The sequence below is a fragment of the Acinetobacter sp. NIPH 2699 genome, assembly GCF_022549355.1.
GTDB lineage: Bacteria > Pseudomonadota > Gammaproteobacteria > Pseudomonadales > Moraxellaceae > Acinetobacter.
Genome location: NZ_JAKZGL010000002.1, coordinates 288357 through 333598, shown reverse-complemented (window position 1 = coordinate 333598; position 45242 = coordinate 288357). Strand labels below are relative to the sequence as shown.

The 45242-nt window shown below is 40.9% G+C and carries 48 protein-coding genes and 1 rRNA gene (1 of these 49 only partly in view); 22 read left to right on the top strand and 27 right to left on the bottom strand.

What is annotated here, in order from left to right; genetic code table 11:
* The 4 genes from MMP72_RS03520 to rlmJ form a co-directional block, all read right to left on the bottom strand.
* Positions 1-88 (bottom strand): 16S ribosomal RNA (locus tag MMP72_RS03520); the annotation flags it as partial.
* Positions 89-491: 403 nt separating this feature from the next.
* Complete coding sequence (locus tag MMP72_RS03515) at positions 492-1553, bottom strand: DUF6670 family protein (RefSeq protein WP_241314552.1); 1062 nt, start codon at positions 1551-1553, stop codon at positions 492-494.
* Between the two features lie 16 nt (positions 1554-1569).
* Positions 1570-2403, bottom strand: a complete 834-nt coding sequence (pssA, locus tag MMP72_RS03510; RefSeq protein ID WP_241314549.1) for a CDP-diacylglycerol--serine O-phosphatidyltransferase — start codon at positions 2401-2403, stop codon at positions 1570-1572.
* Positions 2404-2441: 38 nt separating this feature from the next.
* Positions 2442-3299 carry a 23S rRNA (adenine(2030)-N(6))-methyltransferase RlmJ gene (gene rlmJ / locus MMP72_RS03505; protein ID WP_241314548.1) on the bottom strand — a complete coding sequence of 286 codons (858 nt, stop codon included), beginning with the start codon at positions 3297-3299 and terminating at the stop codon, positions 2442-2444.
* A gap of 427 nt (positions 3300-3726) precedes the next feature.
* Between rlmJ and MMP72_RS03500 the strand changes: the two genes are divergently transcribed.
* Positions 3727-4335 (top strand): 2OG-Fe(II) oxygenase, encoded by a 609-nt coding sequence (locus tag MMP72_RS03500; protein ID WP_241314546.1) that lies wholly within the window; start codon positions 3727-3729, stop codon positions 4333-4335.
* A gap of 113 nt (positions 4336-4448) precedes the next feature.
* Positions 4449-4976 (top strand): hypothetical protein, encoded by a 528-nt coding sequence (locus MMP72_RS03495; protein WP_241314544.1) that lies wholly within the window; start codon positions 4449-4451, stop codon positions 4974-4976.
* A 23-nt stretch (positions 4977-4999) separates the two neighbouring features.
* Here MMP72_RS03495 and MMP72_RS03490 read toward each other — a convergent pair whose 3' ends face one another.
* The 4 genes from MMP72_RS03490 to MMP72_RS03475 all read right to left on the bottom strand — a co-directional run bounded on the left by MMP72_RS03490 (position 5000) and on the right by MMP72_RS03475 (position 9222).
* The gene (locus MMP72_RS03490) at positions 5000-5242 is read right to left on the bottom strand and encodes a DUF2789 family protein (protein ID WP_241314542.1); all 243 of its coding nucleotides are present in this window, start codon (positions 5240-5242) and stop codon (positions 5000-5002) included.
* Between the two features lie 156 nt (positions 5243-5398).
* Complete coding sequence (locus MMP72_RS03485; protein ID WP_241314540.1) at positions 5399-6385, bottom strand: malate dehydrogenase; 987 nt, start codon at positions 6383-6385, stop codon at positions 5399-5401.
* Between the two features lie 166 nt (positions 6386-6551).
* A complete protein-coding gene (locus MMP72_RS03480; RefSeq protein ID WP_241314538.1) occupies positions 6552-7238 on the bottom strand; it encodes a ribonuclease I in 687 nt (228 codons plus the stop codon).
* 28 nt (positions 7239-7266) lie between these two features.
* Positions 7267-9222 carry a lytic transglycosylase domain-containing protein gene (locus MMP72_RS03475; protein ID WP_241314592.1) on the bottom strand — a complete coding sequence of 652 codons (1956 nt, stop codon included), beginning with the start codon at positions 9220-9222 and terminating at the stop codon, positions 7267-7269.
* A 248-nt stretch (positions 9223-9470) separates the two neighbouring features.
* On the opposite strand from MMP72_RS03475, the gene miaB reads away from it, so the two are divergent.
* From miaB to MMP72_RS03455, 4 genes are read left to right on the top strand one after another with little or no spacing between them, the layout of a single operon-like run.
* Complete coding sequence (miaB, locus tag MMP72_RS03470; protein WP_241314536.1) at positions 9471-10922, top strand: tRNA (N6-isopentenyl adenosine(37)-C2)-methylthiotransferase MiaB; 1452 nt, start codon at positions 9471-9473, stop codon at positions 10920-10922.
* Between the two features lie 38 nt (positions 10923-10960).
* Positions 10961-12043, top strand: coding sequence for a PhoH family protein (locus tag MMP72_RS03465; protein ID WP_241314534.1), 1083 nt, complete (start codon positions 10961-10963; stop codon positions 12041-12043).
* Positions 12044-12102: 59 nt separating this feature from the next.
* Positions 12103-12588: an rRNA maturation RNase YbeY gene (gene ybeY / locus MMP72_RS03460; RefSeq protein WP_241314533.1), complete on the top strand. Its 486-nt coding sequence runs from the start codon at positions 12103-12105 to the stop codon at positions 12586-12588.
* A gap of 11 nt (positions 12589-12599) precedes the next feature.
* Positions 12600-12887 carry an antibiotic biosynthesis monooxygenase gene (locus MMP72_RS03455; RefSeq protein WP_241314531.1) on the top strand — a complete coding sequence of 96 codons (288 nt, stop codon included), beginning with the start codon at positions 12600-12602 and terminating at the stop codon, positions 12885-12887.
* Positions 12888-12986: 99 nt separating this feature from the next.
* Here MMP72_RS03455 and MMP72_RS03450 read toward each other — a convergent pair whose 3' ends face one another.
* Positions 12987-13871 (bottom strand): TonB family protein, encoded by an 885-nt coding sequence (locus MMP72_RS03450; RefSeq protein WP_241314590.1) that lies wholly within the window; start codon positions 13869-13871, stop codon positions 12987-12989.
* A 231-nt stretch (positions 13872-14102) separates the two neighbouring features.
* Here MMP72_RS03450 and MMP72_RS03445 point away from each other — a divergent pair, with 231 nt between their 5' ends.
* The 3 genes from MMP72_RS03445 (at position 14103) to MMP72_RS03435 (ending at position 16403) form a co-directional block, all read left to right on the top strand.
* Positions 14103-14786 carry a hypothetical protein gene (locus tag MMP72_RS03445; RefSeq protein WP_241314529.1) on the top strand — a complete coding sequence of 228 codons (684 nt, stop codon included), beginning with the start codon at positions 14103-14105 and terminating at the stop codon, positions 14784-14786.
* 195 nt (positions 14787-14981) lie between these two features.
* The gene (locus MMP72_RS03440) at positions 14982-15695 is read left to right on the top strand and encodes a DUF3108 domain-containing protein (RefSeq protein ID WP_241314528.1); all 714 of its coding nucleotides are present in this window, start codon (positions 14982-14984) and stop codon (positions 15693-15695) included.
* Positions 15696-15827: 132 nt separating this feature from the next.
* On the top strand, positions 15828-16403 hold the full coding sequence (locus MMP72_RS03435) for a xanthine phosphoribosyltransferase (RefSeq protein ID WP_241314526.1): 576 nt from the start codon (positions 15828-15830) through the stop codon (positions 16401-16403).
* A 54-nt stretch (positions 16404-16457) separates the two neighbouring features.
* On the opposite strand, the gene MMP72_RS03430 is transcribed toward MMP72_RS03435, so the two are convergent.
* Entirely contained in the window at positions 16458-17282 is an 825-nt protein-coding gene (locus MMP72_RS03430; protein WP_241314524.1) for a DUF1963 domain-containing protein, read from the bottom strand.
* Positions 17283-17455: 173 nt separating this feature from the next.
* Between MMP72_RS03430 and thyA the strand changes: the two genes are divergently transcribed.
* The 5 genes from thyA (at position 17456) to msrA (ending at position 21137) form a co-directional block, all read left to right on the top strand.
* Positions 17456-18298 carry a thymidylate synthase gene (gene thyA / locus MMP72_RS03425; RefSeq protein ID WP_241314522.1) on the top strand — a complete coding sequence of 281 codons (843 nt, stop codon included), beginning with the start codon at positions 17456-17458 and terminating at the stop codon, positions 18296-18298.
* Positions 18299-18318: 20 nt separating this feature from the next.
* Positions 18319-18828, top strand: a complete 510-nt coding sequence (locus MMP72_RS03420) for a dihydrofolate reductase (protein ID WP_241314520.1) — start codon at positions 18319-18321, stop codon at positions 18826-18828.
* A 21-nt stretch (positions 18829-18849) separates the two neighbouring features.
* Entirely contained in the window at positions 18850-19905 is a 1056-nt protein-coding gene (locus MMP72_RS03415; protein WP_241314518.1) for a DUF4105 domain-containing protein, read from the top strand.
* 126 nt (positions 19906-20031) lie between these two features.
* The gene (locus tag MMP72_RS03410; RefSeq protein ID WP_241314517.1) at positions 20032-20508 is read left to right on the top strand and encodes an META domain-containing protein; all 477 of its coding nucleotides are present in this window, start codon (positions 20032-20034) and stop codon (positions 20506-20508) included.
* Positions 20509-20612: 104 nt separating this feature from the next.
* The gene (msrA, locus tag MMP72_RS03405; RefSeq protein ID WP_241314514.1) at positions 20613-21137 is read left to right on the top strand and encodes a peptide-methionine (S)-S-oxide reductase MsrA; all 525 of its coding nucleotides are present in this window, start codon (positions 20613-20615) and stop codon (positions 21135-21137) included.
* Between the two features lie 59 nt (positions 21138-21196).
* Here the strand turns inward: msrA and MMP72_RS03400 are convergent, their stop codons facing one another.
* The 5 genes from MMP72_RS03400 to MMP72_RS03380 form a co-directional block, all read right to left on the bottom strand.
* Entirely contained in the window at positions 21197-21601 is a 405-nt protein-coding gene (locus tag MMP72_RS03400) for a biopolymer transporter ExbD (protein WP_241314512.1), read from the bottom strand.
* A gap of 1 nt (position 21602) precedes the next feature.
* Positions 21603-22223 carry a MotA/TolQ/ExbB proton channel family protein gene (locus MMP72_RS03395; RefSeq protein WP_241314510.1) on the bottom strand — a complete coding sequence of 207 codons (621 nt, stop codon included), beginning with the start codon at positions 22221-22223 and terminating at the stop codon, positions 21603-21605.
* 43 nt (positions 22224-22266) lie between these two features.
* Entirely contained in the window at positions 22267-23025 is a 759-nt protein-coding gene (locus tag MMP72_RS03390) for a TonB family protein (RefSeq protein WP_241314508.1), read from the bottom strand.
* Positions 23026-23230: 205 nt separating this feature from the next.
* A complete protein-coding gene (gene purU, locus MMP72_RS03385) occupies positions 23231-24094 on the bottom strand; it encodes a formyltetrahydrofolate deformylase (RefSeq protein ID WP_241314506.1) in 864 nt (287 codons plus the stop codon).
* Between the two features lie 88 nt (positions 24095-24182).
* Positions 24183-24881, bottom strand: coding sequence for a TetR/AcrR family transcriptional regulator (locus tag MMP72_RS03380; RefSeq protein WP_241314504.1), 699 nt, complete (start codon positions 24879-24881; stop codon positions 24183-24185).
* Between the two features lie 122 nt (positions 24882-25003).
* Between MMP72_RS03380 and MMP72_RS03375 the strand changes: the two genes are divergently transcribed.
* The 4 genes from MMP72_RS03375 (at position 25004) to MMP72_RS03360 (ending at position 28991) form a co-directional block, all read left to right on the top strand.
* Entirely contained in the window at positions 25004-26458 is a 1455-nt protein-coding gene (locus tag MMP72_RS03375) for a coniferyl aldehyde dehydrogenase (protein WP_241314502.1), read from the top strand.
* Between the two features lie 167 nt (positions 26459-26625).
* Complete coding sequence (gene rpmB, locus MMP72_RS03370; protein ID WP_004649871.1) at positions 26626-26862, top strand: 50S ribosomal protein L28; 237 nt, start codon at positions 26626-26628, stop codon at positions 26860-26862.
* Between the two features lie 12 nt (positions 26863-26874).
* Positions 26875-27030 carry a 50S ribosomal protein L33 gene (gene rpmG / locus MMP72_RS03365; RefSeq protein ID WP_003654787.1) on the top strand — a complete coding sequence of 52 codons (156 nt, stop codon included), beginning with the start codon at positions 26875-26877 and terminating at the stop codon, positions 27028-27030.
* A 245-nt stretch (positions 27031-27275) separates the two neighbouring features.
* Positions 27276-28991, top strand: a complete 1716-nt coding sequence (locus MMP72_RS03360) for a cation:proton antiporter (protein WP_241314500.1) — start codon at positions 27276-27278, stop codon at positions 28989-28991.
* 64 nt (positions 28992-29055) lie between these two features.
* On the opposite strand, the gene MMP72_RS03355 is transcribed toward MMP72_RS03360, so the two are convergent.
* The 10 genes from MMP72_RS03355 to MMP72_RS03310 all read right to left on the bottom strand — a co-directional run bounded on the left by MMP72_RS03355 (position 29056) and on the right by MMP72_RS03310 (position 38115).
* Entirely contained in the window at positions 29056-29334 is a 279-nt protein-coding gene (locus MMP72_RS03355) for a hypothetical protein (RefSeq protein WP_241314498.1), read from the bottom strand.
* Positions 29335-29447: 113 nt separating this feature from the next.
* Positions 29448-29951 carry a DUF6586 family protein gene (locus MMP72_RS03350; RefSeq protein ID WP_004668556.1) on the bottom strand — a complete coding sequence of 168 codons (504 nt, stop codon included), beginning with the start codon at positions 29949-29951 and terminating at the stop codon, positions 29448-29450.
* Positions 29952-30021: 70 nt separating this feature from the next.
* On the bottom strand, positions 30022-30378 hold the full coding sequence (locus MMP72_RS03345) for an ASCH domain-containing protein (protein ID WP_241314496.1): 357 nt from the start codon (positions 30376-30378) through the stop codon (positions 30022-30024).
* Between the two features lie 6 nt (positions 30379-30384).
* Positions 30385-30630 (bottom strand): RNA-binding protein, encoded by a 246-nt coding sequence (locus MMP72_RS03340; RefSeq protein ID WP_241314494.1) that lies wholly within the window; start codon positions 30628-30630, stop codon positions 30385-30387.
* Between the two features lie 293 nt (positions 30631-30923).
* Positions 30924-32903, bottom strand: a complete 1980-nt coding sequence (locus MMP72_RS03335) for an ATP-dependent helicase (RefSeq protein WP_241314492.1) — start codon at positions 32901-32903, stop codon at positions 30924-30926.
* Between the two features lie 120 nt (positions 32904-33023).
* Entirely contained in the window at positions 33024-33596 is a 573-nt protein-coding gene (locus MMP72_RS03330) for an HdeD family acid-resistance protein (protein WP_241314490.1), read from the bottom strand.
* Positions 33597-33798: 202 nt separating this feature from the next.
* Positions 33799-34557 carry a hypothetical protein gene (locus MMP72_RS03325; protein WP_241314488.1) on the bottom strand — a complete coding sequence of 253 codons (759 nt, stop codon included), beginning with the start codon at positions 34555-34557 and terminating at the stop codon, positions 33799-33801.
* 90 nt (positions 34558-34647) lie between these two features.
* On the bottom strand, positions 34648-37287 hold the full coding sequence (topA, locus tag MMP72_RS03320; protein WP_241314486.1) for a type I DNA topoisomerase: 2640 nt from the start codon (positions 37285-37287) through the stop codon (positions 34648-34650).
* Between the two features lie 33 nt (positions 37288-37320).
* Positions 37321-37770 carry an ammonium transporter gene (locus MMP72_RS03315; RefSeq protein WP_241314484.1) on the bottom strand — a complete coding sequence of 150 codons (450 nt, stop codon included), beginning with the start codon at positions 37768-37770 and terminating at the stop codon, positions 37321-37323.
* A 99-nt stretch (positions 37771-37869) separates the two neighbouring features.
* Positions 37870-38115, bottom strand: a complete 246-nt coding sequence (locus MMP72_RS03310; protein ID WP_241314482.1) for a SlyX family protein — start codon at positions 38113-38115, stop codon at positions 37870-37872.
* Positions 38116-38147: 32 nt separating this feature from the next.
* On the opposite strand from MMP72_RS03310, the gene MMP72_RS03305 reads away from it, so the two are divergent.
* Positions 38148-40046, top strand: coding sequence for an ATP-binding cassette domain-containing protein (locus MMP72_RS03305; protein ID WP_241314480.1), 1899 nt, complete (start codon positions 38148-38150; stop codon positions 40044-40046).
* Between the two features lie 68 nt (positions 40047-40114).
* Here MMP72_RS03305 and MMP72_RS03300 read toward each other — a convergent pair whose 3' ends face one another.
* Positions 40115-40636 (bottom strand): O-acetyl-ADP-ribose deacetylase, encoded by a 522-nt coding sequence (locus MMP72_RS03300; RefSeq protein ID WP_241314588.1) that lies wholly within the window; start codon positions 40634-40636, stop codon positions 40115-40117.
* A gap of 137 nt (positions 40637-40773) precedes the next feature.
* Here MMP72_RS03300 and MMP72_RS03295 point away from each other — a divergent pair, with 137 nt between their 5' ends.
* The gene (locus MMP72_RS03295; RefSeq protein ID WP_241314478.1) at positions 40774-41709 is read left to right on the top strand and encodes a lauroyl acyltransferase; all 936 of its coding nucleotides are present in this window, start codon (positions 40774-40776) and stop codon (positions 41707-41709) included.
* Positions 41710-41958: 249 nt separating this feature from the next.
* Here the strand turns inward: MMP72_RS03295 and MMP72_RS03290 are convergent, their stop codons facing one another.
* Positions 41959-43095, bottom strand: coding sequence for an endonuclease/exonuclease/phosphatase family protein (locus tag MMP72_RS03290; protein ID WP_241314586.1), 1137 nt, complete (start codon positions 43093-43095; stop codon positions 41959-41961).
* 186 nt (positions 43096-43281) lie between these two features.
* Between MMP72_RS03290 and asd the strand changes: the two genes are divergently transcribed.
* Both asd and MMP72_RS03280 read left to right on the top strand, forming a co-directional pair.
* Positions 43282-44400, top strand: coding sequence for an aspartate-semialdehyde dehydrogenase (gene asd, locus MMP72_RS03285; protein ID WP_241314476.1), 1119 nt, complete (start codon positions 43282-43284; stop codon positions 44398-44400).
* Positions 44401-44585: 185 nt separating this feature from the next.
* Positions 44586-45242 carry the start of a FimV domain-containing protein gene (locus tag MMP72_RS03280; RefSeq protein WP_241314475.1) on the top strand. 780 nt of this gene lie beyond the right edge of the window, so only the first 657 of its 1437 coding nucleotides appear in the window; the start codon lies at positions 44586-44588; the stop codon falls past the right edge of the window.

The window sequence follows — 45242 nt, the reverse complement described above, 5'->3', positions numbered from 1 at the left end:
AGTAGCAAGCTACTCTTCCCCGCTCGACTTGCATGTGTTAAGCCTGCCGCCAGCGTTCAATCTGAGCCATGATCAAACTCTTCAGTTTAAAATCAATAGTGCTTTATTCTAAGCACCAAATCTGGCTCATCAATTTTCTGACAAATATTTCTCAAATAAACTTCGAGTAATTTCTACCATTCAATCAATGAAAATAATTTCGATCGATTAACCAGTAAAAATCCACACAAGTTGTTCTTCTTCAATTCTTAATGATCTTCTCGATGATTCGTCACCATCAAGCTAGGTCGGCTATATTACTCTCAATCTCTTAAAAGTCAACAGGCAATTTAGATATTTTTAAAACTTATTCTCAATTCCAAGAATTCAACCTTTCGATCCAAATCCTTGTTTATCAACAAGTTTTTATTCGCATCACCGCCGATGGATGTGCATTCTACAGCATTTCAGTTACCGCGCAACCCCATTTTTGGAATTATTATGACAAGTGTCTATTTCTTGCACAAATAAGGCTGAAAATGTGGAATTTCATCTAATATTTGCTCGGTTTTGCTCTTTTCTTGCCAATGTAAAGGTCGGCAATCAATATATTCGCAATAGCCTGAACCTTCATATGTCTCTTCTTTCCAACGCAATTGATAATTAAAGCTTCCGACATAGCCCGCTGCCAATCCAAACTTATAATCACCTCGGCTTTGTGCTTTAAGCTGAAAAGTAACTTGATCATTTTCCTGACATTGCCAAATAAACTCTCGTGCCAAGTACATTTCCCGACCATTTGGTGTCTGAACTTTAGGATAAACCCGTGTTACATCAAAAGTAACTTGGTCATCGTAAAGTATGATTTGTTGTTGATCGTATTGAATTTCAATCCTTGAAAAAATGATGTTATTCCATTGATTTCTTAACTCAGAGAGTATGATTTGTAGGTTTGGACGAATCTGAACAATTTGATAAGTGAAAAAATGAAAGGCAATAAAGGGTAAATAAACAGCTCTGGCATGTTTCAGAACACCCTGAGTTTGTATTTTATATTTTTGTTTTTTATAGGTGATTTCACCTTCACATTGGCATTTTGCATACCAATAATCAGCGACACCCCACTGCAATGCTGAATGATTCTCTATCTCAGAGTAGGTATTTACTTTTAACTGACAACTTAACTCATCATCAATCCGCTTAAAATAATAATTTGTTGACTCTACTTGAATATCATCAACATCAAGAAATTGATAGCGATCAATTTCAAATTGGCATTGTTCTTTGGCACTATAACTTTTGAGATGCCCAACTGTTGCCACACTACTACTCACCAATACCGTTGCCGTATCAATGGCTGTTGTGGTGATCGCACTGGCGTTATAGCAAATCGGAATACGTGGCTGTCCAATTAAACTAATGAAATTCAGATAATGAAACGGCTCTGGCAGATTCGGCAGAATCAAAGCCTGATAAACGATTTTAAATAAACCTTTGGGCGGGTAAAACGTTAAAGCATCTGACTTATTGAGGTTCAGTTGCTTTAATTGATTGTTATTCATCAACATTGGCATACTGAACCTCCTAATTTTAATTTGTTATTTTTGAATCACTCTTTTTCGCAAATAAAGTCGTTACAAAGCCTGAAAGTACATACAGGATACATACAATCAAGATCCCTACTGGAATGTTGTACGTGATTGCAGCAAAAATCAAGACCACAGGTAACATCACGACAAAAGGTACACGCTTGCGATCCATTTGTTTAAATGAGTAATACTTGATATTTGAAATCATCAGCAAAGCAATACCCACCATGACCGCAGCATTGATCACTTGTATCACGATATCTTTCAAGTCGAACAAGAATGGAAAATCACGCCCGACCCAAACCAGCGAAATCACAGTGACCGCAGCCAGCGGGCTGGCAATCCCAATAAAGTAACGCTTATCCACCACACCGATTTGTACATTGAAACGCGCTAAGCGGAACGCTGCACATGCGGTATAAATAAAACAACAAGCTAAACCAATACGACCTAAGTCATGTAAGCTCCAGCTATACATTAAGATTGCAGGTGCAACCCCAAAAGCCAACAGATCAGACAATGAATCATATTGTTCGCCAAAAGCACTTTGTGCACCAATTGCACGCGCTACGCGACCATCTAAACCATCAAGTAATGCAGCGAGGAAAATCGCATAGATTGCCTGATTGAAGTTTCCATTCATACTGGCAATGATTGAGTAAAAACCAGATAAAAGTGCCGCTGTTGTAATTAAATTTGGCCATAAATAAATACCACGACGTTTTACTTTTTGGCCTTCGTGCGTATGCTCTTCTTCTTCCACCTCAAATGTGATGCGATCAAAAGGACGTACATCTTTATTTGAATCAGAATCAGGTTTAGGAGAATTTGTCATTATTTTCAATTCCTCGACAATATTTTGACGTTGATGGGTTACTCACCCACCAACCAACGTACCGCAGCATGACCACCATTTTCACTCATACGCAAATGTGGAAATAACCATTGTAGAGCCTGATCAGCATCTTCTGAGAATTTCCAAGGTGGGTTAATCACCAGTAAACCACAACCATTTAATCCAACTGGCGTATCATCAGGCCATACACAAATTTCACAAACCAATTGACGACGAATCCCTGTTTTAAACATTTTCTTTTCAAAACGGTCGATCATTGCACGATCTTTAATTGGATACCAGACTGCAAATACACCTGTTGGCCACTTGTTATGAGCGATTTGTAAAAGTTCAACCAATTGAGGGAAATCTTTGCGCTCTAATTCGTATGGTGGATCAATCATCACCAAACCACGCTTTTCTTTTGGTGGAATGACACCGAATAAACCTTCATAGGCATCACGTTCATGTAAGCCCATACGTTTATCGTGGATATTGTGACGTAACTCCGCAAATACATCGCGCTGCATTTCAAATACAGTCGCTTTATCAATTTCACGCATTGCCTGTAGAGCAAACCAAGGCGAACCTGGGTAACTGCCCTTACCTTCCTGCTCGCGTATAGTGCCAACTAATTTTAAAAACTCCTGAATGGACTCAGGTGCTTGGCGCTTTTCCATCTCGCTTAATTGCACTAAACGGTGAATCCCAGTAAGGAACTCGCCTGATTTTTGTGATGGTGCAAGTGATAAATTATATTTACCCGCCCCACCATGGGTGTCGATATACCGATAAGGTTTATCTTTAGCATTTAAACGAGTAAGCAGTTGAAGCAAAAGTACATGCTTCATAACATCGGCAAAGTTACCTGCATGGAAATGGTGACGGTAATTCATGTTGACAAATATTCCTCAATTCAAAGGATAGTTTATCATGAAATAGGGGCTGTTGACATTTCACACATACTTGCGACAGTGAACATTTTTTAGCGGATACAAGGCTTGGCTTACGTAATTTAGCCATTCTAAATAAGTAAGGCATAACGCAGTAGCAGCAAAAAATGTCCCTGTCCTTGAGCTTCGCCTTGCGCTGCAATCAAAGCAATGCTTTGCTTTTGCTCAGGGTTATGGCTAAAACTTCCATAAACTTCGTTATGAAACTTGACAAGGGAATCGCCATTGCCTACGTTTCATGCCTTGTTTATGTTGTTTTAGTCAATAACGCAAGACATGGTTGAGATATCAACAGCCCCTTAGTATTCTTTAGCGTTGATGTGATCATCTAAAAATCTACCGTAATCAAATGAATGTTCATTGGAGCTGTATGCAACTCAACTTACTTCCTACATCGTGGAATATTGATCAAATTTTAGATGATTTAAATACATCTGGATTTGCTTTGGTGGATGATGTATACCCCAATGAATATGTGCGTGAGCTGGCTCAAGAATGTAGTTCACATTTGAAAGAGTTTCGAGCAGCAGGTGTACAAAATGGTGTGGTCAGCCATATTCGTAGCGACCACATTTTATGGATTGATGATCAATTATCCATTGCGCAACAACACATTCAGGCCTTAGAAAATTTATCACAAGCATTGAACCAAGCGTTTTATCTAGGGATAAAAGAAGTAGAAGCTCATTTTGCTTGTTATCACGCGGGTGAGTTTTATGCCTTACATCGTGATAATCCCCAACAAAAGAATGATCGAATGATTTCAACGGTTTTCTATTTACATGAAAGCTGGCAGGAACATTGGGGTGGTCAGTTACGGCTCCAAGATAAAAATGCTCAATGGCATATTATCCAACCTTTACCCAACCGTCTTGTCATCTTCCAAAGTGATTCATTACATGAAGTGTTGTTGTCAAAGCAGCAGCGTTTATCCATTACAGCATGGTTGCGTAGTGGCAGTTCAATTTGGAATGGATAGCCACTTACACACACCTATAAAGTATAGCTTGCAAAGTTTATAGAGCATCAACCTTTAAATTGTGACAAATAGCCTTATATACCTAGGCATAACTGACGATTTTGGATCAATAAATGTCGAATGAAACCAAAGATGTGATTGCTCGAATTGGTGAAACAGATCAACTCTATTTATCGAATGATACCCCAGAGCTGGCTTTGGAGCGTTCCGACTTGCGCTTGCAATTGGTCATGTTGAGCCATATTCGTCAGGAACAGGTGCATTTTTTACAAGAAGCTATCGTACTGCTTGAACAGGCACGTATTGCAAATGACGAAATGCCCCTGAGTTTGTATTTGAATTTGTCTTTATATTTAGCCAAAGCATATATGATGTATTTCGAACTGACCAAAGAGCAGCGCTTTGCTTTAATCACCCAGCAAATTTTAAAACCTTTGGCACATAACCATCATATAGATATTTATTTCTTTTTGGCTTATGCCTCTACAGCGAAAAAAGAACATGCCTTAACTCAACACTGGTTGAAAAAATATGTGTCATGTATTGACCATGATTTAGTATTGTTACAAGAGCATTCAGCATTTAATTTAGTACGTCAGGAAGACTGGTTTAAAGCTCTCATACGGAATAAAGCTCACTAATGTGAGCTTTATTTTTGGACTTTCTAATGGGTACTATCAAGATGCAGTTGCTGATTAAGCTCATCAATCACAATAGCCCACTCATCATCTTTATCAATATGGCTTTTTAAAAAATCTCTCTGCCCTGCACTCCAAAACTCAGCTTCATGTAATTTTTGCTCGGCAGGTAGCTGATGACTTTTTACAAAGCTTTCGATTGCAGCATCATCGGCCCCAAGCCCGAGTTGCTCAAATAAAAGTTCCAGTGTCGGTTGCGGTTCAAACATTGTTATTCTCCAAATTATGTCCACTATAGAAATAATCTAACAGCAAATACGGTAGCCATGCAGATGTATGTCTATATTTTCTTGTTGTTTTTTGTTTTTAATCCGCATAAAAAAGCACTCTCTAGGAGAGTGCTTTCAATTTATCAAAAAGATAAATTATTTTAACATGTCAGCAATCGCTGCACGTTCATCTTCAAGTTCTTGAAGTGTGATGTTCATGCGCTCACGGCTGAATTCATCAATTTCAAGACCTTCAACACGTGTGTATTCGCCATTTTCACAAGTCACTGGCACACCGTACATGACGCCTTCTGGAATACCATAAGAACCGTCAGATGGGATACCCATAGTCACCCATTTGCCATTTGTACCTAACGCCCAGTCGCGCATATGGTCAATTGCAGCATTTGCAGCAGAAGCAGCAGAAGACAAACCACGTGCTTCGATGATCGCAGCACCACGTTTACCAACAGTTGGAAGGAACACATCTTTGTTCCATTCTGCATCGTTGATTTTGTCTTTTAAGCCTTCGCCATTTGCAGTTGCGAAACGGTAGTCCGCATACATTGTTGGAGAGTGGTTACCCCAAACGGTTAATTTTTCGATATCAGAAACAGCAACGCCAGCTTTTTGAGCAATTTGAGTCAACGCACGGTTGTGGTCAAGACGTAACATTGCTGTAAAGTTTTTCGCTGGAAGATCTGGAGCAGATTTCATTGCGATATAAGCATTGGTGTTTGCAGGGTTACCAACAACCAATACTTTCACATCACGGCTCGCAACTTCGTTTAATGCTTGACCTTGACCAATGAAGATTTCACCGTTGACTTTCAACAAGTCAGCACGTTCCATACCAGGACCACGTGGACGAGAACCGACCAACAATGCATAGTCTGCATCTTTAAATGCAACTTTAGGATCATCACTCCCGATCATGCCCGCCAATAATGGGAAAGCACAGTCATCAAGTTCCATCATCACGCCTTTAAGCGCTTGTTGAGCTTTCTCAAAAGGAACTTCAAGCAATTGTAAAATTACAGGTTGATCTTTACCTAGCATTTCACCGCTTGCAATACGGAATAATAAGCTATAACCAATTTGACCAGCAGCGCCAGTAACGGCAACACGAACGGGTTGTTTCATGTGATATTCTCCAATGAGATGCGTTAGCACGATTGAATATTATTGTGATTCAATCGAATGATCATAAACGGCGAAGATTGTACTCTAAAGCGAACACAGATGCATGTAAAAGAGAATGAATTTCAACAAAAGTCTGATGGAAAATACAAATTAAGTCAGATAAAGATTAATAACTTCCTTTGATTATAAATTCATTTGGGCATCCTGTCACAACATGACTAGCACATTGTTTATATTGCCCATTTTTCTGATAACACACTCGAATCTCAGTTAAAATCGAATCTGATTTTGAATGTTGGCAGTTAAAACGAATACCATTCGCCGGCAATGAGGGGTTTAACTTGGTAAATTGCTGCCTAAGGCTCTCTTTCTGAACGGAAATCGTATTGGGGCTGGTCAAATCGGCTGGAACTTTTAAACGCTCAGCAAAATTAATAATCGTTCTAAAATACTGACTGGCATTCATCGGAACACAACCACCCACCCGTTGCCAGAGTTGCACTCGCTCATTTTCGTTTGGCATTACACGCGCGACGACTGTTGCTTGTAAAGGCGAAAGATTCGCAGATGACTTGGTTTCACAATTACGGTTTACGGGCACTTCGGGAAGTAGACTTGAAATTGTAAGTGAATACCCTTCTAAACATTTACGTTGTTTTTGTTTCGATGAATCCAAAGCGCAAACGGCAGGCGTCATTTGTACGTGCAAAATATAGCCAGCGATATTCGGGCTATCTGCTGCATATAATGGCGCACCAAACGAAAAGATCATGTAACAGAGCAATGCCTGTCCCAATCTGATCAACCGCCTTTTAAGTAAATTTATTGATTTCATCAAATGCCAAAACTTCATGATTTCAAATTAAACATCCGATTGTATGTTAAGGGGTATTTCGTACAGGAATCGCACCCATCCTTTTTTCTAAGGATTGTGGCCCTTGTCCTAACACCACACCATAATGTGTTGCATTGGTCATGACATGTTTCACGTAGTCACGTGTTTCTAATAATGGAATACTTTCTGTATATTGATCAGCGGCAATGGTTTGACCATCTGGCTGCCAGCGTCGTGCGCGATTCGGTCCTGCGTTATAACCTGCTGTTGCCAATACAGCATTACCACTCAGTTGTCCCTGAATCATGGATAGGTAATAAGTGCCATAGCGAATATTGGTATTCATTTCACTTAATGCTGCTGGGTTATAAGTTTCACCCATTTGACGCGCAATCAACTTGGCTGTATTTGGCATAATTTGCATTAACCCGCCTGCACCAACATGGGAACGTGCGGACGTGACAAAACGACTTTCTTGACGCATGAGACCATAGGCCCAAGCGGGATCAACGCCGGCATTGTAACTATGACTGCTCACATTACTACGATGTGGTGTTGTATAACGATAAGTATCATTATGCTTGGAAGTAGTTCGATCAGCCGCATAAATCGCGCGATCATACCACCCCATATCATGTGCTCGTTTCGCTGCGGCCAATAACAAGCCATCATCTTGTTGTAAATAGGCCTGTCGAACAGCCCAATTCCATTCTCTGTTGATATACGTCGCTGGGGCATTTACATCTCTTAATGTAAAAGCCCGTTTAAAATGAATGTTTTGGTTAAGCCGTTGAATATCTTGCGAACTTGGCTGTTCATCATATGCCTTATGATTATAACGTTCGCCTAAACGGTCTTTGGCAAGCAAATTATGATAGTCATCACCTTGAGCCAATTTACGATAAATCTGCTGTGCAGCTTGTTTTGAAGCAGCATCTGAACGTTGCTCAGACGCTCGCGCAAGCCAATATTGCCAACGATCTTCTTGCTTCTGCGTCACCGACATCGCATCAATCGCACGAATCAAACTTTCCCATGCCCCAAATCGAATCGACTGACGCGCATAAATTTCCGCTTCTTCAGGACTAAATGGATAACCATAACTTTGATCGAAAGCATTCAATACGCCACGATTAAAGCCATTTTTCATAACGGTGGTGCCACCCACATAGCCTACAGTACGGTACAAATACTGTTGCACTGCTGGTGGTGTATCTTGAACAGCACGTGGCAAATTGGCCAAAGCATTGGTTAAATCACTATCTGCAATACGCCCTAAGGCAAAAATCAAATATGCATAATCTGCATCATTGGTTTTGCCCGCATTCCATAAATACTCTAAGGGATTGGCTTGAATCTGATTCAATTGGGCTAAGGATAAGTTCAATCCAAGTGCTTGTGCTGTTGCTATGGCTTGACCCGATTGTCCTGCTCGTAACTGCCCCCACAATCGCTGCTGACGATCTTGTGTCGTCATTAATGGACTAGAAAGCATCATTCTCCCCAAACCATTACATGATTCAGGCTGCGTGTTTGTAGTCAACCAAATATCTTTGTATTCAGCATAAACCAAACTATCTCCAGTCTTTGCCCGTACTTGTGCGATTGCACAGCTTTCCGCTTGGTCTGGATTGGTGACATAACTTAATACTGGTTTAGCTTCAGCAAAACTCGCCAGTTTTACTTTTTCTTCGACATAATCTGCTGCCAACTTTTCTGCCATCGCAGATTGCGGATAGCGTTGGGCAAAACTGATAATCGCAGCAGCAGGTTGAAAACCAAGATTGGTATTTAATTTCCAGTATTCTGGATAATAACCTAATACATCATTTTGCATTTGCTCTTGAAATTGATCGAGCAAAGCAATATTACTGGCGTTGGCAGCGCGTAAAGCATCATTAAATTGTGCATCTAAAGCATAGACGGATGAACATGCTAGCAAGCCACCCATTGCGATAAAACGGCGGAAGTGGTTCTTGTTATTCACTTTATTACGTTCCATCGCTATTAAATCACCTTGCTTTTTCATCGTCATCAATCAACATGCCCAATTCACCCAACTGTGATAGTGTAATAAGTCTGGCTTTCCACTATTGTTGTGTTATGTAACTTACTGATTCATATTCATTAACACTTATACAATTTTAATCATAAACTGTCTTTTTTTGTCAGTTTTTTATTCTCTGCGCTCCCGCAAAAATACTGCTATAATCCGCGGTTTGTTCAAATCCACCTTGTTCAGGAGCCTGCATGACGGTTCAAACATTCATTCCAAGTGCTTTAAAAGCTGCCTCAGAAAACACTGTTACCCAGCCAATGCACACCACTGATGTTTTGATTAAAAAACTTTATATCGAAACGCAAGGGTGTCAGATGAATGAGTATGACAGTCATCGTATGGCAGATTTGCTGGGTGATTCGCATGGTTATGTGCTGACCACTGATCCAAAAGAAGCTGATATTTTACTGATGAACACGTGTTCTATTCGTGAAAAAGCCCAAGAAAAAGTCTTTAGCGGATTAGGGCGCTGGCGCAAACTTAAAGAACAAAATCCAGATTTGGTGATTGGCGTAGGCGGTTGTGTTGCCTCACAAGAAGGCGACAACATTCAAAAACGTGCGCCTTATGTCGATATGGTCTTTGGTCCACAGACTCTACACCGTTTACCGCAAATGCTGGATCAGCATCAAGCTCAAATCGAAAAGCCAAAGAAAGAAAAAATTAAACTGGTTGATATTTCTTTCCCAGATATTGAAAAATTTGACTTCTTACCTGAACCACGCGTGGAAGGGTTTAAAGCCTTTGTATCCATCATGGAAGGTTGTTCAAAATACTGTTCATTCTGCGTGGTTCCCTATACCCGCGGTGAAGAGGTTTCGCGTCCACTCGATGATGTCTTGGCGGAAATTGCAGGGCTGGCAGAAAAAGGCGTGCGTGAGATCAGTTTACTTGGTCAAAACGTCAATGGCTATCGTGGTGAAACCTTTGAAGGTGATATCTGCACCTTCCCTGAACTGCTGCGCTTGGTGGCTGAAATTCCGGGGATTGGACGTTTGCGTTATACCACCTCTCACCCACTTGAGTTTTCGGATGAGTTAATTCAATGCTACCGCGACCTCCCTCAAATGGTGTCTCACTTGCATTTACCCGTACAAAGCGGTTCAAACGATGTACTGCAAGCCATGAAACGCAATCACACCATTGATGTATACATTGATAAAATTGCCAAATTACGCAAAGTCCGTCCAGACATGCATTTATCCAGTGACTTTATTATTGGTTTCCCGGGCGAAACTGATGTGCATTTTGCTGAGACCTTGCAATTCATTAAAGATTTAGATTTTGACCATTCTTATAGTTTTGTTTATTCAAAACGTCCGGGTACACCTGCATCTGACTTACCCGATGACACCCCTGAACAAGTGAAAAAAGACCGTTTAGCACAAGTTCAGCTAGTGATTAAAAAATCGAGTATTGATAAAACGGATGCCATGCTTGGTAAAATCGAACGTGTCCTGATTGAAAAAGTATCTGATAAAGATCCAAATGTATTAATGGGTACGGCTGACAACACCCGTTTGGTTGCTTTTATCGGTGATGCTGCTTGGATTGGGCGTTTCGCAGAAATTGAGATTACTGAAATTAAAACTTTAAATTTAGTTTATGGTGAACTCTTGAATCTTGAACCTGACGTGGCGTAATGTAGAGGTATTCTCATAAGTCAATAAGAGGGTTTCTCTTGACTGCAGCGATTCGACGTACAGTAACGTTCCCTGAGATATCAATGGAACGCCTAAAAAGCATGCTCGGTGCGTATAACGGGCATTTAAAACAAATCGAACAACGTTTAGATGTCAAAATTACTCACCGAGGCGATGCCTTCTACCTTGATGGTGATATTGAAACCGTCGAAAGAGCCGAAGCATTATTGCAACGGCTCTACGCGGAATCTGAGGCATCACAACAAATCAGTGCTGATTTATTACACCTCATGATTCAATCCTCACAAACTGACCGAGACTTTGAGTTAGTCGGTGAAGGAATAGATGAAGATGATACCCCTTTAGATGTCTATTTTCAGACCCGTAAAGGCCGCATTAATCCTCGAGGCACCAACCAAAAACGCTATGTGCAGCGTATTCTACAAAGTGATATTTCATTCGGTATTGGCCCAGCAGGTACAGGTAAAACCTACCTAGCAGTAGCTGCTGCCGTAGATATGCTGGAACGTAATGAAATCCAACGTATCTTATTGGTTCGTCCCGCAGTCGAAGCAGGTGAGAAACTTGGTTTTTTACCTGGTGATCTCACCCAAAAAATTGATCCATATTTACGCCCGCTTTATGACGCATTGTATGAAATGCTTGGCTTCGAGAAAGTTGCCAAACTAATAGAGCGTCAAGTCATTGAGGTCGCTCCACTTGCCTATATGCGTGGTCGTACCTTAAATCATTCTTTTGTCATTTTGGATGAAGCGCAAAACACCACACCTGAACAAATGAAAATGTTCCTCACCCGTTTAGGTTTTGGTTCTCGGGCTGTGATTACGGGTGATGTCACACAGGTCGATTTACCGCGTGGCCAACAATCAGGTTTAGCACAGGCCTTACGTGTCCTTGAAAATGTACATGAGATTCATATCACGCGTTTCCACTCACGTGATGTGGTACGTCATCAACTGGTACAAAAGATTGTTGAAGCTTACGAAGGCTGGGATAGCGAACAGCAGCGTTTATCTGCTGAAGCACGTGCCGAGCGTAAAGCCAAACAAGAGGCACTGATTGCAGAGAATGACTCCGCAGCAGATGCACAGCATATTTAGAAAAATCCCCAATCCTTCTTGATAAAAGAAGGATTGGGGCCATAGTTAAGGATCTATTTTTGAAAATCAATTTAAGTCTTCAACAAGACTTTCAAACGGTTGAACTTCCACTTAAACGTGGTCAAATCAAAAAAAATATCGAAACCACATTACGCCATGTCGGTTTTGACGTTAATTGCGAAATCGGGATTGCTTGTGTTGATGTTGCAGAAAGCCATGAGCTGAATTTGCAATATCGTGAAAAAGATAAACCCACCAACGTTCTATCTTTTCCGAGTGATATTCCAGAGGAAATGCTCTCTTTACTTGAGTCAGAACCGCTGGGTGATTTGGTGATTTGTATCCCTGTGGTATTACAAGAAGCCTCAGAACAACAAAAAACACCAAGTGATCATTTTACGCATTTATTGGTTCATGGCATTTTACATTTGTTAGGTTACGATCATGAAACCAGTGAATCTGATGCAGAAGAAATGGAAGCTTTGGAAATCCAGATCCTTAAAAAACTTGGCATAACCAACCCTTACCAAGCGGATGAAATCTAAGAAAATATCCCATGTATATCGTCATTTTTAAAGCCACGATCAAACAACTCGATTCAACCTATTCAGAAATGGCGCACAAGCTGAGAAATAAGGCATTGAGTGAATATAACTGTTTCAAGTTTGAAGCGTGTAGTGAAAATGGTTTTGAAATTGCACTGTCTTACTGGCACAGCCTAGAGGATATAAAACGCTGGCAACAAGATGCAGAACATCAAGTCGCTCAGCGCTTAGGTAAAGAAAAATGGTATCAAAACTTTAGTGTTGAAATCTGTACCGTAGAACGTGCTTACTCTGCGTAAAATGGAATGTGGATAATAAAAAACTTATCCACACGCTTACGAAAAAACGGCTTTTATAGGCCGTTTTTTCGTAGATATACACAAAAAGAGAAGAACGACTTAATGCACTTCAAACTCGGCATCGATAGGATCAAAACGCCATGTACGAATGATACGTAACTCCGATATATCTTTCATATTGGCATCAAAAGTACCAAACGGCGCACCACGACGAACCGAAGCTCGTGCGGCTTCATCCAAAATTGGATGTCCAGAACTTTCAATTAAACGAATCGCCCGAATACCACCCTGCGCATTTAAAATGACCATTAAGCGAACTTCACCCGCTAAACGCTGTTGCTTTGCTGCATCTGGATAATAGCGATTACCATACAACTCCACCTTTTGACGAAACTTATCGAGATACGCCGCTGATGCATCTTGTTTGGCCTGAATACCATCAACAGTTTTAATACGTTGCTTACGGCTGAAATTTTGTTGTCGTTGTAAATATTGTGCTTCTAAGCTTGCCACCATCGCAGCTTTTGCTTGGAACTGACTCTGTAGCTCATCTAATGCTTTTTTACGCTCACTTTGCTCGGCTTGTTTTTGCCAACTGAGCACGGTCATGAGCACTTTTTCTTCAAAGTTTAATTCACGCTTTTGTTGAATCGTTTCCAAACGATCAAGCTCAGTCTCCCCCGCGGTTGCATCTGTTTGCATCGGTGACGGCATATCACTCGACATGCGATGTGCTTTGTGAAACTCTCCAGAACCAGTTTGATCAGCTTGAGCTAAAAAATCAGCATCTTTAACCTTATCTTGACTTAGACGAACCGAAACAGCGATTTCTTTGGTCGAGGTATCAGACGGTGATGGCATCGCAAATTGAGTCGACAGCACAACACCATGTAACAAGATCGCTAAAGCAACAGCTCCAACGAAAATTGGATCTTGCCACCAATGATGAGATAACTCAGTACGAAAATTTATTTTATTCCACATGGTATTCAAGCGACAAAATGTCACATCCCCAACGGCACGAACCGTATAAAAACCAAACCAATATTCAAAAGTTAAGAAAAATGTGATCCACTTAAGCTTGCAGTGTTTCCATACCATCATTTTATGAAAATGTAGCAATTAATTTTGCTACACTGCAAGCTACAAATTTATTTTTATTTTCAGTTAATACAAAGATGGCGAATAAACCATTCACTTTCTGGAACAACTTTTATGCAAACGCTACTTTCATCCGTTTTCAAACGTCTACGTAAAGTTTACCAAAAAGCCGAAGAATTCATCGAAGAAGAAAGAGAATTTCCACTCTCACAAGTATTTGTGAACGCAACCATGGAGCGTTACGTCACAGAAAATGTAGAGATCATGCAAGACCTACATGCAGACCTTTATGATGGCTGGCTACGTCTATACACCACATTGGATGTGAAAGGTTTACACACCACCCTTTCTGTAGATTTAAAGCTGATTCAGATGGAAATGAACCAAAATGTGCAACTGATGGTGTTTGAGCAAATCAGTAATACGCAAGTCATCGAAGCAAAGTTTAAGAATATTTTCCAGAAATGGGGCTTTTATGTTGCTATTTGGTATTACCAAAAATTTCGTGAAGAAGACCCATTAGGCAAAATTTTAGAACATTTTGAGATCGTCACCGTCAAAGATGATTTACTTTATCTGGATTTAAATCGCTGGTTTGGCAAAAAACCAAGCATTATCGAGACCCTCAGTAAAGTTCATGTCAATCGTGCCCGAGTCCGCCCTGCCGAACTGATTGTATGGGGCAATGTCAACCTTGCTGCAATCTTATATCCATCTGATGATGATCGCTTTGATGAAGATGATATAGAAGACACCACCGTGACCCCCATCCAGCAAAAAAACTTGAAGAAGAAATAAGACGCAACCGAAACAGGCAAGTAACGCTATCGTTCTTGCCATTGATCAAACTTATAGCACCATGATTTATACGAAAATTAACAAGTGCTGAGCAGAAAACCTGATTTTTTCTTCACAATCTACAGGCATAATAATTATCAATCCTCCTGATAAGCGAGTGATGTATCATATTATTCACTCAAAGGGCATCGTATTATGACAAAGAAATTATCAAAAGTTCTCAGTATCGCGATCGTAAGCTCTACTGCAATCTTAGGCGCAAGCCTATCGAGTCATGCATTGGCGATGACACCATTCCAAGCGAGCTATCAGTTTAGCTATAACAATAAAAACCTAGGCTCAGCAACTCGTACGCTGTCTCAGCAAGGCAATAACTGGACTTATCAATTTACCGCCAAAGCAGGTGGTATTGCTTCTGCGTCTGAAACCAGTCAGTTTGGCTTTGTCGATAATAAAATTCTTTCTCAGAAATTTAGTCGCAGTAGCAAAATCTTGATCCATAACAATACGATGAGTATTAACTTTAATCCAAACAGTAAAGTCATCAATACCAAAAAAGATGACAAATCTCGTTCATTTGCATGGCAAGCAGGCGCACTAGACGAACTCAATGCTGAGCTGCAAATCCGTGAAGATTTGAAAAACAATACGCTCAGAACCAAATACCAAATTGCCGATGCAAAAGCATTGGATGATCGTCGCTTTGTGAAACAAGGGACTGAAACAATTAAGACCAATTACGGTACTTTTAATACCATCAAAGTCGTGATGCAACACGACAAGCCTGAACGTAATACCGTATTTTGGTTAGCGCCTCAACTTGACTACCTGCCAGTAAAAATGGCCCACAATGATGGAAAATCATCTTATGGACTCCTATTAACAGGCTATTCAGGTAAAAGTAATTAAGCGCTCAAGCAGCCAGATATCGCAAACTTATGTGAAATATCAATAAACCCTGTAATTTTGGCTTGCAATTTTTTCGATGCTTTCTAAAATATGCCTTTGCTTGAAAAAGCATCCGTTTTAGAGGATTCTCCCGTGTACGCTTTAGAACAGAAAATCTTAAATGAAGGTATCGTTCTATCTGATCAAGTCTTAAAAGTTGATGCTTTCTTAAATCACCAAATCGACCCTGTCCTTATGCAGTTGGTGGGTAAAGAGTTTGCTGCTCGCTTTAAAGATGCAGGTATTACCAAAATTATTACCATCGAAGCATCAGGCATTGCACCTGCAATCATGGCAGGTTTAGAACTCGGTGTGCCTGTGATTTTCGCTCGTAAATACCAGTCATTAACGCTTAAAGATGATCTTTACCGTTCTAAAGTGTTTTCATTTACCAAACAAACTGAAAGTACCATTGCGATTTCAAATAAGCACATTAACTCAAGTGATAAAGCACTGGTGATTGATGACTTTTTGGCAAATGGTCAAGCTGCTTTAGGCTTAATTGATTTAATTCATCAAGCCAATGCAGAAGTGGTTGGGGTCGGTATTGTGATTGAAAAATCCTTCCAAGTCGGCCGTGATTTACTGATTGAGAAAGGTTATCGCGTTGAATCCTTGGCTCGGGTGAAATCCTTGGTCGATGGCAAAGTTACCTTTGTGACTGAATAACCGACTCATCGCTTAGCGCAAAAAAGCGGATGAGTTTTCATCCGCTTTTTTTATTTAACAACAATCCCAGTTATATAAGACTTTTGAAAAATCACGTTTCTTTAAATCATCAGGATGAATAAAGAAATTACCAACACCTGAATCGCCCCACATAATTTCGTTCTCAGCATCATCGGTATCAAGTTGAAACAGTAATATATAGTCCTGAACTTTTTCATTATAGTGGCGCGGGTCAGTCTGTGTGAAATAAGGATAACCCCCTAAACGGTGTCCACTTGAAGAAACCAATTCATTATAAGGCTCAATAAAATCATTCTCGAAATCGCCGCCATCAAATTGATCTTCAAAATCGTAAAGTTCATCGACACCTAAAACCTTCTTTCCAAAAGAAAAATCCTCAAGACTCATGGCTTGTTCAGCTCGCTGAAATTCGATCGAATACTGCCCAGTAAATGGCAAATAATCATCTTCACCAAACTGAAGTTCTGAAAAATCCTGTTTTAACTGTGCAGCATCGTCAAGCACTTGATCAAAATATAGCACTCTAAAGCCGGATTGTTGCTGTTGATCATCGAAGTTCAACCCATACAAATCATCGGCTGCAATATAGAACTGTAAAATCCCCTTGTCTGGGAAATTAGGTAAATTTGGAATTTCAGCAAAATTAAACTGTGCCAACAAAGCCAATGGATTCCCCTTCGAATCTACTGGATATTGCATATCCAGTGGTAAATAGGGCTGCCCACCCACCTTACTTTGCCATAAAGTTAATGCATCATTTGGCCTAAGCTGTAGGGTTACGGTTGGTAGAATTGTTGCGGAGATTTTTTCTAGGTATGGATGCAAAGTGTTCGGTAAAGTCTCAAGCTGAAGTTTCATTTTGTTCATTGTCCATGTGCTTATTTATAGAATGTAATATAAAACAATCAAATAAATTGAAACAGAGCACAAACATCCTGCTGCGACAATGGCTGACGCGTAATTGAACCATTATTTATCACATAAATTCTGATAAGATTAGCCCGATAAAAAATTTGCGATTAGGAATCACGATGCGCACTTACTTAGACCTTTTACAACATATCCTCGACAATGGCGGCGACAAAGGCGACCGTACTGGCACAGGTACACGTTCAGTATTTGGTCATCAAATGCGCTTTGATCTTTCTAAAGGTTTTCCATTATTAACCACCAAGAAAGTCCACTTTCGCTCGATTGTGATTGAACTGCTTTGGTTCTTAAAAGGTGATACCAACGTTCAATACCTAAAAGACCACAAAGTCTCGATTTGGGATGAATGGGCAACCGCCGAACAAACTGCACGTTTTGGTCGTCCTGAAGGCGAACTTGGCCCTGTCTATGGTCATCAATGGCGTAACTTTGGCGCGACTCAGAATGAAGATAGCAGTTACCAGCAAAATGGTTTTGATCAAATCAAATGGTTGGTCAATGAAATTAAAACCAATCCAAACTCACGTCGCCTCATTGTGTCAGGCTGGAACCCAAATGAAGCTGGCAAAGTAGCATTGCCCCCTTGCCATACTCTGTTCCAGTTCTTTGTACAAGATAACAAACTGTCGTGCCAACTTTATCAACGTAGTGCCGATGTTTTCTTAGGTGTGCCATTTAATATTGCGAGCTATGCCCTACTTACCCATATGATTGCGCAAGTCTGTGGCTTGGATGTCGGTGATTTTGTCTGGACGGGTGGTGATACGCATCTATACGCCAATCATTTTGAACAAGCGCAATTACAGCTTTCTCGTGAGCCATTGGCCTTGTGTCAATTAAAACTCAATCCAAACATCAACGATATTTTCGACTTTAAATTTGAAGATATCGAGATTGTAGGCTATGAATCACATCCTGCAATTAAAGCACCTGTTGCTGTTTAACCATCTAGAGAGATCACCCTATGGCATGGCAAGGAACTGAAGTTGTACACGTTGTGGCAATGGACCAAAAACACTGTATCGGAAAAGGCAATGCCCTACCGTGGCATATTTCTGCCGACCTTAAGCATTTTAAAGCCATCACCCAAGGCGGTGTCGTGATCATGGGACGTAAAACCCTTGAATCAATGGGACGAGCGCTCCCTAATCGGGTGAATTGGGTCATTACACGCGACCCTGCTTGGCAATTTGAAGGGGTTAAGGTTGCGCATAGTATCGAAGATGCGTTAAATGGTGCGCTTACAGACGTACAACACTCTGAAAAAGCATCCTTATTTATTATTGGGGGAGGAGAGATTTTTACCCAAACCCTCGCCATTGCCGATCGCCTAGAATTAACCCATGTTGATCTAGATGTCCAAGGTGATGCGCATTATCCAAAAATCTCTGAGGATTTTCATAAAGTAAACTCAGAACAGCATACTGATGAGAAATCAAATATAGCGTTCGAGTTTGCAACGTATCAAAAATAAAAAAATGGATCGCGAATTGCTATGCATAACATTGGATCACGTGAATTTTTCATTGCGCTAGGAATCGGACTATTACACAGTACGTTTACCTTATTCGTGATCCTTTCGAGTGCATGGTTATGCCTTGCGTTATGGATTCAACAACCTCTCGGCAGTATTTTTAGCCGCCTGATCATTATACTTTGGGTCTTTTTTGCACTGAGTCTAATTGGCTTTTATATCAGTGGTCATATTTTTAGTCGACGCACCGACATTATTCTCTATTGTTGTGCATTTGCTTGTTCACTGTTTTGGTATTTTTCATTAGATGCCAGACAAGATCGAGAATGGGATCCTGAAGTTGCAGAGCAACTGAGTTATGAAAAGCATGGTGATATCGTCACCTTACATCATGTTCGTAATTTTAACTGGCATACTGATGGCAGTTATGATGTTCACTGGGAAGATCGCACAGTTGACCTCAGTAAAATTACGGGGATCAATGTGATTGCCTCATACTGGATGGGACCACAGATTGCCCATACGTTAGTCAGTTTTGATTTCTCAGATCAGAAACCATTGGTCTTTTCTATTGAAATCCGCAAAGAAAAAGGTGAATCATTTTCAGCCATTGGCGGTTTTTTTCGTAAATATGAGCTTAGTCTGATTGCCTCTGATGAAAAAGATATTGTTTATACCCGAAGTAATATCCGTCAAGAACAAGTCTATTTGTTTCCCATCAAAATGCCAGCCGATGAACGCAAGGCCTTGTTTATTGAATATCTGAATAAAGCAGATGAATTACGTACGGAAGCAAAATGGTATAACACCCTGACCAGTAACTGCACCACCCTGATTTTTGATATGGCACAAGCAATCAACTCTCAAAGATTGCCGAAGGACTACCGCCTTTTGGCATCAGGCTATTTACCTAATTATTTACATGATCTGAAAGCACTTAACCAGAATTATAGTATGAAAGAGTGGTATCACTTAGCACATATCAATCCACGTACTACACAATATGAACAACAACCCAATCAAAGTAGCGAGTACTTCTCCACGATTATTCGGGCTGGATTGCCTGAAACCGAATAAATTTCCTACTCACTTTATTAAAAATAAATGAATATTTACAAAAGGATACTCAACACACCACCCATCTACATGATGATTTATTTAAATAATAACCATATAAACGCAAAAACTTGGATTTAAAATTTTATGTTAAAAGCATGCTTAACATCGTGTACTTTGGCGGTTGCCGTTGTCATGACTGGTTGTACAGCCACGGAAGCTCTGCATAGCTCACCAAATGCCTCTCAAAAACAGAGCATTGATTTGTATAACCGCACTTGGATTGCAACCCAAATAAATGGCGTTGAGGTCGAAAGTAATGATCTCTCTGGCAAACGACCATCAATCCAATTTGATGCTCAAGCAAAACGTTTCTCTGGTGCAGATGGTTGTAACAAGATTTTAGGTAGCTTTGAAAGTAGTGCGAACCAATTAAAAATCGGTCCAATTACCTCTACCAAGATGGCTTGTATCGGCAATGACAATGCTGCCCTCTCTCGTCAATATACCGATGCACTAACCCATACAGCAAGCTACCAGCTAAAAGGACATGAACTTCAGTTCTTAGACAACTCAGGGAAAGTCCTCGTGAGTTTTGTGACAGCGATTCAACCACGCCCTTAATGATTGATCGTAATAAGTAAAACTCGTTTCAAACACAGGCTTTTACTTTTTGAGCACTTGGTTTACCTTAGACACATTCTTAAAATTAAAAACTAGGAAATTTTATGCAACAGGCACTCTTTGGTGGTGGATGTTTTTGGTGTGTAGAAGCAGTATTTCTACAACTCAAAGGCGTTGAAAAAGTAGTCAGTGGTTATGCTGGTGGAATTGTTCAGCACCCAAGTTATGAACAAGTCTGTCAAGGCACAACCCAGCATGCTGAGGTCGTACTTATTGATTTTGATGAACAACAGATCAGCTATGCTCAACTCTTAAATGTATTCTTCACCACGCACGATCCAACCACATTAAACCGTCAAGGTAATGATATGGGGACGCAATACCGTTCTGTTGTTTATTACTTTAATGATGAGCAGAAACAACTCGCAGAGCAGATCATTCACAGTCTGGAAGATGAAGGCTTAAACATTGTCACTGAACTGAGCCTTGCTCCTACCTTTTATCCTGCTGAAGATGAACATCAAAATTTTTATGCACGTAATCCATCACAAGGATATTGTAACTTTAGCATTCCGCCTAAGCTCTCCAAATTACGAGCAAAATTCCATGATTTACTCAAAGTAGAATAGACATAAAAAAAGCAACGCTTCGCGTTGCTTTCAATTTTTATCAAACCAAATTAATTGAATTAGTTTTCACTGACAAAAGCAATATCACTTAAGCCCGCTTCACTGGCACGAGACATCACTTGTGCAACCGTATCGTATTTTGATTCTTTATCTGCACGTAATTGTACAGTCGGTTTCGTCTCTGCTTGACCTGCCTCTTGGAAGCGCTTTTCTAGCTCATCTAAGCTAATGATTTGCGTATCCCAAGCCACTGCACCTTTATCATTAATGCTGATGGTAATGGCTTTCGGTGGCGGATCTATAATTTCAGCCGTTGTCTTTGGTAAGCTCAATGGAATTGATGGGCTAGCAACCGTTGCCGTGACTAAAAAGATAATCATCAATACCAACATAATATCGATCAGAGGAATGAGGTTCATCTCATTCATGCCACTGTCGTGGTCTTCACCCAATTGAAAGCCCATTTTAAGCTTGACCTCCAACTAAACTTTGTTGAGTCGCTTTAGTTTCTGCCTTTGCTGGGCTTTCTTGCTGCAACATAGTATCAATCAGCAAGCTATGAGCTTGATCTTGTAAGTCATGTGCCAAACCACGATTGAAACGCATACAAATGTTGTAAGCCAATACCGCTGGAATCGCAACGGCTAGACCCAGACCCGTCATGATCAAAGCCTCACCGACAGGAATCGCAACTTGCGCTAAACCCGCCTGACCGCTTTTACCAACAGCCACAAGCGCATGGAAGATTCCCCACACGGTTCCGAATAAACCAACGAACGGAGCAAGTGAAGCAATGGTTCCAAGCACAGATACACCTTTTTCTGCTTGTGATTTCTCAGCAGAGATTTGGCGAAGTAGGGCTTGTTCAGCGACTGCTTTACGCTGCTCAAACGTTAATGGTTGTAACTTCGCTTTCAGCGTCGCCAAAGCCTGAGCAAGCTGAGCATAAGCCTGTTGTTTTAATTGGCGCGTCCCTAAAATACGTAGAATAAAAATCGTCCACGTCGCAATCGACATTGCAAGAAGAATGAAATACAGCGTCTTACTTACTGCATCTGCATGTTGCCAATAAACTGAAAAGTTCATACTCGAACTCCTAATTAAAGTTAGCCGTGAAGGCTTAAATCTTTTAAAGGGTTAAATCTAAAGGTAGCTCTGCTTTAATTGGATAAGCAACGCCATTTTCCATATACGGTTTGAATCTACCACTTCGAACCTGCCTAACTAACTTTTCATCTAAGGCAGGTAAGCCTGTACTACGTACAATACGAACACTGGTAATCTTACCTTTCTCATCTGCTTCAATCGCCACCACAGCAGTTCGTGGCTGATTTTCCATGTCTTTTGCAGTCGCTGTTGGCTTCGGTGTACGACTCCATTGAATCCCAGAACCACCAATAGATACCGTTTTTGGTGACGGATCAGCGGCAGGTTGAGACTTAGCCACTTCTTGTACAGGTTTTGGTTTCTCAACCACCTTTTCCGTTACAGTTGTACTGACAACTGTAGTCTCAATCTTCGTTTCAACTTTTGGTTCAGTTTTCTGAATCACTTGCTTAGGTGCTTCAGCTTTTACTTGCTGCACCTTTTCAATTTTCTTCGGTGGCGGAGGTAACGGTTTTTCAACGATTTTAACCTCTTTCACTTCTTTTTTAGGCTCAGGTTTTGGTGTTTCTTTCGGTTTAGGGAGTTCCGCTTTTGGCGGTTCTTTAATTTTGACGAATTTAACCTTAAGCGGCTCTTTTTCGATGGGTTTTAACTCAATCGTTTTGATGTGGCTGACCGCCCACAAAACTCCCACATGCCCAATCACAACCGCAACTAAAGCAGTGATAATTTTCTTTTTCATCGAGTTTGATGTGTTAAATGTTGCAGGAGATGGACTCATAAGAATCAAAGTACCTAGTAGATGGTGTTAGTAAAAAAACGATCACACACATCGGATAGAACAATTAAAGTGCCATAATAATAAATGAGAAGTGTTTTCATTTGCAACTGTTTTTTCTTGTATAATCATTATCCATTGAAAAATAGGCATAAAAAAACATGCCTTTTGGCATGTTTTCCTTACACAATGAAACATTGCCGTTGGATTAGAAAACCACGGTCTTATTTCCATCGACAATAATACGGTCTTCTAAATGCCATTTCACTGCACGCGCCAATACATTACGCTCAACGTCTTCGCCTAGCTCACGTAATTGTTCAACGTTGTAATCGTGGCTCACACGCTCAACATCCTGCTCAATAATCGGCCCTTGGTCCAAGTCAGCAGTGACATAATGCGCTGTCGCACCAATCAATTTCACACCCTTTTCATAAGCTTGCTTATACGGATTCGCTCCAACAAAAGCAGGCAAGAATGAATGGTGAATGTTGATAATCTTCATTTCCCATTTGGCCACGAAATCTTCACTCAAAATTTGCATATAGCGTGCTAAAACGAGTAAATCATTGCCTTGCATCATCTCATTAATTTGCGCATAGGCTTCTGTTTTATTGTCTTTGGTCACTTTTATAACCGTAAATGGAATACCAAAGTTCTCAACTGCTTCTCGCAAATCTTCATGATTTGAAATCACATGGGTAATTTCACATTCCAATGAACCACGCGCATGACGCCATAACAGCTCAAGCAAAGCATGGTCGACTTTAGAGACCAAAATCCCGACTTTTTTCAGCTCATTTACAAACGCGAGTTTCCATTGCATGCCATAACGTTCAGCAACGTTAGCAGCAAAGGTTTGCATTAAAGCGTCTTTGCGAGAATGCAAATGATCCAACTCAAACTCAACACGCATAAAATAACGCCCGCCTTGAGCTTCTGTTGCGTACTGATCAAGTGCGGTAATGTTTGCTCCCTGATGATACAAAAAGCTCGATACAGCTTGCACGATGCCCGGCTTGTCTTCACAAGTAATCAGTAATCGTGCTGTATGGGCAGTAGTCGTGTTCATGTGGTTAATATCACTTATTCAAATCAAATTAAAATCAAGCCGAGCATTCTAGCGCTTTTTTGCTGCTGACTAAATAGCTCCTGCCAATCTATTCATCATCATTTTTAAGATTAGACAGACTAGCAAATAATTCAGATGGGCCAAGTGATTGCAGTAATTGCTCATAAGTCTGACGACTCTCACCCATTAGATAAGGCCCTTCTAAAAACACCATTTGTCGCAATGCTTGCCATACCCATTTTTCTTCTAGATGGTTATTGTCACTAATATGACCCGACATATAGAGGAAATTGGTCCAGTTGGTCAACACGATCCATAAGTTAATGATCAAGGCTTCGATTTCAGAATCAGTCATTTTCATCAACCCAGCATCGACGAAAGCACGGTAGATTCTCTGCCCTTGTTGCATGACCTGCCCCGCAAAACGCGGATAAATTTTTCTAAAGTCCTCATTATTTTCAACAAGATGATAAACATCACGATGAATAAAACGATAGGCCCAAAGTTGATTGCTTAACACCTGAAAATAACTGATCTTGTCATTGGCATTGAGTGGACGATCATCTGGTAACGCCAACATGCCTAAGGTCTCAGACTGATATTGCAGTGCAAGTTCTTTAATAATTTCTTGCTTATTACGAAAGTGATAATACAAATTGCCGGGACTTATACCGAGTTCAGCCGCAATGTGATTGGTGGTGACAGAACGCTCTCCACGCTCATTAAACAACTGCAAACTGATCTGCAAAATTCTGTCTTTGGTTTTGTTCGGTTTAGCATGCGACATCGTTTTTAACCATCTATAAGATTATCAATGAGTTATAAAACAAACCCATAAGGCGACTTGACACTTTAGAGTATTTACTCTAAAAATGAAAAAGTAAATAAGTTTTCTTTTGGTCTACTCCTATGAACAGTCAAACAAAAACAACCGCTATGACACCTCATGTTGATGTAAAACGGCTACATGATTTGCTTGAACAGCAAAGAGTTGCTTACCAGCGTCATCCCGTCCCAAGCGCAAAAGAACGTATTGAGCGCTTGGCTCGACTTAAAACCATCTTGGTAAAGTATCAAGATCAATTTGCTAACGCAATTAGTCAAGATTATGGCAATCGTGCCATTATGGAAACCAAAATTGGTGAAGTTCTCACTTGCTTGGAACATATTAAATACTATAGCAAGAACTTGACCGAATGGATGAAACCATCTAAACGCCATATCAGCATGTTACACCAACCTGCGAAAGGCTGGGTACAATATCAGCCCTTAGGAGTCATTGGTGTTATTGCACCATGGAACTACCCATTATTGCTCTCCGTTGGCCCACTGATTTGTGCATTGGCTGCGGGTAACCATACCATGATCAAAATTTCCAGTGCGTCGTCAAACTTCGGTTATGTCCTTGAAAATGCGCTTTCAGAAGCCTTTCCTCAAGAATTAGTGGCTGTTGTAAATGGCGGTGGTCCTATTTCAGATGCATTTAGTCACCTGCCATTTGATAAACTGATTTTTACAGGCTCGACCTCTGTCGGTAAAACAGTGATGGCTGCTGCTGCTCAAAATCTTGTGCCTGTTATTTTGGAACTGGGAGGTAAGTCTCCAGCGCTAGTTCACCCATCCATGAATATTCGTGATGTCGCTCAACGTATTGCGGTGGGTAAACTTTGGAATGCGGGTCAAACCTGTGTTGCACCAGATTATATGTTCTTACCTAAAGGCAAAACCGCTGAATTCACTCAGCATTATCAAGACTTTGTAAACAGCATGTATCCAACTTTAGCTGACAACAATGACTACACCTCGATTGTCAATGACAAACAATATAACCGCCTACAAGGTTATCTTGAGGATGCACAAAAGCAAGGTGCGAACATTGTTGAGTTAAACAGCAAGAACGAATCTTTAACTGAGGTTCGTAAAATCGCACCAACCTTATTAACTGATGTCAGCACAGACATGGAAATCATGAAGAATGAGATCTTTGGTCCAATTCTTCCTATTTTAGAATATGAACACATCGAAGATGCGCTTCAGTTCATTAATAGTCGTCCTCGCCCATTGGCTTTCTATTACTTTGATGTGGATAGTGCGCGTGCAGAATATATTGCAGGACGCACCCATTCAGGGCATTTTGGTATCAACCAAGTCTTAACGCATGTTGCTCAAGATGACCTGCCATTTGGTGGTGTCGGCGCATCAGGTATGGGCAAATATCATGGTAAAGAAGGTTTCTTTAGCTTCTCACATGAACGCTCCATGATGTCAAATCCTGTGAGCCCTAAACTTTATAGTTTAAAATTCATTCTACCGCCATATAATAAAGCCGCACACAAACTGCTTTTGAAAACACTATTTCGCTAGGCTGATCAAGGCATGACCTATCAAACGAGTTCATGCCTTGTTTTTACCAATTTCGCTTGTCTTTTAATCGTATTTTTGGTATAAAACGCCCCTTGAATGATTTCATCCGTTTACTTGAATGGCTAGTTGCACGAAACAGTGCTATAAAACTAGCAATGGAGTTCACCATGTCTAAGGTTTGCCAAGTTACCGGCAAGCGTCCAATCGTTGGTAACAACGTATCGCACGCAAACAACAAAACCAAACGCCGGTTCGAGCCGAACCTGCACCACCACCGTTTTTGGTTAGAAAGCGAAAAGCGTTTTGTACGTCTTCGTTTAACCACTAAAGGTATGCGTATTATTGATAAATTGGGTATTGAGAAAGTTGTTGCTGATCTCCGTGCTCAAGGTCAAAAGATCTAAGGAGTCTGAACAATGCGTGATAAAATCCGTCTCGTTTCTACAGCTGGTACTGGTTATTTCTATACCACGACTAAGAACAAACGTACTATGCCGGAAAAAATGGAAATCAAAAAATTTGATCCAAAAATCCGTCAACACGTAATCTTCAAAGAAGCTAAAATTAAATAATTTTAGTATCTTTAAAAAACGACTTCTTTTGAGGTCGTTTTTTTTGCTTTAAAATCCCCTCTTATCTCCCGTACCACGCTTTAAATGTTTCTCAGCGTTGAAAGAAATTTACATTATTTTTTTTGATAATTTTTAAAAATGTCATCAACAAATTCTATTTTAGTTGTTACAATTTATTCGATTCTTTCTTGGCATGTTTTATGCTGATCTATTTATACCTTAACCGCAACGATTAAGGAGTTCCAATGCCACATGATGTTGGTTTAATTATATTACTTGCTTTTGGCTTTGGCTTAGCACTTATTTTTGGCTATATCGCTGCACGTTTACGCTTACCTCCTTTAATTGGTTATTTAATTGCGGGCATCATTATTAGTCCGAACACACCTGGCTTTGTCGGTGATATTCAACTTGCCAATCAGTTGGCTGAGCTAGGCGTCATGTTTCTCATGTTCGGCGTGGGCATGCACTTTTCCATCAAAGATTTACTCCAAGTCCGTCGTATTGCCATACCTGGTGCAATTCTGCAAATCAGTGTAGCAACCTTACTCGGTGTAGGTGTTTCCATGCTTTGGGGATGGAGCTTTGGTTCTGCCTTGATCTTTGGTCTAAGTTTATCTTGTGCCAGTACTGTAGTGCTGCTCAAAGCACTTGGTGATCGAGGTTTACTGGATTCCGTCAATGGTAAAATCGCTGTTGGCTGGCTCTTGGTCGAAGATCTCGTCATGGTCTTGGCCTTGGTACTTTTGCCTGCTATGGCAGTATTACTCGGTGGAACAGCGTTACATGGTGTGGATTCATCTCAGAATATCTGGATGACCATTGGCATCACGCTGTTGAAAGTCACTGGTTTTATCGCTTTCATGTTGATTGTGGGTAAGCGCCTCGTACCGATGATTATGCAATTTGTCGCTCGCTTGGGCTCTCGGGAGTTATTTACCCTCACTGTCGTTGCAGCAGCTATATCTATCGCCTATGGCTCTTACGCCGTCTTTGGTGTCTCTATGGCACTGGGTGCATTCTTCGCGGGTATGGTGGTGAAAGAATCTGATTTTAGTCATCGTGCTGAAGAAGAAACCCTTCCACTTCGTGAAATCTTTGCCATTTTATTCTTCGTATCGGTCGGGATGTTGTTTGATCCAAGCATTCTCATCAAAGAACCATTACATATTCTCGCTGTCGTTGCGATTATTATGGTGGGTAAAACATTGGCGGCGATTGCCCTAGTTTTATTCTTCCGTTATCCCATCAATACCGCTTTAACCGTAGGTGCAAGTCTCGCGCAAATCGGCGAGTTCTCATTTATTTTGGCAACGATGGGGGTTGCACTTGGTTTACTGACTTTAGAAGCTCAAAATCTCATTCTTGCAGGTGCACTATTCTCAATCACATTGAACTCGTTTGTTTTCTCTGCCATCGAACCAACGCAACGATGGATTCGTCAACGCTCGCATCTCGCACGCTTATTAGAACGTAGTGGTGACCCACTTGCGATGCTGCCAGATGAAGTTGACCAAGACTATTTACGCGATCAGGTGGTGATTGTCGGCTATGGTGGGGTCGGTCGTCGCATTAGTGACAATCTCATACAACAAAATATCAAAGTGGTAATCGCTGAAGAAAATCGAGAGATCGTTGAAAAGCTACGTCATCAAGGCATCGCCGCTGTCAGTGGCGCAGCAACTGAACCGAATGTTTTGGTTCAAGCGCATATTCAGCACGCACGATTATTGGTGATTTCTCCAATGGATATTTTAGACATTCATCGGATCGTTGATATTTCTAAACAATTGAACCCTGAGATTCAGGTATTGATCTGTGCGGAAAGTAAGGAAGAAGCGGTAGTGATTCGTGAAGAAAATATTGGTGAAGTCTTCTATGCCAAAGAAGAAATGGCAAAAAATATGAGTCATCATATTCTCAATCAAATCGAGCGAGCACATCAAGCTGTTGAACATTAACTACATGGCAAACAAAAAAAGCGTACTTTAAGTACGCTTTTTGCTTCTTATATCGTATTTAGTATTAACTCAAATGAGTTGGCTGCTCATCCATCACTTCCGCTTGCCATTGGTTCATTTGCTTTTCGAGCAAACCAAATAAAGCCGCTTGAATCATGTGTTGAGCGACTGCCGGTGTTTGATCTCCAAGAATTTCTTTCACTTCATCACTAAACTGAATCTTGACTAAAGGCTCTTGTTCAGAACCAGCATTACGCAACGCGAGCTCACCACCTTCGAGTTGAACCAATTCTAGAACCGCTTCTTGGTTACCAAATAATTCTTTTAACTGCTGCATTGACATATATATTCTCCATGCTTCAATCATGGTGGCAAAGCACGTGTGCACTTTGCGATCTCACGTCTTATTTATATAAGTGCTGTTTGCATGAATTTCAAGTATCTCACTGGTTTAACTTAGAACTCAACCATTTCGTTACGAAAACCATCAATTAAGTGACTTAACTCGCGATGCCATTCACGCAAAATTTTGGCATCAGGCAACCATGCTTGTGGGCTTTGAGTCACTTTAATAATCAAATTGGATGAGGTTTCATTCTCTGGCTCTGGCGAAGTCGGTTCTGGCGCATATTGGCACATACGATAGGCGCGTTTTAACTCAGCCACAAAACCATCTTTTGCCAAATGCTGTAAGACTGAAATTTCTGGTGATACCTGACCTTTATCCGCCATATGCTCTTCAATCGATTTAAACGTCGGTTGTAAATCATTTAGACGGTAGTAACGTACCAATTCTTGCAAGAAGGCTAAAATCGCCCCATGCAAATGGAATACTGCGGCTTCACGGTACGCCTGTGCTTGTTGGATATGTTCAGTTTGCTCTGCTTGTTGACATGCAAGTCGAGCAAAATAAAGTTTTTGATTGGTACGATCAGCATGGTAGCGAGCAACACGAGACATCTTAAATCCCTATTTCATTTAAATCATGGGCAATTGTAAAGCGAATTGACGATTAAACAAATAGTGATCATCACATCAATTCAACACGATAAATTTTACGCTTTGCCATACATGCGATTGGCTGAGGAAAAGGACGGACATTGTTAATCACCCAAGCATAATACCCTTCTGTCCAACGAGATGCCTGTGCTGCTTCAACTTCATGTTGTTGCCAAGCATGCGCAGATTCGATATCGACTAGAGCAACGGCTCGCCCCATCTCTTCATCGCTATCTTTTAAGAGATAGTTTTGATTTTCGACAATAACGAGATTTTTAAGCGGAAATTCCTCAGGCAACCAAGAGCGAATCTCTAAGGTTTTAAGGCCGTGTGCAATTCGCTCACCATTGGGCGCAACAATAGATAAAGCCGCATATTGTTTAAGCATTGAAGGTTAAGCTTTATCGTCCGCAGCTTTCACTCGGATACCCACACCTTTTACACGTAAAGTATTGAGACCTTTAATCGCTTTAACTGCTTCTCTTGGATTGGTCATTTCCACAAAGCCAAAACCTTTAGACTTCCCTGTTGCCTCGTCTTTTACCACGACACAAGATTCAACTTTGCCATAAGGCTTGAATAACTCAAGGACTTCTGCATCGGTTACGGAACGATCTAAATTACGAACTAAAATTTTCATGCTAAAACCTAAGAAATGATTCATTTTTAAAGAAATGAATCAAAATAATTGAATAGGGTCTGTTGATATTTCAACCATGCCTTGCGTTATCGGCTAAAACGACACAAACGAGGCATGAAATGCAGGCAATGGCGACCCCCTTGTCAAATTTCATAACGAAGTTTGAGGAAGTTTTAGCCATAACCCTGCGGGACAGGGACATTTTTTGCCGTTACTACGTTATGCCTTGTATCGTCTAAAAAACACCCTCTGTCGCAAGCATCTGTGAAATGTCCACAGACCCTAACCTTAGTTTAATCGAGATCAATACCAAAACCTAAACTTATTGCTGAGTTACGCTGCCAACCACCTTTATTGAAAGAGGATGGAACTTGGCGATGAATCTGAACACTCAGCAAATGTTGAGGTAAATCATTGAGGAAATAGCTTTCTATTTTCCGTCCTTGCTCATCATATTGATCTTGTGACCATAGATTTAAATTCTGTTTGGTCAAAATCAATTCATTTTCTGCTCGTGTCAGCGCCACATATAGCACACGGCGCTCCTCCTCAACATCATCAAAATCACCTTGCACACGAGCATGTGGATATTGATTCGGTGAAACATGTGGTACATAGCAAACTTTTTGCTCAGTCCCTTTGGCGGAATGAACGGTAATCAAAGTCACCAAGTCTTGATCAGGGGTTTTATCTATCTCTGAAACTGAAATCGGGTCAAGCACATATTCCTCTAAGAACTCACCCAACAATTGATGTTTACGCGCCAGTTGTTTTACCAAATCAAAATCTTTGACACGACGATTCCAATCTTTGCTTTTATAGTTATTTTCTAATTGTTCATTCAGGGCATCTAGCGCTAAGCCAATACAGGCTTCAACATGCTGTTGTAACACATCAAGCTGTTTCAAGATTAAAATCGCTTGTTGTGGCACTTTGCCGTGTCGTTCTAAGCGCTGACAACGCGCATCAATATCTGCAAGTTGAATCAACTCTTGCGCTAATTTACTCGCCCCAACATCGCCAACTCCATCCCACAAAGTCAGAAACCGCATCCAAGCCAGATCATCCTGCGAATTGACACTGACCCGAAGTAAGCTCAACACATCTTTGACGTGGGCAGATTCAAGTAACTTTACCCCACCAATAAAGCGATACGGAATATTAGCTGCGATCAATGCGCCCTCTAGATATCGACCACTAAAGCCTGAGCGCAATAAGACCATATGTTCTGCCCAAGCTGCGCCTTGGAAATATCGTTGATTTAAGTCTTGAATAATCCAATTGGCTTCTTCAAATTCATTGCCCAAAACATGCAGTTGCGGCTTTAACCCCTTACCACGATAAGCCTGTAAATGTTTGTCATAATGAATCTGGCTCTGCTCTAGCAACCAATTGGATAGGTCTAAAATTTCCTGCGTTGAACGATAATTCATTGCCAAAGTGAGCACCTCAGCATCAGGCACTCGTTCTTTAAAATGGTGAATATTTTCAAAATCTGCGCCACGGAAACCATAAATTGACTGAGCATCATCACCGACACAAAACAGTTTTACCTTGCCGACCAATGGCTGCAATAAAGCCCATTGCAGTGGATTGGTATCTTGCATCTCATCGACCAATAAAGCCGAACAGAAGCCAGTCACCCATTTCACCAACTCAGGTGAACTTTGTAAATGCACCGCCACAATCGATAAAATATCATCATAATCAAGAAAGTTTCGTTCTTGCTTGCGTTGTTCATAGGCTTGCATCAATTCTGCAATTTGCGTTTTATATTCGATGGCTTGCGGGAGTTGCTCAACCAAAGCATCTGAAAGCTTGGTTTTGGTATTACGCGCATAGGAATACAAGTCACAAAGCTCAGCGGCTTTGGGTAGCACATTGCCCTTATCTTTGCCACGCAATAAACGGAACATCAGTAGCTGGTCATCACGATCAATAATACTGAATTGCGTTAAACCGAAAGCTTTGGGATTGCGACGTAATAAATACATGCAAAAAGTATGAAATGTGGATGCCCGTAAACCTTTGGCTTGCGCACCCATATGTTGTTCGACACGCGTGACGATTTCACTGGCGGCACGACGCGTAAAGGTCAGAATCTGAATCTGTTGTGCTGCAAGCCCCTGATCAATCAAATACGCTGCTCTTGCCACAATGGTTTTGGTTTTACCACAACCTGCCCCAGCTAAAACCAAGCAATTTTGTGCAGCCGTCGTTGCAGCTTGTTTCTGTTGGGGATTTAATTCATCAATTAGCTTGGCAAGCGTCATAAAATCGTTCAATTCACAATGAAATGGTATTTTAGCAGACTAAAGCAAATGAAACATTTCACGCTACAAAAACAAAAAGAGCATGTTCAACACATGCTCCTAATATCGAAAACGTTCAGTCTAAACCACGGTCGAACTATGCGGTAATTGCTTAATTGCACCAGCAAAAGTCAGATAGTTTATGCCTTGAAATAAAATATCAATCGCAAGGAATAGACCGAGTACCCAAAAAGGTGAGCTTGGCGAGGATAAGATCAACAGCCCAGTGAATAAAGTCACGACGCCTGAAAATAACACCCACCCCCAGCCTGACATGGGTCTAAGGATAAAAGCGTTCACTGTGCGGATAATCCCTGCAATAATCAATGCGACAGCCAAGAGACTCGTCAAAACAACAGCGGTGATTACAGGCGTAGTAAATGCAAAATAACCTGCTGCCAAATACAACACACCAAACAATGCCCACAGCCATCGTGTGCCACCTTTAAACACCGTAAATGCAGCAACAAAATGCAAAGCGCCACCCAACATCATGAGCACACCGAATAAAAGCACTGCAGACAAGGTTGCAAAGGGCAAAGCCGCTAAAAGAACCAAACCAATAATAATCAATAATACGCCTAATAGCAGATACCATTTACGGTCAGCGTGTAGCTGATTGCGAATCAGGTCATTACCCACTGTTTTCATCATTATTTACTCTTTTATCATCAAGTTTATATGTATATTCTGAGCGCCTTTTGAGCCATTTTCTGTATACGGCGTGTTGACAATTCATGATGTAATGTCAGGGAAAATTGTGTTTTATTTCATTATTTTCTATTGAGATCACTATTTCCTTGGTCTGGGGGTAAGTCTGAACTTATCCACACATTAACGTCGGTTGCCTTCATTTTTACTTGATCCAACCAATTTCTTTTGCAGTGAGCATACTGACGACAGTTTGCTCTAGGTCATTTGGCATTTTACTTTTATGTTCTGAAAGTGGAATACGCCCTCCCATAATCTCTGCCTTGGTTTGTGGGTACAATGGTTGCTGATCTGCTTGTGCATAACCAATCGGAAAAATCGGTTCACCGGTATCTAAATAATATTTATCAGTGGCACCAAAGCCATGCAATAGCTCATGTACCAAAACCACTTGATTTTGTTCAGCTTGTTTTAGTGATGCAAATAAATTGACCGAACCAATCCGCCCTCGTTCCAATGCAGTGGAATGCTTTAATTCTCGGCTTTGCTTTGGATCATGAAAGTTTAAATACAAGGTTAAACTTGGCGAACCATCTATAGATTGCTGTTGCTTCCATGCATAAAAACGAAACTTTAAACTCCACAATATATTTTTGAGAATACTCTGCTGCTCTGGCATGGTTGGGGGTGTTTGATGAAGTTGTCGCCCAATCTGTAGCATAAAATAACTGCTTTGCCCTCGATATTGCTGACTGTTCTTTTCTAAATATTGTTTTACATCAGCAAAATCATCTAACTTTAAACGCTGAATATATTGCTGAGTTGTTTCTAAACCATCGGCATTAATCGGATGGAGAAGAATGATAATAGGTTGATTCCAATCTTGGTTCTGATCACGATAAGCATTGACTGCCACAATCAATAAAACCATGAGTAAACAAGCGACTCGAATATTCTTCCACATGCATTTCCCCCTGAATCAAATCTTATCTAGGTTTTTATTTTTGCTATAAAAAATGCTAGCGAATTGCTAGCATTTTTATTTTATCAACAATTAAGCTTCAACCCATTTTCCATTTTGGAAAACCAGACTCCACTTGGTCTGTTTACCTTCTGAGGTTTCTGAACCAACGTATTGCACTTGATTCTTACGGCTAAACTTCACCACAGTTGGATTCCCTTCTGGATCGACATCAGGCGCTTGCAGCAAGAATTGATATTTCTCATCCAGTTGCTCAGCCACGCTACGTAACTCAGCCACTTTTGGTGCACGCGTTTCACGAATTTTCGGGAATTTACTGGCGGCTAAGAATAAACCTGCTGCCCCATCACGCAATACAAAGAAATCATCATGCTTGGTTGAACGTAAATGTTCCATCTTAATCGGATCAACACGAGGTGGCGCAGGCTGACCACTCTTTAACACCTTACGTGTATTATCACAGCTTGAACAGGCAAAATATGGGCCAAAACGGCCTGTTTTAAGCTGCATCTCGCCATCACACTTGTCACATGGAATGGTTGGACCATCATAACCCTTGATCTTGAACTGACCTTCCTCAAGCTCATAACCATCACAGTCTGGGTTGTTACCACAAACATGCAGTTTACGGCCACCATCAATCACATAACTGTCCATGGCAGTGCCACATTTAGGACAACGATGTTTTGACATCAAGTCTGCTGTTTCAGCGCCATCATCATCCGACAGCACAGCTAAAGACTCAACTGGGGTAAGGTTCAGTGTCCCTTTACAGCGTTCTTTTGGCGGCAAGTTATAGCCTGAACAGCCTAAGAATACTCCTGTTGTTCCTGTACGAACCTGCATCGGACGAGAGCATTCAGGACACTGTACGTCAGCCACTTCGACAGGCTGATTACGGCGCATGCCGCTTTCACCTTGTGCATTGGTCAGACGTTTTTTGAAATCGCCATAGAATGCATCCAGTAGCTCTTTCCAGTTCCGCTCTCCCATTGCCACTTTATCAAGTTGCCCTTCTAAATCGGCAGTAAAGGCATAATTCATTAAGTTATTAAAGCTTTCATCTAGGCGATCAGTAACGATCTCCCCCATTTTCTCTGCAAAGAGACGACGATTTTCAAGTTTGACATAACCACGGTCTTGAATGGTTGAGATAATTGCAGCATAAGTCGATGGACGACCAATTCCACGTTTTTCTAATTCTTTAACCAATGATGCTTCTGTAAAACGCGCTGGTGGCTTAGTAAAATGCTGGCTTGGATCAAGCTGTTCTAATTTCAGTACTTCACCGACTTTCACCGCAGGCAGTAGCACATCATCATCAGATTTATTGGCACCACGAACTTTGGTAAAACCATCAAAAACCAAGGTACGACCTTTGGCTTTAAGCTCTACATTTGCCGCTTCAACAGTTAAGGTTGAAGATAAATATTCTGCTGGTGTCATTTGGCATGCAACAAATTGACGCCAAATCAAATCATATAAACGTTGCGCGTCACGCTCTACCCCAGCAAGTTTATCGCCAGTTAATACAACATCCGATGGACGAATCGCTTCATGGGCTTCTTGCGCACCCGCTTTATTGCCATAGCGATTTGGCTTTGCAGGCACATATCGCTCACCAAAAGTTTGCTGAATATGGTTACGTACCATATTGACCGCATCATCACTCAAAAAAGTTGAGTCAGTACGCATATAGGTGATAAAACCACCTTCATACAAACGTTGCGCCAACATCATGGTTTTTTTGACGGAGAAACCCAAACGCGTACTGGCTGCTTGCTGTAAAGTTGAAGTGATATACGGTGCGCTTGGATTAACCTTCGTTGGTTTATCTTCACGATTGGCAACCTTATATTCAGCATCTTTTAGGACACTGAGCAAAGCATCAGTTTCAGCTTTATTTTTAAGCTTAAGGGTTTTACCTGCTTGTCTCACCGCTTCTAAGCGAATGTCATCTTTCTGAGAAACAGTATCTGCAAAAACTTGCCAATATTCTTCAGGAATAAATGCGCGGATTTCACGTTCACGCTCTACGACTAACTTAACCGCAACCGACTGAACACGTCCTGCCGATAAACCACGTGCAATTTTCTCCCATAACAACGGAGAAACCATAAAACCAACCACACGGTCGAGAAAACGACGTGCTTGTTGTGCATTGACGCGATTTAAATCTAAACGGGTCGGCTGTTTAAATGCTTCTTGAATGGCATTTTTGGTAATCTCATTAAAGACCACACGATGGTAACGGCTATCATCCCCACCAATCACTTCTCTTAGATGCCAAGCAATCGCTTCCCCTTCTCTATCCAAATCCGTTGCGAGATAGATCGCATCAGCATCTTTGGCGAGTTTCTTTAGCTCAGCAACGACATTTTCTTTACCTGGCAACACCTCATAGTGTGCAACCCAATCATGTTCTGGGTCGACGCCCATACGATTAATCAGTGCTGATTGTGCTTTCTCAGCCTTTTGTTCATCGGTGAGTTTAACGCGGGTAACAGGCTTCTTTTCTGTTGCCTTGCTTCCTCCACCAGTCGGTAAATCACGGACATGACCTACTGATGATTTCACTATAAATTGTGAACCTAAATATTTATTAATGGTTTTCGCTTTTGCAGGCGACTCCACAATCACTAAGGCACGTTTAGTTGCAGCAGAGGTTGAAGCTGCTGTGCTTTTTGCAGCAGAGCGCGGAGTATTCGCCATAATGAACCGTTTTTCCTTTGATGAATCAAATAATTAGCGCTGAGCTAATTCGTATAAATAAGCTTTCATATCTTCAAGTTGTGTGGCTCTGAGATCAACTTCTTCATCCCAGTATATGCCGACACAGTTCGCCTGCATATCAATAGCATAAACTCCTTTTAATGCAATAGCTAAGTCATTAAATTTCTGCTCACCTTGCACGACTTGAAGTTTTCCATCGACCACTCTTGCTCTCATCAATGCTAAACGAGCATCTGGAATCAGCACACTATAATAAGTCACCATACTGGCACGGTTTTCAGTGGCCATTGGAATCTTGGTCCACTCTGGCGCAACGATAACACGTGGATGCAATCCCATTTTTCGCGCTTGGTCACGCATCATCCCCAATGCTTTCTCTCGTGGGCTGACGCGCAAGCCAAAAATCGAGCCAAGTACAAACAGTACAATCGCAACTGTTATCCAAATTCCAACATTACTCATTCAGGTCGCTCAAAACGTTCTTTTATTAGCGTTACATAAGTTTAAGTTAAAAGGCAAGTTTTCCTTACATTATGTATTCAGGATACTTTTTTGAATCCATCAATAATGCGGTGGTTTATCACTCATTGGATCAAAAGCTGCAATTCCTTCTGACAAATCCGATGCTTCTATGCGACGATATAAGAATTGCATTTGTTTTTTTAAATCTGCAATTTCTTGCGTCTGAATCGCCAGTTGTTGGTTCAGTTGTTCAACTAAATCGTCTAAAAATGCAATTCGGACTTGCAAATCTTCAATGGGTGCGGACAATGACGCTTGATCATCAAAATTTTGTTGTTTAGTCATTTCAGACCTCATCTGAGCTTTTAGGAAACATTATGGCCTATATTACTTTAAGGGATGTCCACCTCGCATTTGGTGGGCCTGCCCTACTCGATGGCGCACACTTTAACCTAGAACGTGGCGAGCGAGTCTGTTTAATCGGTCGTAATGGTGAAGGCAAGTCTACTTTACTTAAACTGATTGAGGGAAGCTTATTGCCTGATAGCGGCGAAGTTTCGATTCAAAATGGTTTAACTGTTTCGATGTTAGCCCAAGATGTACCCATGGATTCAGGCAAGGTTGCTGATATTGTGGCTGACGGTGCTGGCGAAGCAGCAACGGTACTTAAAGCCTACCATGAAGCCAGCGATGCCTGTGTACTGGGTGATATGGAAGCCTGTGATCATATGGGCATGTTACAGCACAAACTAGATCAGCTTGATGGTTGGGCTTTAGAAAATAAGGTCAACTCTATTCTCAGTAAAATGGGACTCGACCCACATGCTGATTTAGCTGATTTATCAGGTGGTCGGAAACGTCGTGTGTTACTCGCGCGTGCACTATTAACCCAACCTGATGTGCTGTTGCTCGACGAACCAACCAACCATTTAGATGTTGAAAGTATTGAATGGTTAGAGAAATTCTTACTCGATCAAAACAATCTCACGCTGCTATTCATTTCACATGACCGCTCATTTGTAGATAGCATTGCAACTCGTATTGTTGAGCTTGACCGTGGTGTTCTACGTAGCTATGAAGGAAATTATTCTCGCTATTTAGAGCTAAAAGCACAGCAAATGGAAGCAGAGGAAAAACAAAATGCTTTATTTGACAAAAAGTTAGCTGAAGAAGAAACTTGGATTCGTCAAGGTATTAAAGCACGTCGTACCCGTAATGAAGGACGTGTTCGTGCATTAAAAGACTTGCGCGAACAATCTAAAGCACGCCGCTCGCAACAGGGCAAAGTCAGCATGGCGACTCAGGATGCAAACCGTTCTGGCAAGTTGGTGTTTGATATTGAACATCTCAGTGTCACGTTTGGCGACAATGCACCGATTATTAAAGATTTCTCTGCATTGGTCTTGCGCGGTGATCGTATTGGTTTGGTCGGTGACAACGGTGTCGGTAAAACCACACTCATCAAAGCGATTTTAGGCGCAATCGAGCATGGTGGTTCAGTTAAAACAGGCACACAACTCGAAGTTGCTTATTTCGACCAGTTGCGCAATGCCTTAGATCTTGAAAAGTCAGTCATGGCCAACGTTTCAGAAGGTTCTGATTTTGTCGATGTAAATGGCAATCGTCGCCATATCTATAGCTATCTACAAGACTTTTTATTCTCGCCAGAACGTGCCCGCACCCCTGTAAAAGCACTGTCTGGCGGTGAACGAAACCGTATCTTGTTGGCAAAATTGTTGCTAAAACCATCAAACTTAATTGTGATGGATGAGCCAACCAATGACTTGGATATGGTCACACTGGAACTCCTTGAAGAAATGCTGTCTGATTATAAAGGCACATTATTATTGATCTCACATGACCGTGCCTTTATGGACAATGTCGTGACCTCAACGTGGGTGTTTGATGGTAAAGGCAATATTGATGAATATGTGGGTGGTTATCAGGATTATTTAGAACAGCGCCCTGATCAAACTGTGGTTGATCAAAAAAGCGATGTGAAGAAGGCACAAGCCAAAGCGGAGGCTGCTACTGCACCGAAGAAAGTCAAACTCAGCTATAAAGATCAGCGTGAGCTAGAACAGCTTCCTGCTGAAATGGAGAAGTTGGAAGCAGAGCAAACTGAACTTTCAGAAAAGTTGGCCGATGGATCATGGTTTCTTCATGATGCCAATGCCGCAACATTAGCGAGTCAACGTCTCGCAGAAATTGAAGAATTACTGCTAGAAAAGTTAGAACGTTGGGATATCTTAGAAAATATGTCGAAAGGCAATTAAGCCCACTGAGCATCTATTCTTTTGAGGGTAGATGCTCGCTCAATTGAAGTAAATACAATTCCTTTGGCCTAAAACTCACTTATATACAAATTATAAATACTAAAATTTTCTTCATCAAAACATACAAAAATAACTTCTTGAACAAAATGCGCTTTATTCAACTCATCACTTATGGTTTCTAATGCAATTTGAGCTGCGAGTTGTTTCGGGAAACGATAAATACCTGTTGAAATATTTGGAAATGCAAGTGTTTTTAATTGCAAACTTTCTGCTAACTTAAAACTATTTCTATACGCACTTTCTAATAATATAGTTTCATTGTTTTGTCCATCAACCCACGTTGGACCGACGGTGTGAATAACATATTGAGCGGGCAAATTTCCTGCGGTTGTAATAACAGCTTCACCTACACTACAACCACCTTGCTTCGCACGAATCTTTTGACATTCTGCTAAAATTCCAGCACCACCTTTTCGATGAATTGCGCCATCCACACCTCCACCACCTAAAAGTGAGGTATTTGCTGCGTTGACAATCGCATCAACGCTAATTTGAGTAATATCACCTTGTTCAATTGTTATTTTTTTCAAAATTTTTCCTTTGTAATTTGCTTTTAAATACACACTCTACAATAGAATAGATTGATTATGCAGTTACACCAGTGAATTAAAAACCCACTTCATGGTACACTTTTAAAAAATTCAACTTATTCACATATCTAAGTTTTATGAGTCAAAAGCAATCTTATCCCTCTGGCAAATTTCAATGGGAATTTTTATTGCCTAAATACTGGAAGAATTGGATTGCCATTTTCTTTCTGATGTTATTGGCAATCCTCCCATGGGCAATTCAATGGCGCTTAGCACACGGTTTGGCGCAGGTATGTTGGTGCTTATTCCAATCACGCCGTAAAACCACGTTACGGAATCTGGAAGTGTGTTTTCCTGAATGGTCACCCACAGAAGTGGAAGCCCAAGCCAAACAAGTCTTTACCGATATGATGGTGGGTGTTTTTGAAACATTAAATGCGTGGTATAGCCCAAAATGGTTTAAGAATCGCCACCATATTGAAGGTTTGGAACATCTTCAAAATGCTCAAGCACAAGGTCATGGCGTGCTATTGCTTGGAACACATAGTACCCTACTCGATGCAGGAGGCTACCTTTGTTCGCAGTATTTTGAACCCGATGTGGTTTACCGCCCACAAGATAACCCCATGCTAGATATGTTTATTTATCGCTGCCGAGATACGATTTATAAACATCAAATTGATCACGATGATATGCGTGGACTGATTCGTAGACTCAAAGATGGTGGTGCGATTTGGTATAGCCCAGACCAAGATTTTGGTTTAAAACAAGGTGTCATGGCGCCTTTCTTTGGCGTAGCAGCAGCAACGGTCACTGCACATCGCCGTTTATTAAAAATTGCTAAAGCGGTGGCAATTCCATTATATTTTTATCGCTATGGTGATATACGCAACCCCAAATATAAAGTGCTGATTGAACCTGTTGTTGAAAATATGCCAAGTGAGGATGAAGTTGTCGATGCGATTCGCGTGAATAAAATTATTGAAGCACAACTCAGAATTGCACCCACACAATGGATGTGGTTCCATCGTCGTTTTAAAACGCGCGCTGAAGGATATGAGAATATTTATTAAAAATTAAAACCCGAGTTCTGCATCCTGCAAAACTCGGGCAAATGAGGTTGTGCTTTCACGTTATTTGTTATTATCTTGCTTCCATCGCATGCATCATATCCATGATGACTTTTTCCATCTCAGCGTTGCTATCCTTAAGCGGAAAATCCATTCCTGCATCCTTGTGCTGATGTATTTAGAATAAACCTTTTAATCTTGTAGGACTATTCGCCACAGACCTAAATCACTGTACGATAATGCTTACAATACTCATTGTCTATTTTCACTTTCCATTGCTCGCTTATGCGGTTGGGCTAAGGCATCGACCACTATTTTTTCTTCTTTTTCAGCCTTTTCTATACCATCTTGAATTGCCTCTTGAGCATCTTGTTCATCCTCAGCTGTCTGTTCCAACGCTTGTTGCTGTTGCTCAAAAATACGTCCTGTTTGTAAGACTACATAAATTGGAAAATGATCTGAACCAATATGAGGCAACCTTTTCATCTTAACCAAACCAAAATCAGTACTATGGAAGATATGGTCAAGTGACCAACGCAATAAAGGATAGTCCGCATGAAAAGTATTCATAAAATAACGTCCGACCCGTGGATCAAGTAAACCGCTAATCCGTTGGAACAAACGTGTTGTTCGAGACCATGCGACATCATTTAAATCGCCTATCACGATACAACTTTGGTCAAGGTCTTTGATTTGATCCCCAACGATAAGTAGCTCTGCATCTCTTAAGGTTGAATCTTTCGCCTCTGTTGGACTTGGAGGTTTCGGATGCAAACAATATAACTGAACCTGCAAACCAGACGGCAAGGTTAAAGCGGTATGAATCGATGGAATTTCATCACTTAAAATAAATTTTACTTCGGTATTATTTAACGGCAACCGACTATATAGATGCATACCGTAGAGATTATCCAGCGGTACAGGAACTCGATAAGGATAATCCTGTTCGATCTGACTCAACGCTTGTTGCCATACTGAATCTGACTCAAGTGTCAGCACAATATCAGGGCTTAAGTTTTTAATCTGTTGCAGTAATAAATGGTATTTATCATTTGGGGTTAAAACATTCGCAACCAGTAATGAAATTTGTTGTTCAGGATTAAATTGTGCCTCCTCCACTTTTTGAACTTGTTTTTTCCATAAAGGTGTATAAGGCAATATCATTTTTAGTTGATATGCAACGGCTGCGATCACACCCAAAAGTAATATTTCTCTTCGCAATGTCCATTCGGCTGGTATAAAAAGCAAACCAACCAAAGCAACCATTCCAATCGCTAAAATCTGTAATCGAGGAAAGTCTGCCCCTCTAAACCACCATTCATCACGGGGGATTAAGGACCATACACTTAACCAAATCACCAATACTGCGCAAATCTCAATCCATATCATGTTCATTTTACTCTTGGAGATTTCGTGAATTTTCAATAACGTTACGGCTTTATCAATTTTCCATCTAACACAAACAAATAATTCCACACAATAAATCAACTGTTTTATTCATGTAACACTTGCAGTTGCGTTCACTTTTGATACACTCAAGCCCCTTAAAGTTTTTACATACCGAGGCAAAATGACATGAAAGTAGGTCTGGTCGGTTGGCGTGGGATGGTTGGTTCTGTCCTTATGCAACGTATGGTTGAAGAGAATGATTTTGCTCATATTGAGCCATTCTATTTTTCTACCAGTAATGCAGGTGGCGAAGCTCCTTCATTTGGTGGTAAGACTGCCCCAGCACTTATGGATGCAACAGACATTAACAGTCTGAAGCAAATGGATGTCATTTTAACCTGTCAAGGTGGTGACTACACCTCTGAAGTTTTTCCAAAACTTAAAGCAGAGGGTTGGGACGGTTATTGGATTGATGCGGCATCAACGTTGCGTATGGCTGATGATGCCATCATTGTACTTGATCCTGTCAATTTAAATGTGATCAAAGATGGTTTAGTCAACGGTACTAAAACTTTCGTTGGTGGCAATTGTACCGTTTCTTTGATGTTGATGGGCTTAGGTTCGCTTTTCCAAAACAACTTGGTGGAATGGGCAACCTCAATGACTTATCAAGCAGCTTCAGGTGCGGGTGCGCAAAATATGCGTGAACTCATCACAGGTATGGGCTATTTGTATAACAATACAAAAGACTTACTGGATGACCCAAAATCTGCGATTCTTGATATTGACCGTCAAATTGCTGATTTGCAACGTGGCGAAGGCTTCCCGAAAGCAAACTTTGGCGTGCCATTGGCTGGTTCATTGATTCCGTATATCGACAAACAACTCGAAAGCGGTCAATCCAAAGAAGAATGGAAAGGTCAGGTTGAAACCAACAAGATTTTAGGTAATCAGCAAATCGTTCCGATTGATGGTCACTGTGTTCGTATTGGTGCAATGCGTTGCCATTCACAAGCCATCACCTTGAAATTGAAAAAAGATGTGCCATTGGATGAGATCGAAGACATGATTCGCAACTCTAGCCAATGGGCAAAAGTCGTTCCGAATACACGTGAAGCATCTATGACAGATCTTACCCCTGTTGCAGTCACAGGTACTTTAACTGTTCCTGTTGGTCGTCTACGTAAGCTCAATATGGGTAAAGAGTATTTAGGTGCATTCACGGTCGGTGATCAATTGCTTTGGGGTGCGGCAGAACCATTACGTCGTATGCTGCGTATTTTAGTTGAATACAAGAACGCCTAAGCAAAAAAAGACGAAAAACCAAAAGCCGATCACACTTGATCGGCTTTTTATTATTATTAAATATGAATAATTTACAATTCATTTACATCACGGTAATGTATACTCAGCTTGTGTTGGCATTTCACTATGGCTGAAATATCAACAGGCCATAGACCTGACTATAACATCACTTTTCATGGATCGAGATGACTGTTAATAACAAATTAAAAATTGCCATTTTAACCATATTATCTTCGCAACAACTTTATGCGATTACCTTTGACCCATTGCAAATCAAGTCCGCACCGGGTGAATTACTTTATGCTGAAATGAGCTTTCATCAAGCAGATGCAAACTCTAAATTAGACGTAAGTTTAGCCACACCTGAAGATTTACGCATGATGGGCGCCATGCACCAGCCACCATCACAACTTACTTTTTTTATACGTCGTAATCATCAAGGTGAAGGGGCTATTGTGATTACCTCATCCCGCCCGATGATTGATGCTGAACTGAATATTATTGTTAAAATAAAAGAAGGCGATGCCGCACACCTAAAGCATATTCGACAACCTATACGTCAACAAGCCATGGCTGCATCCGCCACCAAAACCAGTAATGAGAAATCACTGACTCCAAAATTTATCGTCAGTGAAAAAGATATTGCGTTGAACCTACCTGAAAGCACCCGTTTTAACGTAGCCAACCCACCTGATTTAAAACATGAAAAACTTCTCAATGTGCCCTTTGCACTTCCACCCGTATTAAATATTTCCGAGACTAAAGTGAGCGCTACTGTTGCGCATATTGCAACACCACCAATTGAACAAACAACCACGAATCAAACGGCTTCGGTCGCTACT

Excerpts from the sequence above, each read along its gene's own strand:
- MMP72_RS03515 (WP_241314552.1), bottom strand. The coding sequence starts at position 1,553 with ATGCCAATGTTGATGAATAACAATCAATTAAAGCAACTGAACCTCAAT.
- pssA (WP_241314549.1), bottom strand. The coding sequence starts at position 2,403 with ATGACAAATTCTCCTAAACCTGATTCTGATTCAAATAAAGATGTACGT.
- rlmJ (WP_241314548.1), bottom strand. The coding sequence starts at position 3,299 with ATGAATTACCGTCACCATTTCCATGCAGGTAACTTTGCCGATGTTATG.
- MMP72_RS03500 (WP_241314546.1), top strand. The coding sequence starts at position 3,727 with ATGCAACTCAACTTACTTCCTACATCGTGGAATATTGATCAAATTTTA.
- MMP72_RS03495 (WP_241314544.1), top strand. The coding sequence starts at position 4,449 with ATGTCGAATGAAACCAAAGATGTGATTGCTCGAATTGGTGAAACAGAT.
- MMP72_RS03490 (WP_241314542.1), bottom strand. The coding sequence starts at position 5,242 with ATGTTTGAACCGCAACCGACACTGGAACTTTTATTTGAGCAACTCGGG.
- MMP72_RS03485 (WP_241314540.1), bottom strand. The coding sequence starts at position 6,385 with ATGAAACAACCCGTTCGTGTTGCCGTTACTGGCGCTGCTGGTCAAATT.
- MMP72_RS03480 (WP_241314538.1), bottom strand. The coding sequence starts at position 7,238 with ATGAAGTTTTGGCATTTGATGAAATCAATAAATTTACTTAAAAGGCGG.
- MMP72_RS03475 (WP_241314592.1), bottom strand. The coding sequence starts at position 9,222 with ATGGAACGTAATAAAGTGAATAACAAGAACCACTTCCGCCGTTTTATC.
- miaB (WP_241314536.1), top strand. The coding sequence starts at position 9,471 with ATGACGGTTCAAACATTCATTCCAAGTGCTTTAAAAGCTGCCTCAGAA.
- MMP72_RS03455 (WP_241314531.1), top strand. The coding sequence starts at position 12,600 with ATGTATATCGTCATTTTTAAAGCCACGATCAAACAACTCGATTCAACC.
- MMP72_RS03450 (WP_241314590.1), bottom strand. The coding sequence starts at position 13,871 with ATGTGGAATAAAATAAATTTTCGTACTGAGTTATCTCATCATTGGTGG.
- MMP72_RS03445 (WP_241314529.1), top strand. The coding sequence starts at position 14,103 with ATGCAAACGCTACTTTCATCCGTTTTCAAACGTCTACGTAAAGTTTAC.
- MMP72_RS03440 (WP_241314528.1), top strand. The coding sequence starts at position 14,982 with ATGACAAAGAAATTATCAAAAGTTCTCAGTATCGCGATCGTAAGCTCT.
- MMP72_RS03430 (WP_241314524.1), bottom strand. The coding sequence starts at position 17,282 with ATGAAACTTCAGCTTGAGACTTTACCGAACACTTTGCATCCATACCTA.
- thyA (WP_241314522.1), top strand. The coding sequence starts at position 17,456 with ATGCGCACTTACTTAGACCTTTTACAACATATCCTCGACAATGGCGGC.
- MMP72_RS03420 (WP_241314520.1), top strand. The coding sequence starts at position 18,319 with ATGGCATGGCAAGGAACTGAAGTTGTACACGTTGTGGCAATGGACCAA.
- MMP72_RS03415 (WP_241314518.1), top strand. The coding sequence starts at position 18,850 with ATGCATAACATTGGATCACGTGAATTTTTCATTGCGCTAGGAATCGGA.
- MMP72_RS03410 (WP_241314517.1), top strand. The coding sequence starts at position 20,032 with ATGTTAAAAGCATGCTTAACATCGTGTACTTTGGCGGTTGCCGTTGTC.
- msrA (WP_241314514.1), top strand. The coding sequence starts at position 20,613 with ATGCAACAGGCACTCTTTGGTGGTGGATGTTTTTGGTGTGTAGAAGCA.
- MMP72_RS03400 (WP_241314512.1), bottom strand. The coding sequence starts at position 21,601 with ATGGGCTTTCAATTGGGTGAAGACCACGACAGTGGCATGAATGAGATG.
- MMP72_RS03395 (WP_241314510.1), bottom strand. The coding sequence starts at position 22,223 with ATGAACTTTTCAGTTTATTGGCAACATGCAGATGCAGTAAGTAAGACG.
- MMP72_RS03390 (WP_241314508.1), bottom strand. The coding sequence starts at position 23,025 with ATGAGTCCATCTCCTGCAACATTTAACACATCAAACTCGATGAAAAAG.
- purU (WP_241314506.1), bottom strand. The coding sequence starts at position 24,094 with ATGAACACGACTACTGCCCATACAGCACGATTACTGATTACTTGTGAA.
- MMP72_RS03380 (WP_241314504.1), bottom strand. The coding sequence starts at position 24,881 with ATGTCGCATGCTAAACCGAACAAAACCAAAGACAGAATTTTGCAGATC.
- MMP72_RS03375 (WP_241314502.1), top strand. The coding sequence starts at position 25,004 with ATGAACAGTCAAACAAAAACAACCGCTATGACACCTCATGTTGATGTA.
- rpmB (WP_004649871.1), top strand. The coding sequence starts at position 26,626 with ATGTCTAAGGTTTGCCAAGTTACCGGCAAGCGTCCAATCGTTGGTAAC.
- rpmG (WP_003654787.1), top strand. The coding sequence starts at position 26,875 with ATGCGTGATAAAATCCGTCTCGTTTCTACAGCTGGTACTGGTTATTTC.
- MMP72_RS03360 (WP_241314500.1), top strand. The coding sequence starts at position 27,276 with ATGCCACATGATGTTGGTTTAATTATATTACTTGCTTTTGGCTTTGGC.
- MMP72_RS03355 (WP_241314498.1), bottom strand. The coding sequence starts at position 29,334 with ATGTCAATGCAGCAGTTAAAAGAATTATTTGGTAACCAAGAAGCGGTT.
- MMP72_RS03350 (WP_004668556.1), bottom strand. The coding sequence starts at position 29,951 with ATGTCTCGTGTTGCTCGCTACCATGCTGATCGTACCAATCAAAAACTT.
- MMP72_RS03345 (WP_241314496.1), bottom strand. The coding sequence starts at position 30,378 with ATGCTTAAACAATATGCGGCTTTATCTATTGTTGCGCCCAATGGTGAG.
- MMP72_RS03340 (WP_241314494.1), bottom strand. The coding sequence starts at position 30,630 with ATGAAAATTTTAGTTCGTAATTTAGATCGTTCCGTAACCGATGCAGAA.
- MMP72_RS03335 (WP_241314492.1), bottom strand. The coding sequence starts at position 32,903 with ATGACGCTTGCCAAGCTAATTGATGAATTAAATCCCCAACAGAAACAA.
- MMP72_RS03330 (WP_241314490.1), bottom strand. The coding sequence starts at position 33,596 with ATGATGAAAACAGTGGGTAATGACCTGATTCGCAATCAGCTACACGCT.
- MMP72_RS03325 (WP_241314488.1), bottom strand. The coding sequence starts at position 34,557 with ATGTGGAAGAATATTCGAGTCGCTTGTTTACTCATGGTTTTATTGATT.
- topA (WP_241314486.1), bottom strand. The coding sequence starts at position 37,287 with ATGGCGAATACTCCGCGCTCTGCTGCAAAAAGCACAGCAGCTTCAACC.
- MMP72_RS03315 (WP_241314484.1), bottom strand. The coding sequence starts at position 37,770 with ATGAGTAATGTTGGAATTTGGATAACAGTTGCGATTGTACTGTTTGTA.
- MMP72_RS03310 (WP_241314482.1), bottom strand. The coding sequence starts at position 38,115 with ATGACTAAACAACAAAATTTTGATGATCAAGCGTCATTGTCCGCACCC.
- MMP72_RS03305 (WP_241314480.1), top strand. The coding sequence starts at position 38,148 with ATGGCCTATATTACTTTAAGGGATGTCCACCTCGCATTTGGTGGGCCT.
- MMP72_RS03295 (WP_241314478.1), top strand. The coding sequence starts at position 40,774 with ATGAGTCAAAAGCAATCTTATCCCTCTGGCAAATTTCAATGGGAATTT.
- MMP72_RS03290 (WP_241314586.1), bottom strand. The coding sequence starts at position 43,095 with ATGATATGGATTGAGATTTGCGCAGTATTGGTGATTTGGTTAAGTGTA.
- asd (WP_241314476.1), top strand. The coding sequence starts at position 43,282 with ATGAAAGTAGGTCTGGTCGGTTGGCGTGGGATGGTTGGTTCTGTCCTT.